This is a genomic window from Stutzerimonas stutzeri, assembly GCF_013522825.1.
In the GTDB taxonomy this organism is placed as follows: domain Bacteria; phylum Pseudomonadota; class Gammaproteobacteria; order Pseudomonadales; family Pseudomonadaceae; genus Stutzerimonas; species Stutzerimonas stutzeri_AK.
The window spans coordinates 1-57,671 of sequence record NZ_JAAMQZ010000006.1 but is presented as its reverse complement, the minus strand read 5'-3'; the positions used below and the strand labels follow the sequence as shown (position 1 = coordinate 57,671).

The following is a 57,671-nucleotide window of genomic DNA, read 5'->3' as shown; positions in this document are numbered from 1 at the left end:
GCAGCCGTGGGCATGGGCAAACGGACGCCCAGCAGGACGACCGCCGAGGCGGCGGCGACCAACGCCTGCACCAGGAAGGTGGCAGCGAAGGGATAGGACTGCCACAGGTGCATGCTCCAGGTCACCAGCTGCGGGCCGATGACGCCAGCCGCCACCCCGCCGGCCATGACCAGCGACAAGGCACGCGCACGTCGTTCAGGCGCGACACCATCGGTTGCCGCGAAGCGAAACGACAGGACAATGGCTGCATAGCCGCCGCCGCAGAAGGTCGCCAGGCAGAAGAGCCAGAACCAGCCCATGATGACCGCAAGCATGGCCAGCAGACCGGCGAGCACACCGGCCAGGGTCCCGACCAGGAACGCCGCACGACGACCGTAATGCCGCGCCACGACGCCAGCGGGCAGAATGCAGGCGGCCATGCCGACCACGAAAATGGAGATCGGCAAGGTGGCCAGCACCGGTGTCGGAGCGAGCATGCTGCCGATGATCGCCCCGGTGGCATAGATGACCACCGCATTCGCACCGGACAGCGCCTGGGCGATTACCAGCCGCCAGAGATTCGCGCGCTGATCACGCTCGGAAATCCCGGCTGGACCAGCCACCGGCTGGGTCTTGTCATGTTGCATCTGCATGCTCTCTTCAGGTGAATGGGCAAGGTTTAAGGCATGCCCAGGTGCCGCCTCCAGCGAGGCGACCACGAGGGTGCGATCGTCCACTGGCACGTCCGTTTTTGAAAGTGTGTGCGGTAATGCGATCAGGCAACCAAGGGCCGTTCGCCGTTTCGTCCGTGGGCCTGTCGGGCCTGTAACGCGCCCGATAAAAAGGTTTTCTTTAACGCACCCGGCGTTCTGGGCCAGAATTGTTCATTGCTGGCTGGCGAACCGACAAACGAGATTAAATTGGGCCGGCTGAAAGAAAAACTTTCCCGGAATGAAGATGCCCATCCCCTTGAACGCATTGCGGGCCTTCGAGGCCAGCGCCCGTCATCAGAGCTTTTCGTCAGCGGCGGCGGAGCTCAACGTCACCCCCGCAGCTGTCGGCCAGCTCGTAAGAAGCCTTGAAGACCAGCTCGGGACGCCCCTGTTCATTCGGAACACGAGCGGTCGTAAAAGGCTGGTTCCTACCGAAGCGGCGCTACGCGCACTCCCTGAGATCCGGTCCGGCTTCGACAAACTGCAGCTGGGGCTGGAGCGGCTCAAGGAAGATTCGACCGGCAACGTGCTGACCGTCACCGTCAGCCCCGCTTTCGCCGCCAAATGGCTATTACCGCGCTTCGAGCGATTCCATGACCGATACCCCGATACCGATGTGCGCCTGGAAACCAGTCTGAAGCCGATCGACTTTCTTGCCCGGCGGGTGGATGTCGGCGTGCGCTACGGCACCGGAAGCTGGCAAGGGGTAGCGGCAGAAAAGCTGATGGATGAAGAAATCTATCCGGTATGCGCTCCAGAGCTTCTGCCATACCGAGCACAGGGTCATGACCTCCGGCATGTCACCCTGATACACGATCTTTCGATGGACGGGCATGCCGGTTTTCCTACCTGGGACAAATGGCTGGAGCAGGCCGGGATGAAGGACGTACCGGCTTCTCGCGGCATGAGGATCAATAACTCCGCAGCCGTCCTCCAGGCTGCGGTCGAAGGGCACGGGGTCGCGCTCGCACGCAGCGCCATGGCAGGTGATGACCTGGCCGCTGGACGGCTGGTACGACTCTTTCCCGAAATCCGCTTCGTCTCCGAACTGGCCTACTACATCGTCTACCGCCCCGAGTGTGTCAGCCTGCCCAGGCTAGTCATGTTCAAGGAATGGCTGATGAGCGAGGCTGCCGGCCAATCCCGATCAGCGGGGTTGGCAGCGAGTCGTTAGTGAATTTTACCCAGCATTGATATCCACAGCCGCTAATACAGCACGGCCCGACGGGCGCGCTCGCATGCACTCAAGATAATTGCAAAGGCGTGGCCACGGATCGAGCCAACTAGCGGGTCTGGCGGTGGCGACCAGGTAGTCGAGCATCGGCGTTAACAGTGCATCAGCGACACTGTAGCGGTCGCCACAGATAAAAGAACGCTCACCCAACTGTTCGTCGAGTATGGCTAACGTGGCTTCAACTCGTGATTCCGCGCGGGCCAGTAGACTTGGGTCAACCGTCTTTGGCGGATTGGGTCCACCGACAAGCAGTAGATAGTTGCGTACGAGTCGCTCATCGACGGAGGTGGCCAGGGCGCTTGACCATTGATCTATTTCCGTTCGCGCGGCCAGATCAGGCGGTAAGTGTGTGCGCTCCGGAAACGCCGCATCCAGATAGCGGCAGATGGCGCGGATCTCGAATATGTGCCCGCCCGCATGAAACAGAACCGGCACTTTGCCAAACGGATGGTAAGCACGATGCACTTCGCTATGCCATAGGTGTAATCGAGGCCTTTTTCTTCACAGTAAAGGCGTACGCTGCGTACGAGGGTGCTAAAGCCAGGGCCGAAAATATGCAGTTTCATATAAATGTCTCTGGTGGAGTGAGACGGGGATTCTCCCGCCCATCACCCTATGTTCAAGAACATAAACCAAGGAACTCTTATGTCCTGGCCTTCCGACCAACGCGACAAGACTCGAATGAAAATCCTTGAAAGCGCTGCACGGCTTTTTGCTCTCTACGGTTTCGAGCAAGTCAGCATCGATGACCTGATGGCCGATGCAGGATTAACGCGAGGCGCTTTTTATCACCACTTCCAAACGAAAGCGGAAATCTATGCCGAAGCAATTCGATATGCTTTCAAGGCTGGCAGCGCACGACTGGAGGAATTAGGCGCGAATGGACTGGGTACGCTGGTCGATGGTTATCTTCAGCTTGCCCACACGGAAGGCGAATCAATGCAGTGCCCGCTTGCCTTCATGGCAACGGACGTGACGCGGCGAGAACCCGCAGTTCGACACGTTTACAGTATGGCGTTGCAGAGCTTTGTGAGGCGATTAGAGGCATCCCTTGAGGCCTCGTCAGCCGAGAATCGTCAGCGCGCGTTACAGATCGCTATCGCGCTAATCGGCGGTGTCGCATTGGCCCGGTCTATAGATGATCCACAGTTCGCGGAGGAAATACTCGCCGCATGCCGATCAGACTGCCATGGCCTATTAGTTGCCGGATAACTGGTCAGGCAACGGTAGGTCGGGTCACGCCTCACCGACCCGACGAGCGGACCGCCAGGCGCGGATCATCCAAAGTATTGCGCCTGCGCATCGTCGGATTACGCCTTCGGCTAATGCGACCTACAAGTCGAGCTTATACACGCCCGAGCCGCATATTGTTCGGCCAGACAATCGTCCGGCGAGTCCCGGCGTCGCCCCAGCTCTGCGCCAGGTCGCATCGGTTGACCCTCTATTCACACTCTTCGATCACTGCCCCAACCGGTCACCAACGGCTGCGTCTTAGCGTTTCTTCGCCGGCTTCGCCCCACCCAGGCTCGGCACCTTGCGAATGGGCCTGGCATTGGGCTTTTCGCTTTCGTCGAACCAGTTGCCCAGGTGGATCTTGCCCTTGGCGGCGCCTTCCTTGGGCTTCTTGGGTTTTTTCGGCTTCTTGATGATCTGCCCGCCGAGGGTGGTGGTCGGCACCCGATGGTCGGGCACGAAGCCCAGCTCGTCGTGGCGCGGCAGCACCTGCTGGATCAGGGTTTCGATGGCGGCGAGCTGATCGACCTCGTCGGCGCTGACCAGCGAGATCGCCTCCCCGCTGGCGCCGGCGCGACCGGTACGCCCGATGCGGTGTACGTAATCTTCGGCGACGATGGGCAGGTCGAAGTTGACCACCTGCGGCAGGTCGTGGATATCCAGCCCGCGTGCGGCGACGTCGGTGGCGACCAGCACCTGCACTTCGCCGGCCTTGAAGCGCTCCAGTGCGCGCAAACGGCTCGCTTGCGGGCGATCGCCGTGTATCGCCTCGCTGGCAATGCCCTGGGCCTGGAGTTCTTCGGCCAGTTGATCGACTCCCTTGCGGGTCTTGACGAACACCAGCACCTGGCCCCAGCGCTTTTCCGCCAGCAGGTGCAGGAAGAGTTCGCTCTTGCGCTTCTTGTCCACCGGCACCAGCCACTGCTTGACGGTTTTGGCGGCGGCGTTGCGCGGGCTGACCTCGATGGTCAGCGGGTCGCGCAGCAGCTCACGCGCCATCTGCCGGATGGCATCGGAGAAGGTCGCGGAGAACAGCAACGTCTGGCGCCTGCGCGGCAGTGCACAGAACAGATCGTCCAGTTCCTGGGAGAAACCGAGGTCAAGCATGCGATCGGCCTCGTCCAGCACCAGCGCCTGCACCTGCTCGAACTTCACCGCGTTCTGCCGGTACAGGTCGAGCAGACGACCGGGTGTCGCCACCAGCACGTCGATGCCTTTACGCAACGCCATCATCTGCGGGTTGATGCTGACGCCGCCGTATACCGCGTAGGTGCGCAACGGCAGGTTCTGCCCGTAGGTGCGGAAGCTTTCATGCACCTGTTCGGCCAGCTCGCGGGTCGGCACCAGCACCAGTGCGCGCACCGAGTTGCTGGCGACCTTGGCGCCTTCCTGGGTCAGCCGCTGCAGCAGCGGCAGGGCGAAACCGGCGGTCTTGCCGGTGCCGGTCTGCGCGGCAGCCATCAGGTCACGGCCCTTGAGCACGGCGGGAATCGCCTTGGCCTGGACCGGCGTCGGCGTGGTGTAGTCGAGCGCTTCGAGCGTGCGCAGCAAGGGATCGATCAGGCCCAGGGAGACGAAGGTCATGGCGAAAACCGGCAGGGGAAACGAGGGCGCAAGTTTACGCGCAAAACAGCTTGGAAGCAGGGCGACCTGCGGGTTTGTAGCGGATACCTGTCATGCTTTTTCTTCAGGCTTCACCTCCGTTCGTCGGGTTGGTGAAGCGTAACCCGGTCTCCAAGCTAGTAGATCAGGTAAACGACGGAAGCGCCTTCGACGATTCCATCCTACGAGACCGCAGACCGTAGCCTGGATTAGCCGAAGGCGTAATCCGGGTTTCCGAAGGCGTAATCCGACGAGCAAAGTGCCGGTCTGCAGTGCTGTCCCGGCTTCTATGATTTCAGCAGCCGCTTGCCCTCGATGGGCACATAACGGCTGGCGGCGCGGATCAGCGATTGCGCCGTCAGCCCCGGTACGCCGTAGGCGGTGGCTTCGGCGCTGCCGGCACGTACACGGTCGAGCAGCAGATCGAAATCCCCGTCGCCGGAGGCCAGCACGACTTCGTCAACGCGCGCGGAAGCATCCAGCACGTCGATGGTAATACCTACGTCCCAGTCGCCCTTGGCCGAGCCGTCGCTGCGCTGGATATAGGGCTTGAGCTTCACGGTGAAACCGAGGTTGCGCAGGATTTGCTGGAACTGCTGCTGTTTGGGATCACCACGCTCGATGGCATAGGCATAAGCCTCGACTATTTCTCCGCGCGCGCTGACCTCGGCCCACAAGGCCGCATAGTTGAAGTGGCAACCGTGTGCCTGACGCACCGTGTAGTAGAGGTTCTGCACATCGGCAAACAGGGCGATCTTTTTCACGCGGCAACCTGAGTCGAGGAAAGCCGCCAGTATGGATGGCAAAAATGCGCCTGTCCTGCATCGCTCTTGTTAAAGTATGCGGCTGATTTTCAAGACAGCTATCGACGTGAACGTTTTTACCATCCTGCGCGACGCCTGGTTCTTCTATTCCCGTAACCTGCCCAGCATCGTGCGCCTCTGTCTGCCGCTGATCGTGCTGGAAAGCGTTGCCCGCCTGATGATCGAGCACTGGTTGGGCAAGAATGCGCTGCCCGCGCAGGAATTGTTGACAGGCATCCTGTTCTACCCGCTGTACGTCGGCGCGCTGATTCTGTTTCTCGACGCCCGCAGCCGCGGCCATGATCCCGGCGTGCGCGAGGTATGGGCGCGGGCGCTGCCGCTGTGGCCGGCGCTGGCGGTACTCGCCGCACTGGGCACGCTGCTGATCGTGCTCGGCGCCTCGCTGTTCGTGCTGCCGGCGCTTTGGGTGATGGTGAAGATCGCCTTCGCCGAATATCTGCTGGTACTGCGCGGGCTGACGCCGCTGGAAGCGCTCAAACAAAGTTTCCTGCTGACGCGCGGGTATTTCCTGCTGATCCTCGGCTGCATGCTTGCCGTGCTGCTGCCGGTGTGGCTGCTGGAAGTCTGGCTGGCCATGCAGTTCTGGGGCGACAGCACACCGCCCGCCGGGCTGGCGATTCTTGTCGATGGCTGCGTCGGGCTGGTGCAATTGCTGGCTACGGTGGTGGTATTTCGCTGCTATATGCTCTGCGGCGAGCCGGCTATCAGCCAGGATGGACAGGGTTAACCAGCAAGTTGCGATCGGTCGGCTAGGCTGTTTTATTTCCGCGAGGACATTGCCATGGCCGACCAGAACCCCAGCATCCTTTCCCACGTCTCCCTCGGCAGCAACCGTTTCGACGAGGCCGCGGCCTTCTACGACGCGGTGCTCGCCACGCTTGGTTGCACGCGCATCCTGTCCCACCCCGGCGCGCAAGCCTGGGGCCGTGAATACCCGGAGTTCTGGCTGCAGACGCCCATCGATGGCCAACCGGCCAGCGTCGGCAACGGTACGCACGTGGGCTTCTTCGCTGCGGACAAGGCATCGGTCGATGCCTTTCACCACGCCGCATTGAATGCCGGCGCAGCGAACGAAGGCGCACCCGGCCCCCGCGAGGAATACGGTGCGCCTTACTACGGCTGTTTCGTCCGCGACCTGGACGGCCACAAGATCGAAGCCGCCTATTGGGACCTGGCGTTGATACAGGAGCTCTACGGCAGCGCCGAAGCCGGCAGCTAACTGGCGTCCTGCGACATCCGACTGCCGGCCAGTCGCGGTAGCAGCAGATGCTCGAACAGGCGCGGAAAGCAACGCGCCACCAGCCGCGCACGCCAGTCCAGGTTGGACAACACCAGCAGTTGCCGGCGCTTCAGCGCACCCTGGAAGATCGACTCGGCCACATCCTGCGGCGACGCCACGCGGCCCACGGCCAGCGCCGGCTGCGGCGCGGTGGAGCCATCGCCGATCAGCACGTTCTTGCGCAGGTCGGTGGCCGTGTAGCCGGGGCATACCAGCATCACGTTGACACCCGTGCCGTCCAGCTCGCCACGCAGGGTTTCGAACAGGCCGTGCAGTGCGTGCTTGCTGGCGTTGTAGGCGGCGCGGTCGGGCACCGGCGCGTACTGCGAGAGCGAGCTGAGCACGATGACCTGCCCGCCACGCGCCGTCAGGCTTGGTAGAGCAGCCTGGGTGCAGTGCAACGCGCCATAGAAATTCACCGCCATGATCCGCTCGAACACCTTCAGGCTGGTGTCGACGACGCGGCTGCGGTGGGTGATGCCGGCGTTGTTGACCAGCACGTCGATGCCGCCGAAACGCTCCACCACCAGGGCAATGGCCTGCTGCACCGCCGCTGCATCCGACACGTCACAGCACAGGCCCAGCGCCTCGGCGTTGTGCCGATCGGCCAGATGCTGCACCAGGCCGTCAAGGGCGTTCTGCTCCAGATCGAAGATCACCAGCCGTGCCCCGGCCTGGGCCATGCGCTCGGCCAGGGCACGACCGATGCCCGCGCAGCCACCCGTGATCAGCACGACCTTGCGATCGAACACCTTGCTGGCAAATACCTTGCGTCGCATGCACCACCCCCGCGCCATGGCACCCAACCAATCAGCGGGCGCTCTTTTCTTCAAGCATAGACAGCCGCGCGCCGCGACGCCTCACTGCCCGCGCGGCTTGGCTCTCGCAGTGGGTTCGGCGATCAGCGGGTCATCCGGCCAGTAGTGCTTGGGATAGCGCCCCTTCAGGTCCTTCTTCACCTCGGTATAGGTGTTGGCCCAGAAGCTCGCCAGATCCTGCGTTACCTGCACCGGCCTGCGCGCCGGCGACAGCAGGTGCAGTTTGACGATCTGCCGTTTGCCAGCGATGCGCGGCGTGTCGGCCAGGCCGAACAGCTCTTGCAGACGCACTGCCAGCACGGGCGGCTGCTCGCTGTAATCCAGACGAATACGCGAGCCGGACGGCACCGCGATGGCGGTCGGCGCCAGCTCTTCCAGGCGCTGCGGCAGCGGCCAGGGCAGCAGCGTGGCGAGCATCGCACGCAGATCCAGTTGGGCGAAGTGCGCCAGCCGCGAAACCTTGCCGATATAGGGCAGCAGCCAGTCCTCCAGCCGTTCCAGCAACGCCGCGTCGCTGACATCCGGCCACTCGCTGACGTCGCCGTGATCACTATCGAGCTGCCGCAACAGGGCGATGCGCGCCTGCCACTGGCGCAGCTCGGGCGTCCAGGGCAGCAACTCCAATCCCTTGCTCCGCACCAGGCCGAGCAGCGCCTGGCCGCGTGCGGCCTCGTCGAGCCCCGGCAGCGGTTCGCGGCTCAGGATCAGCTCGCCGACCCGGCGCTGGCGCTCGGCGCGCAGCACGCCTTCGCGCTCGTCCCATTCAAGCTCGTCATGCTGGCTGACCTGCCCGGCCAGCACGCCCTCGAACAGCGCCGGGGCCAGCGCCACCGCGCGGTAGATACGTTCTTCACGCCGCCCCTGCTGGCTGCCGAGTTCGGCGATCACCAGCCAGGGCTCCTTCATCAGCGCATCCGCCCCGCCGAACTGCGCCGCCCGTCCGTTGGCCAGGCGGTATTCGCTGCCCCCTTCGCGGCGCTGACGCGCCACCCGGTCGGGATAGGCGAAGGCCAGCAGCGCGGCGAGGGCGTGTGATTCGTCCAGTGCCGTCTTGGCCATGTTCGACCGCTCGCGCAGCAGGCTGCGAAACTGCCGCGCCAGTTGTCGCACCCGCTGCACGCCACTGCCACGACCGCTCGCCAGTTGCTGCAGGCGCAGGCTCAGATCGGCCCCGGCGTCGCGCAGAATATCGCGCTCGGCCAGCAGTGCGGCGACGTCCGCCGCCAACGCTGCGACGCCCAGCGCCTGACCGCGCAGCAGCATATGCGCCAGACGCGGATGGGTCGGCAGCTCAGCCATCACCTGGCCCTGAGCGGTCAGCTGCCAGCCACCCTGCGCGTTGCGCCGCAGCGCACCGAGCCGTTCCAGCAGCCTCTGCGCCTGGGCATAGGCGGCAGCCGGAGGGCTGTCGAGCCAAGCCAGTTCGTCCGGCTCGACGCCCCAGCGCGCCAGCTGCAGGGCGACGCCGGCCAGATCGGCCTGGAGGATTTCCGCCACGCCGTAGGCGCTCAGCTGGCCGTGCTGCTCTTCCGACCACAACCGATAACAGACGCCCGGCTCCAGCCGCCCGGCCCGACCGGCGCGCTGGGTGGCCGAAGCGCGGGAAATGCGCCGGGTGTCCAGGCGCGTCATGCCGCTGCCGGGGTCGAAGCGCGGCATCCGCGCCAGGCCGGCATCCACCACCACCCGCACACCTTCGATGGTCAGGCTGGTTTCGGCAATATTGGTGGCCAGAACCACCTTGCGTTTGCCGGGCGCCGCCGGGTCGATGGCGGAACGCTGGGCAGCCAGTTCCAGCTCACCATGCAAAGGGCAGAGCAGGATATCCGCGCGACCGCCCAGCTGTTCGGCCAGCGCTTCATTGACCCGGCGGATTTCCGCCTGCCCCGGCAGAAACACCAGCAGGCTGCCGCTCTCTTCGTCCAGCGCCTGCAGCACCGTCTGCACCACACGCGGCTCGATGCGCTCCCCGGCCTGCCACGGCCTGCCCCAGCGCAGCGCCACCGGATACATGCGTCCCTCGCTGCGCACCACAGGTGCATCGCCGAGCAGCACCGACAGCCGATCACCCTCCAGGGTCGCCGACATCAGCAGCACCTTGAGCGGTTCATCGCGGAGCAGGATGCGGGCATTGAGGGTCAACGCCAGGGTCAGGTCGGCATCTAGGCTACGCTCGTGGTACTCATCGAAAATCACCAGGCCGACGCCCTCCAGCGCCGGATCATCCTGCAGCCGGCGCGCGAGAATGCCTTCGGTGACCACTTCGATGCGCGTCTTCGGCCCGACCTTGCTGTCCAGGCGGATGCGGTAGCCGACCGTTTCGCCAACGTTTTCACCCAGCTCGCTGGCGAGCCGCTCGGCGGCGGCGCGGGCGGCCAGCCGGCGCGGTTCGAGCATGATGATCGACTGTTCGCCCAGCCAGGGCTCATCGAGCAAGGCCAGCGGCACACGGGTGGTCTTGCCGGCGCCGGGCGGCGCCTCCAGCACGGCCTCGTCACGGGCTTGCAGGGCCTGGCGCAGCGCCGGCAGGGCTTCGTCGATGGGAAGGGGGATCATGGCGTACTCCGCATTCAGGCGGCGGATTGTAAAGCAGCTGCAAGCGGCAAGCCTCAAGCCGCAAGGAGAAGACGAAAAAGCGCGGTCGGCTGCTTTCACTTGTGGCTTGCAACTCGCAGCTTGCCGCTGTTTTTTCCTTGTATAGTTGCGGCAATTTTCCCGGAGGTCCTTATGCGTACTCGTTCCCGTGTCATCGGCGGCGTGCTGGCCGTCTCCCTGTTCACCCAACTGAGCGCCTGCGGCACGCTGTTCTACCCGGATCGGCGTGGGCAGATAGATGGCAAGATCGACCCTGCGATTGCCGTGCTCAACGCCGTCGGCCTGCTGTTCTACGTGATCCCCGGCCTGATCGCCTTTGGCATCGACTTCGCCACCGGCGCGATCTATTTCCCCGATGACCAGTTCTCGATGGCGCCGGAAAAACTCCAGGACGCCATTGGCGCCGACGGCCAGATCGACCCGCTGCGCCTGAAGGCCATCATCGAAGCGGAAACCGGTCGCAGTCTGCCGCTGGACGACCCGCGCCTGATCCAGCACAGCGGCAGCCTGGAACAGCTTGCCGCCTTCGGCCTGCGCCCGGCAGCCTGACCGCCCCCCATGGGCATCAATTCCGAGCACGCCCGCCTGCTGCGCCGCGCCACCCGTGCGGCGCTGGCCACCGCGATACTGCTGGCGCTGAGCAAGGCGGTGGCCTGGTGGCTGAGCGGTTCGGTGAGCCTGCTGGCGGGCCTGACCGACTCGCTGCTCGATGGCGCCGCCTCGCTGCTCAACCTGCTGGCGGTGCACTACTCGCTGCGCCCCGCCGACGAGGATCACCGCTACGGTCACGGCAAGGCCGAGGCGCTGGCGGGGCTTGGCCAGGCGGCGTTCATCTGTGTCAGTGCAATTCTGGTCGGCGTACAGGGCGTCGATCGCCTGCTGCATCCCGAGCCGCTGGGCGCGCAGGCACTGGGCATCGCGGTGATGCTGTTCTCGCTGGTGATGACGGCGCTGCTGCTGCGCTACCAGCGGTACGTGGTGAAAGTGACCAACTCCACGGCCATCCGCGCCGATTCGCTGCATTACCGCTCCGATCTGCTGCTCAACGCCAGCATCCTGCTGGCGCTGGTGCTCGCCGGCTTCGGCTGGGAACGTCTCGACGCGCTGTTCGGCATTGCCATCGCTTTCTACATCCTCTGGAGTGCAATGAGCATCGTCCGCGAAGCCGGCGCGGTGCTGATGGATACCGAGCTGTCCCCGGAGATCACCGAGCACATGCAGCAACTGGTACGCGAAGTGCCCGGTGTGCATGGCTGCCACGATTTCCGTACGCGCATTTCCGGCACGCGCTGGTTCGTCCAGCTGCATCTGGAGCTGCCGGGCGAACTGCCGCTGTCGCAGGCGCACGACCTGTGCGTGGCGGTCGAACATGCCATTCATGATCGATACCCCAATGCCGAGGTGCTGGTGCATGCCGACCCGTTGGAGGTCGCGCCGCAGCGAGGCTGACCTCATACCTGATGAGCGATTTCAGGCCCAGCATCTCCGTTCCAATGTCGTGGACGACAACCTTGGCAGCTCGTGTGGTCCGCCAACGAAGGCCAGCTGAAAGCCTCGCCACGGCTAATTTCCCGATATCGACTTCTGCCGTAAACTACAGGCCGATCATGCAAGGATGTATGCCATGTCACGCCTCTCAGCTCCCCTGTTCGCCCTTGGCTTGCTGACTCTGTCAGTCACTCCCTCACTTTGGGCCGACGAACTGTTGCTCGAGCTCCAGACGTCCAGCGCCACGCCAATCAACGACCGGCAGGTCCGCGGCGTGCTACGCGCGCGCAATCAGGCCGTACTCGCCAGTGAACTGCCTGGGCGCATCGTCGAGATGCCGTTCCGTGATGGCCAGGACTTTAAGAAAGGCGACGTGCTCGCGCGCTTTGACTGCAGCGCCTATCAGGCTCAACTTAGCGCTGCGCAAGCGGCGACCCGCGCCACTCGAGAAGAGCTGAATCACAAGAAGCAACTGGCTGCACTCAACTCGGTGGGGCGCTTCGAGGTGGCCCTGGCAGAAGCACGCCAGGCACAGGCTCTGGCGGAGGCTCAGGTCTATCAGGTTCAGGTAAAACGCTGCAACGTCGTCGCACCATTCAATGGACGAGTAGTACAACGGCGCGCACAGCCTCATGAAAGCGTCGCCAACGGCGCCCCGCTGCTTGATGTGGTCGACAACGGTACCTTGGAAATCTACCTGCTGGTGCCATCCAGCTGGCTGAGCCGGATCAAAGCGGAACAACCCTTCGAATTCACCCCAGACGAAACCGGCACGCCCCTGCGAGCCATGGTCAAACGCCTGGGCGCGCGTATCGACGAAGGCAGCCAGACCCTGCTGCTGATCGGCAGCCTGCCCGAGGACGCCAGCGGCCTGCTGGCTGGCATGAGCGGCAACGCGCGCTTCCCGGAGGCGCCATGACCGCACAGGTACCGGGCCTGGCCGAACAGGTGTTCGCCCGTTTCCTGGCCCTGCAGCGCCAGGCCCGGGCGGCCAAGGACATCGACAGCCTGGCCTATGCCCTGGTCAACGACGCCCAGACACTGTTCGGTTTCCGCCATGCCGCCCTGCTCATCGCCGGCCGGGTGAGGGCGCTGACCGGCATCAGCGTCGTCGAACCGCACGCGCCCTTCGTCGCCTTCGTCGAGGATGCCGCGCATCAATTGCTCGGCCAGGGCCGCTCCGCCCTGCCCCAGGTGGTCACGGCCGAATCGCTCAACGATCAGGCCCGTGGCGACTGGCAGGCGTTGTCCGCCGGCTCGGTGTTCTGGCTGCCCCTGCTGGATCGCCAGCAGCAGCCCTTCGGCGGCCTGTGGATAGCCCGCGAACAACCCTGGAACGAAGCCGAGCAGGCATTGCTGGCTCAACTTGGCGATTGCTATGCCCATGCCTGGCTCGCCCTGCAACCACGCAAGCCCTGGCGCCTGCGCTGGCCCAGGCGGCGCATCCTGGCCGTAGCGGCGACCGCGCTGCTGCTCCTGCTGGTACCGGTGCGCCAATCGGTGCTGGCCCCTGCCGAGGTCGTGCCGCGTGACGGCCAGGTGATCGCCGCGCCACTGGACGGGGTGATCGCCGAATTCCAGGTCAAGCCCAACCAGGCGGTCGCCAAGGGCGAGGTTCTGCTGCGCTTCGACGCCACGTCCATCCGCGCCCAGGCCGATGTCGCGCAGCGCAGCCTGGAGGTGGCCGAGGCCGAGCTCAAGGCCAACACCCAGCGCGCCTTCAGCGACGCCGAGTCCAGCGCCCGCATCGATCTGCTCGCCGCCCGCGTGGCCCAGAAACGCGCCGAACGCGACTATGCACGCGAACTGCTGGCACGCACTGAGGTGCGCGCCGAACGCGACGGCATCGCGGTGTTCGCCGACGCCCAGCGCTGGATCGGAAAACCGGTACAGACCGGCGAACGGCTGATGGAGATTGCCGATCCGCAGCATGCGGAACTGCGCATCGACCTGGCAGTGGCCGACGCCTTGAATTTCCAGCACGGCACGGACATCGCCCTGTTCCTCGACAGCGACCCGCTGCACCGCCACGATGCCCGCCTGCAACGCCTGGCCTACGAGGCGCAGGCGCTGAGCAGCGGTCAACTGGCCTACCGGCTGGACGCCGATTTCGTCGAGGCGCCACCGCGCATCGGCCTGCGCGGCACCGCCAAGCTCTATGGCGAGCAGGTGCCGCTGGCCCTGTTCCTGCTGCGCCGGCCTCTGGCCGCGCTACGCCAGACGCTGGGGTTGTAGATGCGCCTGCCCAACCTGCGCGCCGATCTGCAGCTTTCCAGCGCCGCGCCGGCACTGGATGGCGCACCGCAATGGACGCTCGCCGATCCGCTACGAGGCCGCTACTTCAAGCTCGGCGCCGAAGCCATGCGCCTGCTGCGCCACTGGCAACTGGGCGACCCCGCCCGTGTGCTGCAGGCGGCGAACGCCGAACCAGGGCAGCCACTGGCCGGCTCCGATCTGGAAGAGATGCTGCGCTTCCTGCGCGGCCACGACCTGGTCGACGCGGCGGATGCCGAGCAGCGCGGCAGCTATGCCAGCAAGGCGGCGCAGCAGCGTCAAAGCTTCTGGAAGGGCCTGCTGCATCAGTACCTGTTCTTCCGCATCCCATTGTGGCGGCCAAACGCCTTTCTCGACCGCACCTGGCCCTGGCTGGAACGCCACGGCCCTCGCCTGTTGCGCTATGGCCTGCCGACCCTGCTGACGCTCGGCCTGTTCCTGGTGGCTCGCGACTGGGATCGCTTCATCGCCACCTTCCCTCACCTGTTCAGCCTCGGTGGTGCCATCGCCTTCAGTATCGCCCTGGTCTTCGCCAAGCTGTGCCACGAATTCGGTCACGCCTACATGGCCAAGCGGGCGGGTTGCCGGGTGCAGAGCATGGGCCTGGCCTTCATGGTGCTGCTGCCCATGCTCTACACCGACGTCAGCGACGCCTGGCGCGTGAATGACCGCCGTTCGCGCCTGCTGATCGGCGCCGGCGGCGTGCTCGCCGAACTGTTGCTGGCCTGCGTCGCCCTGCTGGCGTGGTCGCTGCTGCCGGACGGGCCGCTGCGCACCGCCACCTTCATGCTGGCCAGCGCCACCTGGATCACCACGCTGCTGATCAACCTCAACCCCTTCATGCGCTTCGACGGTTACTTCCTGCTCAGCGACCTGTGGGGCATCGACAACCTGCAGCAGCGAGCCTTCGCACTCTGCCGCTGGCGCCTGCGCGAAGCCCTGTTCGGCTATGGCGAGCCCGCGCCGGAACCCTGGACGGCGGCCATGCAGCGCCGTCTGCTGGTCTGGGGCTACGGTTCCTGGCTATGGCGCGCGATACTCTTTCTGGGCATAGCCCTGGCCGTGTACCACATGTTCTTCAAGCTGCTGGGCATCTTCCTGATGTTGGTGGAACTGCTCTGGTTCATCGGCCTGCCCATCTGGCGCGAATGGAAGGAGTGGTGGGGCCGACGCGACCAGGCCAATCCGAGCAGAGTGTTGTTCACCGCAACAGGCCTGCTGGCCCTGCTGGCTCTGCTGGCCCTGCCCTGGCGCAGCAGCGTGGACGTACCGAGCGTGCTCGAAGCATCCAGCAGCAGCGCCCTGCACGCGCCCGTGGCCGCGCGCGTGAAACAGTTGCACGTGCGCGACGGCCAACCGGTGGCCCAGGGTGATCTGTTGCTGGAACTGGAATCCCCCGACCTGGAGGCGCGCCTGGCCATCGTCCGCCAGGAAATCCAGATCCTGCAGCTGCAATTGCGCCGTCAGTCCGGACGCAGCGAAACGGCGGGAGACGTCGGTGTTCTCGAACAAAGGCTGGCCGAGTCCGTGGCCGAATACCGGGGGCTGGCCGCCCAGCGCGAGCGCCTGCAACTGCGCGCAGCAGAGGCCGGAACCGTACGCGATCTGCTGCCCGACCTGACGCCTGGACGCTGGCTGAGCCCCGCCGATCCCGTGGTGCGCGTTATAGCGCCCGGACTGCGGTTGCGTGGCTATCTCGCCGAGGAGCACCTGTGGCGCGTGCAGTCGGGCGCCGAGGGGCGTTTCATCGCCGACGACCCGGCTCGGCCCGCCCTACCGGTGCGACTGGACGAAGTGGACGACACCGGTGTCGCCTACCTGGAACTGGAGTCGCTCGGCTCGGATCACCACGGGCCAATCGCCGTACGCCGCGACGCCCAGCATCGAGCGGAACCCTTGCAAGCCCAATACGGCGTGCGCCTGAGTCTGCTGGACGTGCCCACCGAACCCTCCCAACCGCTACGTGGCGTGGTGGTGCTGGCGGGTTCGGGACAATCGATCCTGGGAGCAGCCTGGCGTCGATTGGCGGCGCTGGGCATAAGGGAGAGCGGCTTCTGACAGCCATCATTGGAAACAGGGAAGTATCTACATGCCCGAACGCCAACCACTGCCCATCTGCTCACGATTACCCCTGAGCTTCGCCCTAAAGCCCCTGCGGCAGGCGCTGGAGCGGATCGCGCCCGAGGTCTGGCAAAGCCACTTCAACACCGGTTACTACGAAGGCGATTGGAGCGGCATAGCCCTGATCGCAGCGAACGACGCACCATTACCGCTGGCCCCCGGCCAGGGCGTACCGATGCGTAGCGACTGGTGGCAACAGAGTCCAGCCTGGCATCGATTGCTGGAGACATTCCAGACCACGCTGCACAGCGCACGCCTGCTGCGCCTGGGCCCCGGCTCGCGCATCCGCGAGCACCGCGACCCGGATCTCGGCCTGCCCGGCAGCGTCCTGCGCCTGCATGTTCCCCTGCTGAGCCCGGCTGGCGTGGAATTCCTGGTCGACGACCTGCAGGTTCCCATGCAACCTGGCGAATGCTGGTTTCTCGACCTGTCCCGCCCCCATCGGGTGGACAACCCCTCGCCCTCCGAGCGCATCCACCTGGTGCTGGACTGCCAGCCCAACGACTGGCTGCTGGACGCCATCGAGCATGGCCTGCCGGATACGCCGACACTGCGCCCGAGCAAGGCGGCGCAGGCCTTCCTGCAATTCCGACGATTGGTCGAACGGAGTCCGCAATTGACGCAACGACTCCAAGCGCTGAGCGATAGCCGTGAGTTTCTGCACGCAGTCGTTGCATTGGCCGAGCAGCAGGGGCTGCACTTTTCCGAAGCCGAGGTACGCAGCGCGATGCGCCAGGGTAGACAGACATGGAACGATCAGTGGCGAGCATGAACCCCGAAGAAGACTTCGCTGGCTGGCTGCCCATCCGGGCCTGGCAACCCGACGACGAATGGCGCGTGGACTGGTGCTGGTTCGGCGAACAGCGTCTCACCCGCCCCTTCTTCCGTGACGATGTGGAACAGGCCCTGCGCCTGCCTTTCAACCAGGCGTTGCGGCGCGAAACCGGCCTCCAGGCGCTGCTGGACTGGCAAGCCGCCAGCCCTGGACTGATACCCGGCGCTTTCATCTTCCACGCATCGCGCTGCGGCTCCACCCTGATGGCGCAGATGCTCGCCGGCCTGCACCGCAATATCGTGCTTTCCGAGCCGCCGCCCCTGGATAGCCTGCTGCGCGTCCACCGAACCGATCCAAACAGCGCTGCGCGGCAACCCGCCCTGGTCGCCGCCCTGCTGTCGGCCTTCGGCCAGCGTCGCCAGGGCGACGAACGGCAGCTGATGGTCAAACTGGACGCCTGGAACGCCTTCGAGGCATCGCTCCTGCAAGCGCTCTACCCGCAGACGCCACGTCTCTTCCTCTATCGCGACCCACTGGAGATCGCCGTGTCCCAACTGCGCCAGCCGGGACGGCAGCGGGTACCCGGCATGCTGGGGCCGACAGGCCTGGATGCACCGGGAGACGATGCCGACAACCTCTCCGTAGTGGACTACACCTGCCGCATGGTCGGCCGCCTGCTCACGGGCGGACTGGAGCTTTGCCTGCGCCATGGCGGCATTCCGGTGAACTATTGCGAGCTGCCCGGGGCACTCTGGACACGACTGGCCCCCACCTTGGGCGTGCGCGACATCGACCGGCAGCAGCTCGAATCCGTCGCCACCTTCGACGCCAAGCAACCGACCATGACGTTCAGCAGCGATACCCTCGGCAAACGAGACGCCGCGGGAGAGGAGCTGCACCAGGCCATCGAACGCTGGGCCAGGGAGCCTTACGAACGCCTGGAGTCGATACGGCTCTCGAAGTCGCCACGGGGTCATACGCCTGTTTGAGAAAAAAGCGCTCCAAACGTAAGGGATACTGGCGAATCGCCTTTGGCATCGGCTAATCTTGAAGCGATCGCCATCAAAACAACAATGGACATCCCCTTGGGGGAATGATTGCAAGGAAGTGCGATACCCATGGCCAGCCCCGCCCTGAATCTCCGTCCCGCTGTCGATACCGACCAGGCGTTCCTGCGCGCGCTCTATGCCAGCACCCGCGCTCAAGAAATGGAGCTGCTGCCCTGGAGCCAGGCGGAGAAGGCTGCCTTCCTGGAGCAGCAGTTCGATGCCCAGCACCGCCACTATCAGGAGCACTACCAGGAAGCGGAATTCTCGCTCGTGCTTCAGGATGGCCAGCCTATCGGCCGCCTCTATCTCTTCCGAGGCCCAACTACCCACAACCTGATGGATCTCTCGTTGCTACCGAACTGGCGCGGCCACGGCATAGGTAGCCATCTGTTGTCGCTTCTGGTTCAGGAAGCCGACACGACCGGCAAGTCGATCCGCCTCTACGTCGAGCCCGACAACCCTGCACGCCGCCTCTACGAGCGCTTCGGCTTCGTCATCACCCGCCAGCATCCGATCTATCTGGAGATGCACCGCACCGCCGCTCGGAGGCTGAGCGCATGAGTGACATTCCCAGCCGGCAAGAGCTGCAGCAGACCCTGGGCCATACCTGGCGCCTCAGTTGGGAGGGGCACCCCGGGGTCGATGTGGAACTGGTCGAAGTGAACCAGGGCAAGGCCATGAACTCGCGCTACCTGTGCTACGACGCGATATTCCGACAGCCTGCCGGTGTCGATCTGCCGCAATACAGCTATACCTTGCATAGCCCGGCTGCATCATCGTGGTGGGTCATGCTCACCCCGATCGGCCCGGACGGCGATGGAGCCCGTCTACTGCAGGCCGTGTTCCATGTTCGGACAGCTGAAAATCCATAGATCTGACCGCTTACAACAACCTGTCGGCAAAGCCGGCGCCACAATAGCAGGGAGCAACAACATGGAACCGTTCCTCGGCGAAATCAAAATGGTCGGCTTCAACTTCGCACCGCGCGGCTACGCGATGTGTCAGGGCCAACTGATGCCCGTCTCACAGAACAGCGCACTGTTCGCCCTCCTGGGCACCCTGTACGGCGGCAATGGCCAGACCACCTTCGGTCTGCCCGACTACCGTGGGCGCGGTCCGGTGGGCATGGGACAAGGCCCCGGTCTGAGCATGATCGTCCAGGGCGAAGTGGCGGGCACCGAGAGCGTCACGCTGCTGAACACCAACCTCCCTCCATTCTCATTGCCTGTGACGGGCACGGTATCTGTGGCCATCCCAGCATCCACTGCCGACGGTAGCAGTCAGGTTCCCGGTACGAGCTCAGTCCTGGCGAAGCCTCTGGACAGCGCCGCCGGAGCGGAAGTCAGTCTTTATGGCAGTGCTGCCGATACCACGCTGGCGCCTTTCAATGCCAGCTTGAATGCCAATGCCGTCCATTCCGGCGGAGGTATTCCTCTGGGAATTCGCAACCCTTACCTGGGCACCAACTTCATCATCGCCCTGGAAGGCGTCTTCCCGAGCCGAAACTGAGTTCGCGAAGCGATAAGAGGCAGGACAGACTACGGTTTGACTGCCGTTGATAGTCTTGAATCAGCATCAGCCTGATGTCCACTAACCAAGTGGCTGCACACGATCATAGGAAGCAGTGCCATGTTCTGGAACAAAAATACCAAACCGGCGCTCAGCCCCCAGCCAGCTATGATCCGGGCGGCGCTGGCCATCTCCCTCGAACCGCGCATGATGTTCGACGGCGCAGTTGCAGCCACCGTTGCCGAAGCCGCGACCGCGGAGACGTCAGCTACACCGAACGCCGACAGCGGTTTCGACAACCAGGCTGCCGCCCCCGCCTCGGCCACCTCGGATCAACGCCAGGAGGTGGTATTTATTGACTCCAGCGTCAAGGACAACCAGCAATTGCTGGACAACCTGGCCCCTGGAACAGAGGTCGTTGTTCTGGACTCCACCCAGGATGGCCTGGCGCAAATGGCGCAGTATCTCGATGGCCGCAGCGGTATCGATGCCATCCACCTGATCTCACACGGTGGCGAAGCCAACCTGATGATCGGGTCTGCACGCCTGAATCTGGACAATATCGCCGATGCACAAAACCAGCTTGCCGCCATTGGCAGCAGCTTGACCGCCAGCGGCGACTTGCTGATTTACGGGTGTGACATTGCCAAGGGAGAAAATGGCGCTGCTTTCATCAGTCAATTGGCCAGTCTTACCGGCGCAGATGTGGCTGCCTCCACCGACTGGACAGGTGATACAAGCAAAGGCGGGGATTGGACGCTTGAGGCCAGTACTGGAACGATAGAAAGCGAGGTCCTGTTCGCCGACACAAACTACACCCATATTCTGAACACCCTGAACGCTGGTGATATTGTGGTGTTGGGTTGGAATTCGGTTGATGACACGGTCACCTTCGCGACACTGGTCGATATTCCCGCCGGCACCGTCATCAAGATCACCGACAAGGGCTGGGATCAGGCGACCAATGCGTTCACACCCTTATCCACCGGTGATGGTGTGGTGACCTGGACCACCAGTGGAGCGATCAGCGCTGGCAATATTTTCAGGCTGTTCCTGGGAGGGGCAGATGCACTGACCACACTGACCAACGTCACCACTGGCGCAGTGCTTACCAGCGATATCTCAACATCGGGCTTTACTATTAATGACCCGATGCTTGCTACGGGGGATGGCATCTTTATCTACCAGGATGCAGACAGTAATCCTTATTTTATTTTCGGCATGAATAATTCAGCCGGCGTGGTTGATGCGAACGGTTGGAATACGTCCATTGCACAGACCATGCGTGATTCGATGACGCCTAATGGCAACGGCAGCCAAAATGCCCTGACCAATGGTATCAATGCCATCGGCCTACCCGGAGGGACCAACCAACAGGATAACGTGCAGTACACAGGCGCAACGACTGCCGCCGACCGCGCCACATGGCTGGCACGCATAACCAACGTGGCCAACTGGTCAGGAGACAACGACGGAAGCACAGCAACAAGCGTTGGAGCCAGCGGTGGCAGCGAGGTCAATATCCTCCCTCCCAACATTGCCCCCATCATCAACAACCTCAACGGTGATTCCACGAACTTCATTGAGGGCGGCAGTGCCGTGCTGCTCGACGCTGGCAGCAACGCCACCGTCACCGATGCCGACTCCGCCAACTTCGACGGCGGCAACGTCACCGTGGCGATCACCGCTGGCGGCACCACCACCGAGGACGTGCTGGCGATCCGCAATGAAGGCACGGGGGCAGGCCAGATCAGCGTATCGGGCAGCACCGTCAGCTACGGCGGCACCGCCATCGGCACCATCACCTCCAGCGGCACGGGCGGCGCCAGCCTGGTCGTCACCCTCAACGCCAGTGCCAACGCCGCTGCCGTCCAGGCCCTGATCCACAACCTGACCTACGCCAACGGCAATGACGCCGCCCCGAGCACCGCTGCGCGCACCGTCAGCATCACTGTCAACGACGGCGATGGCGGCACCAGCACGGCGGCGGCGGTCACCGTGAACGTGATTGGCGTCAACGACGCCCCGACCATCACCGCCACAGGCAACAATCCCACCTACACCGAAAACGGCAGTGCGGTTGATCTGTTCAACAGCGTCAACATCAACACCATCGAAACCGGCCAGACCATCACCGGCATGACCCTGACCGTCGCCAACCTGGCCGATGGCAGCGATGAGTTCCTGCGCATCGACGGCACTGACATCGCCTTGCTCAACGGCAGCAACGGCACGACGGCAGGCAATGGCATCAGCTACTCGATCAGCCTCGTCGGCAGTACGGCGACCATCACCCTGAGCAGTGCAGGAGGCCTCAGCGCGGCAACCGCACAAACCGTGGTCGATGGCATGGGCTACCGCAACAGCAGCGACGCCCCGAACACCACGACGCGTGTCATCACCCTGACCAGCATTACCGACAATGGCGGCACGGCCAACGGCGGTACCGACACGACGGCAACGTCGATCGCCACGTCGGTATCCGTCGTTGCCGTCAACGATGCGCCGACCGTCACCTCCAGTGGCGGCACCACTTCTTTTACCGAAGGTGACAGTAGCGTTGCGATCGATGCCGGACTCACCCTGAGCGACCCGGACAACGCCACCCTGTCCAGCGCCACGGTGACCATCACCGGTAGTTTCCAGCCTGGCGCCGATGTACTGGCCTTCATCAACGATGGCAGCAGCATGGGCAACATCACTGCCAGCTACGACACCGGCAACGGCGTGCTGACGCTAACCTCGGCAGGCGCCAGCGCTACCCTCGCCCAGTGGCAGGCCACCCTGCGTTCGGTGACGTACAGCAATGGCAGCGATGCCCCCAGCACTGCCAACCGCACGATCAGCTTCGTCGCCAACGATGGCCAGAGCTACAGTGCGGCCGCCACCAAGGTCGTCAGCGTGACGGCCGTCAATGATGCCCCGCAGATCACGGCCCCTGTGAGCATCGACGTCACCGAAGACATGCCCAGCGCCATCACCGGGATCAGCTTCGGTGATGCCGATGCCGGTAGCGCCAACGTCACTGTCACCCTGTCGATCGGCTCCGGCACCCTGTCTGCGACCAGCGGTGGCGGTGTCACTGTCGGCGGTACTTCGTCGGCGCTGACCCTGACCGGCAGCATTGCCAACATCAACAACTTCATCAATGGCAGCAACCTCAGCTTTACCACCGCGGCCAATGCCACCGCCGATGTGACCCTGACGGTGAACATCAACGATGGCGGTAACACCGGCAACGGTGGTGCACAAAGTGCCAACGAAACCATCACGCTACAGGTTACAGCGGTCAACGACGCACCGACGATCACAGCACCAGGCTCCATCGCCATCACCGAAGATATTCCCGGCGCATTGACCGGCATCTCGTTCAGCGATGTCGATGCGGGCAGCGGCACTGTGACGGTGACCTTCTCGGTACCCAGCGGCACCCTGAATGCCACCAGCGGCAACGGCGTCTCAATTGGCGGTACCGCCAGCGCGCTGACCCTGACCGGCAGCCTTGCCGACATCAATGCCTTCATCGCGGCATCCGGCATCACGTTCACCACTGCCAGTAACGCCACTGCCAACGTCACGCTGACCGTCACCATCGATGACGACGGCAACACCGGCAGCGGCGGCGCGCAGACCTATACCACCAGCGTGACCCTCACGGTTACTGCCGTGAACGATGCACCGGTCAACTCGGTACCCGCTGCACAGAACGTCGATCAGGACGCCAACCTGGTGTTCAACAGCGGCAATGGCAACCTGATCAGCATCAGCGATGTGGATGCCGGCGCCAGCAGCGTCGAGGTAACGCTAACGGCGGCCAATGGCCTGCTGACCCTCGGTGGCACCACCGGGCTCATCTTCACTGTGGGCTCGGGCAGCAACGCCACAACCATGACCTTCACCGGCAGCATCGCCGACATCAACAACGCCTTGAACGGCCTGGTGTTCTCGCCTACCGGCGGCTACAACGGCCCAGCCAGCCTGCAGATCACCACCAACGATCAGGGCAACAGCGGCAGCGGCGGACCCCAGAGCGACACCGATACCATCAGCATCACGGTCAACAGCCTCATTCCACGAGTAACCGATGTCAGCGCCAGCACGGCAGACGGCATCTACAAGGTGGGCGATACCATCACCATCACCGCCACCTTCAGCGAGGCAGTCACGGTCGACACGGCGGGGGGCATCCCAACCTTGCTGCTGGAAACCGGCAGTGTCGACCGCATCGCAACCTATGTTTCAGGCTCAGGTGGCAACACCCTGACCTTTACCTACACGGTGCAGGCCGGCGATATCAGTGCCGATCTGAATTACCAGTCCACGGCGGCCCTCTCTCTCAATGGCGCGACCATTCGCGGCGCCACAGACAACGATGCCGTGCTTACCCTACCGGCACTTGGCGACGCCAACTCCCTGGCGGGCAATAAAGCCATCATCATCGATGGCGTTGCCGCCACGATCAGCTCGGTATCGGTGCCTGCCGATGGCACCTACGTGGCCGGGCAGAATCTGGACTTCACGGTAAACCTGTCGGAAAGCGTGACCGTCGATACCAGCGGTGGTACGCCAAGAATCGCCATCACCCTTGACACCGGGGGTACCGTCTACGCCAACTATCTGTCGGGCTCCGGAACCAGCGCCCTGGTATTCCGCCTGACGGTGGTGGATGGGCAAATGGACAGCAACGGCATCAGCCTGGGCAACAGTATCGACGCCAATGGCGGCACCTTGCGCGACGTCGCCGGGAATGACACTACGACCACCTTGAACGCGGTAGGCAGTACGACCGGGGTACTGGTCGATGCCGTTGCACCCAGCGCCACGATCACCCTCAACGGCGCAGCCTCTACCAGTGCCAGCAGTCTCGGTTTCACTGTCACCTTTAACGAGGACGTTACTGGCGTGGATGCCGGCGACTTCTCCCTGCTTGCCAGCGGCACCGTGCAGGGTACGCTGCAATCGATGACTCAGGTCGATGGTCGCACCTACCAAGTCGTAATCAGCGGCGTTTCCGGCACCGGCACGCTGCAACTGGTGCTCAATGCGGCAGCCAGCGGCATCACCGACGGTACCGGCAACATTCTTGGCGGTGACGCAACTAGCAGTAGCTATCTGATCGCACCGGTGCAACCGCCGGAGCCTGAGCCAGAACCAGAACCAGAGCCTGAGCCAGAACCAGAACCAGAACCAGAACCAGAGCCTGAGCCAGAACCAGAACCAGAACCAGAGCCTAAGCCAGAACCAGAGCCGGAGCCGGAGCCACGTCCGCAACCCGACGGTAACCCCGAATTCCGTACCACCCCGCCGGTCTCCACCCCCGGCATGCTCTCGCCACCACTCCAAGTCGCGGTGCCCAGCATGCCGTCACCTTCTGCCGCCTCGCCACTGCTGCCGTCACCGCTATTCGAGGCACCGACCCTGGGCAGCGGTATTCCAGTTCTGGGCAACATCTTCATCAACCAAAACCCGCTGACGCCGAGCTATATCGCCCAGGTCTTCAGCAGTTTTAGCGATGTTGGCGGCAATGGTTCGGGTATCGGCTTCCTCGGTTTTGGCGGTGGCGATGGTGGCGCGTTCGGCACCAGCAGTCTCTCCAGCATCTTCGGCAAAGACGCCATGCAGGAGAACGAACAACTGGAAGTTTTCGACGGTAAGAAATGGGGAGCAGGCAACGGCGGCGGGATTGTCGGCGCACCGACGCTGGGCCAGCAATTACACGACATGCATGAGGACGAACAGCGCCAGCACCGGGATCTGGCGCTGGCCCTGCAACAAATCGCGGCGGCGCAGCCGCCAGTCTGAGCCAACACATACAACGAAGAACGAGTGAATCGGCGCCGTGACAAGGGGGCGGCCCAAGGATGAAGAAGAATCAAAGACTATTTGCGGTCAGTCTGCTGACCCTGGCCATCAGTGGCTGCGCGGTCACCAGCACACCCATTGAGCGCAGTTTCAGCGAGCAGCGTGCACAGAGCGATCTGCAGGCCATGTTCGCCGACCAGGAGCCACTCAGTGCTCCGCTGACCCTGCACGAGGCCATGGCCCGCGCGGTGAAATACAACCTCGAGGCACGCCTGAAGGTCATGGAGGAGGCCATGGCCCAGCGTCAAGTCGACTTGGCCACCTTCGACATGCTGCCACGTATGGCGCTGTCCGCAGGCTATGCCGGGCGCAACAACGTCAGCGCCTCCAGCAGCCAGAGTATCGAAACCGGCACCCAGTCTCTGGAGCCATCTACCTCGCAGGATCGTGACCGCGGTGTGGCTGACCTGACCATGGTCTGGAACGTACTGGACTTCGGCGTCAGCTACGTCAGCGCCAAACAACAGGGCGACCAGCGCCTGATCGTGCAGGAGCGCCGGCGCAAGGTGGTGCATACCATCATTCAAGACGTGCGCTCCGCCTACTGGCGCGCCGTGGCCGCCGACCGCCTGCTGTCTCAGATCGACAGCCTGATGGCGCGCGTTGCCCAGGCCCGCGACGACAGTCAACGTCTCAGCGAACAGCGTATTGGCGACCCCATCCAGGCGCTGAGCTACCAGCGCGCCCTGATCGAAGCTACTCGCCAGCTAGAAGAACAGCGCCGCGCCCTGTCGCTGGCCAAAACCGAACTGGCCACTCTGATCAACCTGCCCCTGGGCAGCAGCGTCGAACTGGCACCTGACGTGGGCTATCAGGTTCCGGAGCTCAAGGTGGAACTTGCCGCGCTTGAGCAGGAGGCCTTGGCCAGCCGCCCTGAGCTGCGTGAGCAGGACTACCAAGCGCGCATCAGCGCTGCGGAAACCCGCAAAGCCATGCTGCGCCTGCTACCCGGTCTGGAGTTCTCCGCTGGCGGCCACTACGACAGTAACTCATTCCTGGTCAACCAGAGCTGGGCCGACTACGGCGTGAAAGTCACCTGGAACCTGTTCAACGTACTCTCGGCACCGGCTGCCATCGAGGTCGCCAAGGCTGGCCAGGAAGTCGCAGATGCGCGACGCCAGGCCATGTCGATGGCGATCCTGGCTCAGCTGCACGTGGCCAACGCCAACTTCCGCGAAGCCCAGCGCCAGTTCCAGACCAGCCAGCAACTGGCGGGCCTGGATGGGCAGATCGTCGAGCAGTTGCGCAATCGCTACCAGGCCCAGGGTATCGGCGAGCTGGAATTGATACAGGGTGAACTGAACACACTGCAGGCGGACCTACGCCGCGACCTGAGCTATGCCGAACTGCGGAACAGCTACGGCCAGCTATTTGCCAGCGTGGGCCTCGACCCGCTGTCGGAGAGCCTCGCCTCCGACAGCGTCGCCGATATCGCCGCAGCACTTGCCAACCGCGAAGCGCAGTGGCATGCGGGACAGCTGTAACGGGACTACATGATCAGCATCGTATACAAAGCTGCTGCGGTGCCGATCGTTGCTCGCCACAACGGATCTACGAGGCTGTATGACAAGCCTGTAACCCACCGTCCCAGGGTTCAGTCCGCTCCCGTATCCCGCACGATCCTCCCATCCACCAGCTCGATACTGCGCCGGCAGCTGGCCGAAAGGCGTGGATCGTGAGTCACCACCAGCACCGCACAGCCGAATTCGCGGTTGATCTCGCGGAACAGCTCGAAGACCTGTTCCGCCGTGCGTGTGTCCAGGTTGCCGGTGGGCTCGTCGGCCAGCAGCAGCGCCGGGCGGGTCACCAGGGCGCGGGCGATGGCCACGCGCTGTTGCTGGCCACCGGACAGTTGGCCGGCGCGTTTGCCGGCGAAACCTTCCAACCCCACCTGGGCCAGCAGTCGCTCGGCCTGGCGCACGTCCTCGGCGCCCGGCTTGCCGTGGCGGATCATCAGGGGCATCAATACGTTGTCGAGCACGCTGAAGGCGGAGATCAAGTGATGAAACTGGAACACGAAGCCGATGGCCTCGTTGCGCAGGCGGGTGCGGGCTTCGTCGCCTAGGCTACGGGTCGGCTGGCCTTGCAGGTACAGCTCGCCGGCGCTGGGCAAGTCCAGCAGACCGATGACGTTCAAGAGGGTGCTCTTGCCCGAGCCGCTGGGGCCGATCAGCGCGGCCAGCTCTCCGCACGACAGGCACATGTCGATGCCGCGCAACACCTCCTGCTCCTGCGGTGTGCCGGGGTTGTAGACCTTGCGCAGCCCTTCCAGGCGCAGCACATCATGCGAATCAGACATAACGGATAGCCACCGCCGGATCGTAGCGGGCCGCGCGCCGCGCCGGCGCCACCGCCGCCAAGACACCGGTGAGGGTCGCCACGCCCATCGCCGAGAGCACCAGCCCGGTGGGCACCTGGACGAAGAACAGCCCCGGCCCCATCAGGTTGAACACCATTACCAGCCCCCACCCCACCAGCCCGCCGAGAGCCGAGCCGACCAGCCCCAGCAGCCCACCCTGCAGCAGAAACACGCGCATCACCTGCCGACGCGGGCTGCCCATGGCGCGCAGGATGCCGATCTCGCGGGTGCGCTGCACCACGCTGACAGCCAGCACGCTGGCAATACCAAAGGCCACGGAAAGCCCGACGAATACGCGGATCATCTCGGTGGTCATGCTTTGCGAGCGCAGCGCGTTGAGCAGCTGGCCGTTGGTGGCCATCCAGCTTTCCGCCTGCATGCCGGTGAGGCGCGCCAGACGCTCGGCGATGCCATCGGCGGCGAAGATGTCATCGACGGTGAGGTCGATCTGGGTGACTCCGCCGGGCAGATCGAGGAGGATCTGTGCCTGGCGCAGGTCGAGATAGACATAGCGTGCGTCCAGCTCGCGCACCCCCAGCTCGAAGATGCCGGCCACCCGCATGACCCGCTCGCGTCCCTGACCGCCGTCCAGGCGCAGCTTGTCGCCGATACTCAGCCCCAGGTCCTTGGCCAGCTCGTTGCCGATGGCCACCTGGTCGCCCTCGACCACGAAGCGCCCGGACACGAGATCACGGGCCACCGGCACAATACTCAGGTAGCGCTCCGGCTCGATGCCCATCAGTGCCACCGAGGCCCGCGCCAGACCGCTACGGGCGATGGCCGGGCCGCTGGCCAGCGGCGACACCGCCTGCACCTGCGGTTGGCCATCGAGCAGGTCACGCAGCGCCTGCCAGTTGCTCAGCGAGCGCAGGCGCTGGGCACGCGGGCTGTGCAGCACCAGGGCAACGGCGTTGTCCGGCGCCGGCAGCACGCGGTTCACCTCATCGGGCATCTCGATCTTCAGGTGCGCCTGGGTGCCCAGAGTGCGCTCGATGACGTTGGCCTGCAGGCCGGTGATCAGCGCGGTGATAAAGACGATCACCGCCGAGCCGACGGCGATGCCGACCATGATCAGCAGGGTCTGCAGGCGGTTGTCGAGGAGGAACGCCAGGGCGATCTTCCATTCGAGCCAGAGCGCATCCAGCCAGCGCATGAGCTATTCCGCGCCCGGCAGTGGCAGCGCCTTGAAACGCACCCTCTGGCCGGGTTCGGCGGCGACATTCAGCACCCGCTCACCCGCCGCCAGGCCCTCGCGCACTTCGCTCAGGCCATCGCTGCGCAGGCCCAGGCGCACCGGGACCCGTTTCACCGTATCGTCGGCGACCAGGCGCAGCACCTGGGCCTGGCCGCCGTCACGGGCCAGCAGGGCATCGTTGCCGATAACCAGCCCGCGCTCCAGTCGCGCGGTCTCGATGTTTACCGAGACGCTCATACCCTGACGGAGGAAATCCGCCTCGTCGAGCAGCTCCAGATGCACATCCAGGGTCCCCTGGGCCGGGTTGACCGCCGGCGCCAGGTAGCTGACCCGCGCCTTGAGCACGCGCTCGGGCCAGGCGTCTGGAATCACCCAGGCCGGCTGGCCGAGGCCGACCGCGCCAAGGTTCTTTTCATCCAGCGGCAGGAGGATCTCGCGGCTGTCATCGCGGGCAATTTCCAACAGCACATCGCCGGGGCGTACCAGATCGCCGGGCTCGACGTTACGGGTCTGCACGGTGCCGGCATGCGCGGCATGAATGCGTGTACGCGCCAGAGCGACCTGCGCCTGGGTCAGGCGCTGACGCAATTGCTGCTCCTCGCTACCGCTCTCGGCCAGCGCATCACGTTGCAGGCGCGCACGGTCACGGCTGACGCGGGCGCTGGTTTCCGTCTGGCGCGCCTGCTCCAGCGCCTCGGCGGAGAGCAGCCCGCGCGCCTGGAGGGATTCGCGTCGCTCGCGCTCGCGGCTGGCCTGTTGCAGCCGGCTCTGCGCATCGCGCAGTTGCGCCTCGGCCTGTGGCCGGCTGGAGTCGAGCAACTGGCGCAGCGCGGCCTCGGCTTCGCGCAGCCGGGCCTGCTGTTCGTCATCGTGCAGCTCGATCAGCAGATCGGTTGCGGCGACGCGCTCGCCCTCGCGCACATGGCGCGTCTTGACCACCCCGGTGAGTTCACTGCCGATGCGTGCCAGGGATTTGCTGGAGACCTCGCCACTGGCCACTACGCGTTGCACCAGCGGTCGCTCTTCGAGCTGGTAGCCGGTCAGCAACGGCCCCTGCCAAGGTCGCCAGAGCCAGAGCAGCAACGCCAGCAGAAACAGGGCAAGCAACAGCCGCAGCAGCGTTCTGAAGGCAATCGGCACGAGACAACCACTCCTGAATCCGGCGCGACAGGCACCGATCAGCGGCTAGCCTACACAGCGGCCAGCGGGATTGCACGGCTGCGCGCACCGCGCCTTTCAGGCCCCGTAAAAACGAAAAAGGCCATGCGTGAACATGGCCTTTTCTCGTCTGGCTGGCTGCGGGTAGCGGCTTCTTCGAACAGACACCTTGTGAGCGCTGCGGCCCCGGATCGCTGAGCTGGGTAAGGTCAGCGATGAGGTAGAGACGGGTTGGTCTCATCTCTTGCTGCCGGGAGCGGAAGTTGAGGTAAAGCTTACGCATGCCAGCTGAAAAATGTTTGCTAACATTGCCCAAATACCGCAGAGTTGCGCAACAAAAACAATGAAATACAAAATCATCAGCAACTCACAAGCAACAGACCTCAAACATGAGCAAACTTGACCGCTATGACCTGCGCATTCTGGCCGAACTGCAGCACGACGCACGCATTTCCAACCAGGAACTGGCCGAGCGCATCGGCCTGTCGCCCTCACCCTGCTCGCGGCGGGTCAAGCAGCTCGAGGACGACGGCTATATCGCGCGCCAGGTAGCCCTGCTTGACCGCAAGCAACTCGGCCTGACCCTGACCGCCTATGTGCTGATCGGTATGGACCGGCATACACCCGAGCGTTTCGAGCATTTCGAAGAGGTGATCGGCAAGTGCCCCGAGGTGCTCGAATGCAGCCTGGTCACCGGAATGGACGCCGATTACCAACTCAAGGTGGTGGTGCCGGACATGGATCACTACCAGGCCTTCCTGCTCGGCACCCTCACGCGTATCGAGGGCGTTTCCAGCGTGCGCTCCAGCTTCGTGCTGCGCCAGGTCTCCTCCAGCACCGAACTGCCGCTGGGGCATCTGCGCAGCTGAGACCCATTGCCGCTGCGCGAATCGTGGCGGCGATACTGGCGTATACTCGCTGCCGCCTTGCTATGCCCCGCGCGCACCCTTCAACAAGAGCGACTCGCTCGCCTCACTATGTTTCCCGCCGCTGCCATAGCTGTTGTCGTCTGAATTTCTGATTTAGCCATGCGGAGAATTCAATGGATCCAGCTGTTTTTGAAAAATGGATGATGATCATCCTGGTCGGCGGACTGATGGCCTTCATGGCCTTCATCATCTGGGACCTGGCGAAAAAGTCGAAAGCCGGTCGTCTCGGTACGGCCATCCTCTTCCTCGGGCTGGGTCTGTGCCTGTTCGCCTTCCTGGCCAAGCCGATCATTGGCTATGTCATCGAAGTGACGCAGGGCATTCCGCACTGACTCCAGCATGGGGCCGGCGCCTCATGGATTCGCTGGCACGTCCTTCCACTCCCCCGGCTGCAGCCCCTCCAGCGTCCAGTCGCCGATACGCACCCGCACCAGCCGCAGCGTCGGCAGCCCGACCGCGGCGGTCATGCGCCTGACCTGGCGATTGCGGCCCTCGCGAATCACCAGTTCCAGCCAGCTGGTGGGCACACTCTTGCGAAAGCGCACCGGCGGGTTGCGCGGCCACAGCTCGGGCTCGGCCAGCAATCTGGCTTCGGCGGGCAGAGTGATTCCGTCGTTGAGTTCGACGCCCTCGCGCAGACGCTGCAACTGTTCCTCGCGCGCCTCGCCTTCCACCTGCACCCAGTAGGTCTTGGCCAGCTTGTGTTTCGGATCGGCGATACGTGCCTGCAACTGGCCGTCGTTGGTCAGCAGCAACAGGCCTTCGCTGTCGCGGTCCAGCCGTCCCGCCGGATAGACGCCCGGCACCGGCACAAAGGCTTTCAGGGTGGTGCGGCCCTCGGCATCGTTGAACTGGGTCAGCACGTCGAAGGGCTTGTTCAGCAGCAGCAGACGCGGTTCGGCAGGCGCAGCGCTGGCCTGCCGGCGCTGTGGCCGCGCGCCTGGACGGGATAGGCGAAAACGGGGTGGACGGGCCATGACGAGTCGTTCCAGTGAAGGCCGGCCATGCTAGAAGCTGCTGCCGGGGGTCGCAAGCCTGCCGGGCGCCGGATTACGCTTCGGATCGTTGGGTTAGCTTCGGATCGTCGGATTACGCCTTCGGCTAATCCGACCTACACAGCTGCCGAGGACTGTAGCCTGGATTAGCCGAAGGCGTAATCCGGGTTTCGAAGGCGTAACCCGACAGGTCGCTTATTCCTTGACCTGCATATAGTCCTCGGCCCAGACCATGTATTCCTCGGCAGTCGAGTATTTGACCGACAGTTGCGAGGCGTTGAGATCCGAGGCATCGATCTGGCGCTGCTCGCGCAGGCAGTCGTAGGTCGCCTTGATCGCCGCGAAGTAGGCCGCGTGACCGTTGACCACGATGCGCACGCCCAGCGCTGCCAGGCGGGCGTTGTCGCGCAGGTTCGGGTTGCCGTAGGTGACCAGCATCAGCGGCACGCTGAGCTTGGCCGCGACCTGTTCGAGCTGCTCGAAATCCTCGATGCCGACCAGGCAGATCGCATCGGCGCCGGCCTGCTCGTAAGCCTGGGCCCGCGCGATCACCTCTTCGAGCCCGATCACCCCGGCGTTGGTACGGGCGATGATGCACATCTCGGGATCGACCCGCGCCTCCAGCGCCGCGCGGATCTTGCCGACGGCCTCGAACATGCCGATCAGATCGGTGGACTTGCGCCCGAACTTGGCCGGCAGCAGGGTGTCCTCGATGGTCAGCGCGGCAATGCCGGCGCGCTCCAGCTCGGTCACCGTGCGCATCACATTGAGCGCGTTGCCGTAGCCATGGTCGGCATCGGCAATGATCGGCAGGCGCGAGACACGACCGATGCGGGTAGCCTGCTCGACGAACTCGCTGAGGGTGATCAGCGCGAAGTCAGGCGCGGCCAGCACCTGCAGCGAGGCGATCGAACCGCCGAGAATACCCACTTCGAATTCAAGATCGGCGGCGATACGCGCCGACATCGGATCGAATACCGAGGCGGTGTGATAACAGCTGTCCGAAGCCAGAAGCCGGCGGAAATCGCTGCGCAAGGTGTGATGAGAAATTCGTTGCATGTGTTTTCTACCTGAATAAAGCGCACGCAAGGGTCGAATCGCCCTTGTTCGATAAAGGATTGGAAGCTGCGCGGTGGCCTGACGATACATCCGCTCCGTTTCAGTTCATGGACGCGGCTGCCGGCCCTGAACCCAGGCCATGCCAAGACCGCTGGCGATGATGACGGCCATACCCAGCGTCGCGTCGAGGTCAGGCGCATGGCCGAACAGGATCACGCCCACCACCCCGGCAAAAATGATCTGCGCATAGGTGAAGGGCGCCAGCATCGCCGCGCTGGCAAAGCGGAATGCATGGGTCAGCAGCAGGTGGCCGCTCATGGCCATGGCGCCCAGCGCAGCCATCATCGCCGCGTCCTGGAGGGTCGGGGTGCGCCAGTCCAGCATCACCAGTGCGCTCATCACCAGGGTCCCCACCAGGCTGCTGAGAAAGTTGCTGGTCACCGGATGATCCGTGCCGCTGAGCCGCCGCGTCAGCAACTGGTACAGGGTGAAACACACGGCAGCGCCAAAGGGCAGCAGGATCGCCGGGGTGAACAGCGCGCCACCGGGGCGCACGATGATCAGCACGCCCAGCAATCCGCAGCCGACCGCCAGCCACTGGCTGCGGCTGACAGGCTCGCCCAGCATGGCCGAGGCGATGGTTACCAGCAGCGGCGTCAGAAAGATCACCGCCGTCGCTTCGGCCAGCGGGATGTAACTCAGCCCGCTGATAAACAGGATGCTGATGCCCACCAGGCTCAGCCCGCGCGCCAGTTGCAGCCAGGGGCGCAGCGTATGGAACACTCGGCGACCCATGCGTGGCGCGAACAGGCCCGCCATGAGAACGGTTTGCGCCAGGTAGCGCGCCCAGACGATCAGCAGCACCGGATAGAACTGCGTCAGGTACTTGGACAATCCGTCATGGGTCGCCAGCAGCAGGCACGCCCCCAGAATGAGCAGCACGCCAAGCAGAGGCTTGTGAGAGTTGTTCAAGGCAAAGTCACGAACTTAGATAGCATGCTAAGCATTATGCCTGTAAATGACAGCTACGTCAGGGTCGCCAGACGAGCTACTGCTCGGGCAACGCTTAAACGCTGATTCAGCAGCTCATTTTCAACGGCCTGCTATAGTCGCCGCCCCGGCTCAGGAACCCTCCGCCATGCACACGCCTGCGTTGACCATCGAACGCATCTACCCGCCCCAGCTGGATGCCGATAATGAAGATGACCGCGAGACGCTGCGCATCCACATGGAGCGCTACGATTTCGCCGCCGCCCGGCTGACCGGCACGCGGGTGCTGGACATGGCCTGCGGCTGTGGCTACGGCAGTGATCGCCTGGCGGAACTGAATCCGGACAAGACGGTGATCGGTGTGGACATCGACCCGGTCGCCATCGCCTTTGCCAAGGCGCATTACCAGCGACCGAACCTCAGCTATGTCTGTGCCGATGCCGAAACCTTCAGCAGTGCAGAAAGGTTTCACAGCATCGTCAGCCTGGAAACCATCGAGCACCTGCCGCGCCCGCGCCAGCTGATCGAGAACTGCGCCGCGCTGCTCGCCGACGGTGGCCAGATCATCGCCTCGGTGCCCATCACGCCGACACTGGACGGCAACCCGCATCACCTGCACGATTTCAGCACGCGCAGCTTCTTCGCCCTGTTCCGCCCCCACGGGCTGCTGCCGCAGGAGCGCTTCGAACAGATCCAGTGGTGGCAATTCAAGGGGCTGTTCCAGCGCCGCGCAGCCAGGCAGCATCGCTCCGAAGGCGTTGGCAACGCGGTGCTGGCGTACTACCGCAGGCATCCGCTGTACCTGTTGCGCCGGCTTGCCTCGATGCTGCGCTACGGTTTCAGCAATCGTTACCTGACCTGTCGTTTCCGCTCGTCATCAGCCTGAACCCGATCACCCCGGCAGCCTGCCAATCGCGTATGATCGCCGGCCTTCGCGGGTCGCCTTGCCGACCCAGAGCCGTTCGAGAGTTGTCCGATGTGCAGGTTGAGAGCGATGCAGGCGCGCGATATTCCTGCCGTGATGTCAATTCAGGAAGAATCCTACGCACCCGAGGTGCATGAAGAGGAAGCGGTGGTGCGCACCCGCCTTGCCGCCTGCCCGCAGCAGGCCTGGGTTGCAGAAGATGCCCAAGGGGTCTGCGCCTACCTGTTCGCCTACCCGTCCCGACTGGGCCAGGTGACTCCGCTGGATGGCGACTTCCAGCCCCATGCCGAAGCCGATTGTCTCTACCTTCACGACTTGGCCGTAGCTGGTCGCGCCGCTGGCCGCGGCATCGGTCCGGCACTGGTACGGCACAACCTGCAACAGGCCGGGACGACGAAACTGCGCTACTCGGCACTGGTATCGGTACAGGACTCGCAAAACTTCTGGGCGCGCCTGGGCTACAAGGCCCACGAGCAACTGGCAGCACCACAGGCCGGCAACCTGGCCAGCTACCGGATTCCCGCCGTGTACATGGTGCGCAGCCTCGATACGGGCGAGAGCCTGTAGGGCCGAATTCATTCGGCCCTACAGATACAAAAAGCCGAACACGTTCGGCCCTACGTCCCCTAGCGGAACGGCGGCTCGTCGAAGCTACGCAGCTTGCGCGAATGCAGCGAGTTGAGCTGGTTGCGCAGCAGATCCAAGGCGGCGATACCGATCTTCAGGTGCTGGGTCACGGCACGCTCGTAGAAGGCATTGGCCGAGCCGGGCAGCTTGATTTCACTGTGTAGCGGCTTGTCCGAAACGCACAGCAAGGTGCCGTAAGGCACACGCAGCCGGTAGCCCTGAGCGGCGATGGTGCCACTTTCCATATCCACCGCGACGGCCCGCGAGAGATTGATCAGCGGTCGCTCCTGAGCCCAGCGCAACTCCCAGTTGCGGTCGTCGTAGGTCAGCACGGTGCCGGTGCGCAAACGCTTCTTCAACGTCTCGCCCTTGTCGCCGGTGATCTGTGCTGCGGCCTCCTGCAGCGCCTGCTGCACCTCGGCCAGCGCCGGCAGCGGAATATGCGGCGGCAACACCCGGTCGAGAATGCCATCGCGACGCATATAGGCATGGGCCAGCACATAGTCGCCAATCGACTGCGACTGCCGCAGCCCACCGCAGTGGCCGATCATCAGCCAGCAATGCGGACGCAGCACGGCCAGATGGTCGGTGATGTTCTTCGCGTTGGACGGACCGACTCCGATATTCACCAGCGTGACACCATCACCATCGGCGGCATGCAGGTGATAGGCCGGCATCTGGTAACGGTGCCAGAGCACGCCCGCGATGATCGCCTGCGCCTCGCCCTCCTCCATGCCGCGCTCGATGATCACGTTGCCCGGCAATACCATGCGCACGAAGCGGGTATCGTCGCGCAGCATATCGAGACCGTGGCGGATGAACTGATCGACATAGCGGTGATAGTTGGTCAGCAGAATCCACGGCTGTACATGGCGCCAATCGCTGCCGGTGTAATGCACCAGTCGGCGCAGGGAAAAGTCCACGCGGGCGGCATGGAACAGCGCCAGCGGATAAGGGTCGGCATGCTCCCAGTCATAGAGACCGTCGGCGATGTCATCGCAGGCCGCGGACAGGTCGGTACTGGGAAAAACCCGCGCCAGCTCGGCTGCCGTCACGCCACTGCCGGACAGCTCGTCGCCCTGCTCGATCACGTAGGGATAAGGAATGTTGCGGTCGCTCATGCCGACTTCGAGCTTGACGTTGAAGTCCTGAATCAGCGGCTTGAGCTGATCGAGCAGATAACCGCGAAACGCCGCCGGATGCGTCACGGTCACGCTGTAGACACCCGGCGCCTGCACCTTGGCATAAGCGCGCGTAGAGGCCGGCACCTCGCCCTGGCAGGCATAGGTCAGACGTAATTCGGGATAGCGAAACAACGCACGCTCCGCCGCACTCGGCTCACTGCGCGTGGCCACATAACGCTTGAGCGCCTGATGCAGCGCCGCAGACGCCTGCTGATGCAACTCGGCCAGCCGATCAACCGCCGCCTCGGCGGTTGGCATGGTGATAAAGCAAGGGGAATCGGTATTCACAAGAGATATTCCTGAACTGCGTAGCTTTGAGTCATCTTGCCTGTTCATTGATGACAGGGGTAGCGGCGGCGCTCGCTCGAGTTTTTATAGCTGTGCTGCAATGGGCATTCAGCAGCGGCGGGAGCGCTTTCATATCATCCTGCCTTACTCTTATTTGCGATTCACATCCCCGCTGACGCGGGGAACACCTTCGGGAGCAGGTTCTCGTTCAGCTCGAAAGCCGCTTCATCCCCACTGGCGCGGGGAACACCTCGTTGTAGCCGATGTCGAGCGTCACCAGCCCCGCTTCATCCCCGCTGGCGCGGGGAACACGTACATCGACGCAGTAGGCATCGCGCAGAACGCGCTTCATCCCCGCTGGCGCGGGGAACACCGCATCTCAACGGTGAAGGTGCGATTACCGATCGCTTCATCCCCGCTGGCGCGGGGAACACGTCATAGTCGATGCCATGCTCGGTAAGCCAGTCGCTTCATCCCCGCTGGCGCGGGGAACACACCCACTCCAGATTGGAGGAACAGTTATTCGACGCTTCATCCCCGCTGGCGCGGGGAACACGGGGTCAGCCCCTGAGACACGTAGCGAATCGGCGCTTCATCCCCGCTGGCGCGGGGAACACGCATCTACAACGCTGGGCAGACGGCGGCTATGCGCTTCATCCCCGCTGGCGCGGGGAACACTTCGCTGAGATTGCCTGCCCCGATTTTACGGGCGCTTCATCCCCGCTGGCGCGGGGAACACGGCGGGCTGGCATTCCACAAAAACAGCGTTACCGCTTCATCCCCGCTGGCGCGGGGAACACCTTGGAATTGGCATTGCGGTACTTGTAGTTCTCGCTTCATCCCCGCTGGCGCGGGGAACACACGCTAGGCTGCGATGATTTGTGGCTCACCGCCGCTTCATCCCCGCTGGCGCGGGGAACACGGATAGATAACCCATAGCGCAGCGGTCGTTCGCGCTTCATCCCCGCTGGCGCGGGGAACACACCAGCACGCCCCGATAGTTTTCCCGATTTGCCGCTTCATCCCCGCTGGCGCGGGGAACACCAGGCGAAAAAAAGCCCAGCGCCGTGGCTGGGCGCTTCATCCCCGCTGGCGCGGGGAACACATGAAGTCCGCGCGGTCGGCCGGGGTTTTCAGCGCTTCATCCCCGCTGGCGCGGGGAACACTCGACGCTGTTCAGCTCGGGGTGCAGGTACACCGCTTCATCCCCGCTGGCGCGGGGAACACGATGACGATTGCGATCAGGATGAACACAGCGGCGCTTCATCCCCGCTGGCGCGGGGAACACTCAACCAGCGGGCTATCGCATACCGGGCACGGCGCTTCATCCCCGCTGGCGCGGGGAACACTCGCCTCAAGTTGCAATCACTATAATGCTACCCGCTTCATCCCCGCTGGCGCGGGGAACACGCTGGCATCGACTGACTGAGTTTGGTGTAGCCCGCTTCATCCCCGCTGGCGCGGGGAACACTCGCGCCGGCACTCGCTAAACCACTCAGTCACCGCTTCATCCCCGCTGGCGCGGGGAACACATGGCCCTCAGCGAAGCCGCCCAGCTCGACGCCGCTTCATCCCCGCTGGCGCGGGGAACACGGCAGCAGGTAATCCTCTGCGCTGAAGGGATTCGCTTCATCCCCGCTGGCGCGGGGAACACTAGATGTTCCACTCCAGCTCAGTCGTTGCCCACGCTTCATCCCCGCTGGCGCGGGGAACACGCCAGATAACTGGGGCAATGGCTAGCGGTAATCGCTTCATCCCCGCTGGCGCGGGGAACACGGGGTTATCCATTCCAACTAGAACGGGCGCCTCGCTTCATCCCCGCTGGCGCGGGGAACACTAGTCGCGTTTCTGAGCGAGTGGGCAAAGACGCGCTTCATCCCCGCTGGCGCGGGGAACACCGGCGCTGCAAGAACCCCTCGGGCAGATTCATCGCTTCATCCCCGCTGGCGCGGGGAACACACCCGACCGCAAAACATGGCGGCTGCTGGAGCCGCTTCATCCCCGCTGGCGCGGGGAACACTGGAAGGGCAGCGTAGAGGATGGAATCTCACACGCTTCATCCCCGCTGGCGCGGGGAACACTCAATCGCTAACGCCAGATCCTTTTCGCTCAGCGCTTCATCCCCGCTGGCGCGGGGAACACCCCCCACCTCACCTGCGGGCTAAGTAGGTCGCGCTTCATCCCCGCTGGCGCGGGGAACACCCATGGGCAGATGCTGAATCTGTAGTGGCATACGCTTCATCCCCGCTGGCGCGGGGAACACCGCCAGAGCGTCAGTCAGTTGCAGTTCGCGACCGCTTCATCCCCGCTGGCGCGGGGAACACGGTGCGGCGGTGTCGCTCGGCGGCGTGGTAGCCGCTTCATCCCCGCTGGCGCGGGGAACACCATGTCAACCTCTAGGCGCGCCGTGGAATTCACGCTTCATCCCCGCTGGCGCGGGGAACACTGTCGCGTGTCGGCGTAGAACACGGTCAGCGTCGCTTCATCCCCGCTGGCGCGGGGAACACACTATCGCGATCTTCAAGATGCTCGGTGCTGACGCTTCATCCCCGCTGGCGCGGGGAACACGTCGTGGCCGCGAGGATGGCGGTTTGCACCGTGCGCTTCATCCCCGCTGGCGCGGGGAACACCAGCGCATCACCAGCCACGCCCAGCGATGCGACGCTTCATCCCCGCTGGCGCGGGGAACACTCAGCCAAATGCCCCGGGCTGAAGTGGGCGTACGCTTCATCCCCGCTGGCGCGGGGAACACGACCGCAAACCGGATCCATGCCGCGTCGCTGGCGCTTCATCCCCGCTGGCGCGGGGAACACTGCCATGTCCAGGTGAATGAACCGCCCGCTGCCGCTTCATCCCCGCTGGCGCGGGGAACACTTGCTGGGTAGGTCGATGCCCAGGGCCGGGTTCGCTTCATCCCCGCTGGCGCGGGGAACACTTGCTGAGCTGGCCCGCAGAGCCCGCTGCGTACGCTTCATCCCCGCTGGCGCGGGGAACACTCGTTGGGGCGCCGGCTAATCAGCCGATGCACCGCTTCATCCCCGCTGGCGCGGGGAACACAGCGGTAATAGCAGGCGCCTGGCCGCGCACGTCGCTTCATCCCCGCTGGCGCGGGGAACACGGCCGCCTCGGGTGGTTCGGTTGGGATCAGAGCGCTTCATCCCCGCTGGCGCGGGGAACACGTCAGCATCAGTGGCAGCGTTTGGCCGACCCACGCTTCATCCCCGCTGGCGCGGGGAACACCAGCTTGAGGAGGTCGCGTAGGGTTTGGCAGTCGCTTCATCCCCGCTGGCGCGGGGAACACATCGTGGCCTCCGGCATGGCGGTGATGGCCTGCGCTTCATCCCCGCTGGCGCGGGGAACACACTTAGCGTAACCAACTGTTCTTTAAAAGAAAAACCGGTCACTAAAAATCTACCAACTTTTTCTTGTTAAAGATCAGTTTTTTCCATGGGATGAAAAGCGACCAAACGTAAACCGTCATAGTCGATCGGCACACGCCGATTTGCTCCAAGCGTTTGGAATTCGTAACCGGACTCGTTGTTACTGGCCCAGGCCATAACCACATTCCCATCCTCATGGCCTGCCTCAAGCTGTTCCCAGATCATCTCCCTGGTGCGCCGAGAAACATCACCGATATAGACGCCAGCACGCACCTCCAGAAGCCATATCGCCAGCCGGCCACGCAGGCGGGGCGGAATGTTTTCGGTAATGACAGTCAGAAAGCTCATTCACTTGGCCCTGTGCCCGACTTCGCCCTGGCTTTCCGGGTTGGGTATGGCAGGAGGCACCGATTCGGGTGGAGCCTCTGGAGGTGAGATACCACCAGCGGAGAGCATTTCCTCGATGGTCGGGATGATCTTGCCTAGTAGCTTGCTGGAGCGGAACAGGTCGCGGCAGGCGATACGCACTTCACGCTCGGGGTGGAACGGTTGCTTAGCCGCAATACGAAAGGCCAGCGGTACCACCGTGTCGAATTTGAACAGGTCGGCAATGTCGTAAACGAACGACAACGGCTTGCCTGTGTGTATAAAACCCACCGCCGGTGCATACCCCGCCGCCAAAACCGCAGCCTCGGTGATGCCATACAAACAAGAAGTGGCAGAAGACAGGCAGCGATTGGGTACATCGGCGGCATCCCAGTCCTTACGGTCATAGTTGCGCGCCCGCCAGTCCACACCGTACTGCCTGGCCAACAACTTATAGGTCTCACGCACCCGCGCGCCCTCGATGCCGCGCAATTGCTCAACGCTACGCCGTGCCGGTGCCGGCTCCTGGAAACGGAACTCATACATCTTACGCACCACTTTCAGGCGCAACTCATCGTCCAGTGCCAGCTTGGCCTGATACAGCAATCGATCCGCCCGCGCCCCTCCTGGCTGTCCGCTGGCGTACAGGCGCACGCCGGACTCACCGACCCAGACCAGCAAGGTGCCCACAGTGGCAGCCAAGTTGACCGCCGCATGAGACACCCTCGTACCCGGTTCGAGCATGATGCAGGCTACCGAGCCGACCGGGATGTGCTTGCGCACCCCGCTCTTGTCGATCAGCACGAAGGCCCCATCCAGCACGTCGATTTGCCCGTACTGGACGAAGATCATCGACACCCGATCCTTCATGGGCAGCGGCTTGAGCGGTGGTAGCATCAGACCAGCCTCTTGGCCAGTAACAGGCCGCACCCGAAGCCTTTGGCATGGCCGACACCATCCAGCAATGCCGTACGCAAACGTTCCGGATCAACCACACGCGCTACGCCCTGATAATCCAGTGAGGAATACTCGATGATGTGCCCCTTGCGCTTGAGCCGATGCTGGCGATAGCCGTCCTGCAACAGGCTACCCGGCTCGATCATCAGCCCCCAATGCTCGGCCCGCGCCAGTACCCAATCGCGCCCGGCTTTCTCCTGAGCCTCTCCCAGGCTTTCGCCCGCCGGTAGCCGGCGCTTGGCATCCATCAATACATCGTGGCGCTGTGAGCGAGCACCAGGCTCGCGGCGACTGACAACGGGATTGGCGCGCAAATCGAAGCGCAGGTAATCGTTCGCCTCCAGTTGCGGTAGGTAGGGTTTGCTATCGATCTGAAACAGCCCGGATTCCTGCTGCGGCGGGCGAGCCGACACCACGTAGTACGTCTGTTCGTCGTCCATGCGGCGGAACACGAAATCCCGCTCCAGCCCGTCGCCGGGAAACAGCTTCCAGATCAGCGCATGGTCGCGATAAGGCTCGCCATGCCGGGCAAGGTCACGCAGCCAGTCGCTCTGGCTTGGCCGTGCCAGCAGCCGCACACGAGAGAAGTGGTACCTCATTCCTGCTCTCCTTCGCTCAAGGCCACCCACTCGCGGCGCGGCGCGAACTGCCAACGACTACGCGACAGCGGCTGATCATGCCGCCAACTATCGAAACTCGCCGCCATGCCCGCCTCCATGCCGTCCTCCCAGTAATAACGCACCTGTTGCACACGAAAACACTGGCGATCCGCACGGCTCGGCCAGGCTTGCTGAGGTTCGTGGTCGAGCAGTCCCAACAGGGACGGCAACTCGCTGCGGTCCAATGCTTCGCGCAGCGTGGCCGCACCGATCACCTGGGGCGCCAGCGGCAGCGCCAACGGACAGGACTTGCGGCCCAGGTACAAGGGGAAGTGCGGGCGGCGCAGCGCTTCAGCCACATGCGGCAGATCATGGGGTGCGTCGGACGTTGCCTCGACCGCCACCAATGCCAGGCTGTCGCAACGGTATTCGCGGGTGGACAGCAAGGTGTCCACCTTGGCCGCTGCCAGCTCCTGGCGCCGACTGCGGAAACGAGTCTTGCGCGGCGGCACCCCGGATTGCACCGTGTGGTAATCACGCAACGGCGAACCGGGGCACTCCAGTTTGATGCCGAAGCGGTAGCCCTGGATCAACAGTTGCTGCCCCGCTTCGTCACTGCGCTCGATACCCAACGCCGCACCCAGCAGGCCGAGCAGCGCCGAGCGTGAGGGGTGCACCGCCGAATGCCGCGACTCGCCCACCGCGATTTCACCCCAACTGGCCATGGGGCCATAGAGGCGCAGCAGCAGATAGTCGGTCATGGGACTCACTCCGCTACGACGAAATCGAGCAATTCAGCCAGGCTACCTTCACCCTTGAGCACATCGAGTTCACAATGGGCGTCAGCGCAATCGCCATAGACCTTATTCATGTTGTTGCGCAGATGCTGCAGCACGCCGACGGCATCGGCGGCGTAGTCACTGCCTGCGACCGGCTTGACGAAGGCCAGCGACAGCGAGCGCGGCTGCTGTGCGCCCTTCTCGGCCAGCACATAATGGGCATAGGCGCGGCTGGCAAAACTGTTCTGTTTGCCGCTGGGGCCGACTTTCACCGCTGCTTCGGTCAGTGCGATCAAGGCGCGCTGGGTCAGTTCTTCATCGCCACCGAGGTTTTTCTTCAGCAGGTCGCGGTCGATGCACAAGTATTGGTAGAAGACGGCAGCGGCAAAGCCGGATTCACCGATATGCGCCGCGCCCGAATCATCCTTGTTGAGGTCATCCACTGCGGTGAAATAGTCATCTTCGATGGCTGAGGCGTGCACGCCGATGGCATGCGCCACCTGTACCGCAGCCTCACCGTTGTGCTCGGTTTTCGAGGCCAACATGCGACCGAACATGGCGATATCCACCGCCGTCTGTTTGTGCAGCAGAGCATCCAGCTCTTCATCGCTGGGCGCTCGCTTTTCCTGCGCCAGAGTGGCCACTAGGGCGTCCAGCGAGGTGCGCTCTTCGGGGGCGATATGCACCAGTTGTTCGATTTCCAGCGGATTGTCTTTCTTCACCGCACCGTAGACCTTGGCGATCTGGCTGGCCCATTCAGTCGCCTGCTTCTCACCAACTCCCGCACTGACCAGTGCCTCAAAGGCCTCGCGCCCCAGTCGCTTGGTTCGGGTACCGATGGTGCCGGCCAGTTGCTGCTGGAACAGTTCCGAGGTCCGCCAGGCGCGCTTGAGGCTTTGCGAGGACACCCGCAGGCGCTCGACGCCTCCCAAACGCGCGGTTTTCGGATTGCCCAGGTCATCACGGTTGAGATTGGCCGGCGGGTAGGAAATCAGCAGGTGCAGTTGAACGAAGCGGGTCATGGGGTCGGCTCCTTGTTGGGTTCAGGGTCATCAGCGGCGGCCCGATCCCGGGCGCTCAGGTAGTAGTCATAGGCCCAGCGGAATTTCACTCCGTCGCTGGCGCGGGTGGCGGATTGACCCAGCTCCAGCTGCCAGGTCAGCAAGTCGTCGGCCAACTGGGCCACATCCACCTTGCCAGCAGCCAGTTGCACGGCACGACGCCATTGCAGGAACAGGTCGTCGATATCCTCGGCGCGTTGCAAGCGTTTGAAGCGCAGCTCGCTCATGGCGGCTCGCTCGTCACCCGAGCCATTGCCCAGGCGCCTGGCCAGGCTGCGCTGATCGCGGGCATCTTCCTTGACTTTGGCCAACACGCCGGCGACCAGGGCCAGGCGCTCATAGGTGATTGCTTCCTTGAATAACGGCCATTGCTCGCCACCCAGAGCGATCAGTTGGTCCGCCAACAGCAGGACAGACGGCTCGCCCAGCAACTCGTCGGCAGTGCCGCAGCGACGCAAACGCGCCCGCTCTCTGCGCCCCATGCCTACCAGTGTTGCGGGCAAGGACTCGCTGCCCGCTTCACGCGGCTGCAAGGCCCGCCACCATTTGCGTACCCAGTCGTGCTGGGCTGGATTCAATGTGGATCTCCTCGGCCTCATGCCCGCTCCTTGTGATGCAGATTGACGATTTTCCACAGCGGCTTCATCGCCTTGCCGTCATTGAGTTCCTTGGCCAAATCGGCCCGCGCCTTGACCACTCTCTGCAGCTCCATATCCTCAATGGGACCACTCAGCACCCATTGATCGAACAGCTCCAAGGCAAGTCTGCGGGTTTCCAGCAACCAGCGGCGATAGAGCTGTGCCAGCTCGGCTTCGTTGTCGAAATCCACACCACTGAGTGGCTCCAGCAAGCGATAGAAGGCCACTTCGGAGCCCTGCCAGAAGCTCTGGAATACAGCCGGTTCCGGCCCCACGTCGCCGGGGCGGCGGAACCAAGCGGCCTTGACCTGCTTGTGCAGCGCGCTGGCACTGTCATTGGCCACCTCCAGCAGTTGCTTGACGTTGCGGGCGAACAATCGTTGGCGACTGGCCACCAGCACATGCACAGGTAACGTACTGTCGTACCAGCACAGGGCCTTCATGTTTGACATGTCATAGCCGAAGCACCACAGCCGGGTACGCGGCTGCTTCACCTTGGTGGTGAAGTGCGCCACCACGCGGGCCGCATCCGGCTGATGATCATCATTACCCAGCACCAGCCCCAACCAGTCGCGATAACCGCGCCCGGCCTGACGCCCCTTGATCGAGATCGGCGGTTTTACGCCCTTGGAATCGAGGCTGTAGGGCGTCAGCGGATGCGTCCAGGCGCCGGTGTAATTGGTGCCACCGTGGCGGGTGCGGTAATGGTGAATCAGTCGCACGCCCTGGGTACAGCACACCGCACAATCGCCATGGCCGAGCGTGGAATCATCCAGGCGAATACGTCGCGGCATGCTCCAGTACGCCTGCAAGGGGTGAACGACTTCTGGCGGGGTATCACCGATCCCCTTGTCGTCACTGGTACGGGTGGGTGCCAGCCAGGGCAGCACGTCGCTCAGGTTCTTGACTGGTGGATGGTCGAGGGCATCCAGCGGCAGTACGTTCAACCACAGTTTTTGCCACAACGTAGAGCGCTCACTGGCCGGCAGCAGCAAGGTGGTCAACGGACCACCGCCACGCAACGAGGTACGAATACCGCGCCCACCGGAAGGGGCGTTGATTTGCAGGGTCAGCAGCGCTTGGGCAAAACAGCTCGCGCACAAGCCATGCTCGGCTGCGGGCTTGTTGAAATACAGATTGCTGGACGAACCGGCATCGATCAGCAGCTCCAGCACCGGCAACTGGTTGACCTCATCAGGCAGTTGCAGGTCCTGCATGAAGGCGGGGCCGTCGTTTTCCAGCAGGAAGGCATGGCGGTATGGCGCGAAGGCGGCTTCCAGTTCCTTGACATCGGGCGGCGTGTTCCAACGCTCCCGCCATTCATCCAGGTCTTGCGGGGCGTAGGCGGTTTGCAGCAGCCCGATCAGAAACTGGTAGAGCGCGCCCCGGAAGTCGGGACGGGGAGTTCGCAAATCGGTCCACGACAAGTCCGATATCTGTGCCGGCGAGATATACCCGCCCCCATCCTCACAGCTAGCCGGCAGCCATGCAGCTTGCAAGAGATCCATTACCTCAACTCCTTTGAGCATCCTGCACCGACAATATAGCGATGTGCCATCGTCTGCAATCAAATTATTCTACCCCTTACCCCACCACACTTTGCTAAAGTGGCAAAGCACACTTACTCGCTGTGGCGGGGATGAACCGTGTGGCGGGGAATTAAAACCCGGTTCCCTGCCATCGCAGGGCTAGGAGGAATCTATGCATGCCGGCCTTTTAAGGACTATATTTGGTCTCCAACAGGTTTCTTGGGAGGCTGTCATGCGTTATTCCAACATCAAACCCATCAGTTACCTCAAGGCTAATGCCGCCGAGGTGCTTAAGCAGCTCGCCGACGAACAGGAGCCCTTGGTCATCACTCAAAATGGCGAAGCCAAAGCGGTCATTCAGGACGTGCGCTCCTTCGAGCAAACCCAGGAAACTCTGGCCCTACTGAAGGTTCTTGCGCTCGGCAACCAGGAAGTCGAAGCCGGCCAACTCAGCCCACTCAATGAGGTCGAAGCTCGCCTTCTTGCCCGGAGCAAGAGCCGAGCATGAGCAGGCAGCCGCACGAGGTTTTAGTAACCGTTGGCGCTGAACGGGACCTCGTGGCGATCCACGACTACATCACCCAGCACGACTCGCCAGCCAGCGCTGATCGCGTGCTAGGCCAACTTCTGCAAAATATCCGCAGCCTTGCAACTCAACCAGAGCGCGGAACCCATCCCCATGAACTAACCGAACTGGGCATCCGCGATTACCGGCAGGTCTTCGACAAGCCGTACCGGATCATCTACCGGACGCTTGACCGACAAGTACTGATCTACCTGGTTGCAGATGGCCGCCGGGATATGCAAAGGCTGCTGACCCGGCGCATCCTGGGTTAATCCCAGCACAACCCACTTACAGTGTCATAGCGCATGACCGTTTCCCGCCCTCGCTCATCCAGAACTCGACCCATCAAATTCCCTGCCTCTTCCAGTAGCGGCAAGACAAAAGCTGGCTCTTCCAACAAGCGATGACGTTCGCGCAAACGCTGTAGTGGCGCAGCAAATTGCCGCTGCCACTCCGGTGCCAAGGCTTCGATTTGTCGCGCATTGATGCGCACCGCCGACTGCTCCCAGGGATGGGCGCCGCCTTCGCACAAGGGTCGCAGCTCGCCATTCACCATCCGGGCCAGATAAACCGTCAGGCTCTCGTCCCCAAGACGAGTCGGCACCCGGCTGTCCTCATCCCAGCATCCGCTACCCAAGCAGTACCCTTTAGCCAACTTCAGAACATTAAAATAACCTTGGCTTTTCCAGGCTAAATCTTTCCCTTCTTGGTCTCGCGAGGCCTTCTGCAACTTATCCGGTACCGCATCGACCTCCTCGCCATAAACAGCCTCGACCAGCTCGCGCACCGCGCCGGATTGCCCGCTTTCGCCGGGGCTGACGATGCAACCCGCCTTCAGCAAAGCCCGTGCGCCCAACCAGAGCTTGCCGGCATCCGGATAGACATGGCAGGCCTTGGGGAACAGTGCGGCATACCAATCGCCTTCCGGCTCATCGACAGCCTCTGGCGTCAGCAGATAAAGCAGCGGGGGCTCACGCTGCTCACGATCATCTTTCGCCAAGTCGCCATTGGCTTGCCGGGTATGGCGTTGCAAGCGACCGGCACGCTGGATCAGCAGGTCGATCGGCGCCAGATCACTGATCATCAGGTCCACATCAAAATCGAGGCTCTGTTCAAGCACCTGAGTCCCCACCAACACCTGACCGGCACGCATCGCCGCTGTGGACGCCTTGCCGAAGCACGTCAGCACCCGATCCTCGATATCCAGCCGGTGACCCATGGCATAGCGGCTGTGGAACAGCATCAGGTTTTCCGCCGGCAACAGCTCACCCAGCGCCTGATGGGCACGCCGCGCATCCTCGACCGTGTTGCGGATCCAGCAGACACAGCGCCCGCCTCGTGACTGCTCCGCGATCAACGCCAGCACCTCGGCCTCGTCATGCAAAGCCCGCACTTCGACTCGTCGTCTGACCTGCGCTCGCGTCGCACACGCATGACTGATCAGCTGTCTACCGGCACGGACCGCCAGGGGATAACGATCATCATCGAGCCCTTGCTCATCGGAAACACCCAAGCCAAAGCGATAAGTCGCCAGCAACTCCTCACGCACCCGCAACGGCAACGTCGCCGAAAGCAGAATGACACTCCCCCCTTGCCGGGCGTGGGCGGTCAGCAGCGTTTTCAGCAGGGTCAGCATATAGGGGTCGTAGGCATGCACCTCGTCCACCAGCAGCACCTTACCGGCCAGACCGAGCAAACGTAGAGACTGGTGCCGCGCCGGCAGCACCGCCAGCAACGCCTGGTCCAGCGTGCCAACACCCACTTCGGCCAGCAGCGCCTTTTTGCGGTTGTCGGCCAGCCAGGCATTGCACTGGGCCGTGGCGGAAACATCATCCTGGCGATAATTGCGATCGGCGGGTGATTCCTCGGCCTGCACGATGCTCTGGCGAAAGCCTTCCACCAAGGTGCGGGCGCCATGGGCGAGAATCAGCGAAGGCTGAGTATCGGTATCGTACAAACGCTGATAGACCTGACCGACTCGCCGATACATCTGATTGGCAGTGGCCATGCTCGGCAACGCAAAATACAACCCATTCGCGCGCCCGGCCTGCATCAAGCGCTGGGTGAGAATCAGCGCGGCTTCGGTCTTGCCGGCGCCGGTCACGTCCTCCAGCAGGAACAATTGCGGACCATCCTCCAACTCCACCTCGGCGGCATAGTGCTGCAAAGGTGTCGGTTCGCGCAAATAATCGAACAACGCCGTCGGGCTTTCCCAATCGCGCAGTGGCTGGGAGTGCAAACCGGCGTGCAGCAGCGCACGTTCTGCCTGAGGCAATGCGTGAGCGGCCCAATATTCGGGCAGCGTCTGCGGCTCGGCGCGATAGGGGAAAAATGACTGATTGGAACCCAGCCAGTCGGCCAGCACCCCCAGCCCGGCAAGACGCCAACTGTGGCGATGCAGGATTCGGGACGTTTCGCGCCCTGGCGCTGGCACCCCCTCGGACAGCAGCCAGTCGGCCATTTCCGCCACGAAGGCACGTGCCGCCAGGCAATCGGCATGCACGAAGTAGTCCTCCGCACTCAACTCTATCGACCCACCCCCGGCAGCTTCCCGAGGCGGCATGCCGTGGTGGCCGACAGCGCTGCGTATCCAGGCCGCCCAGGTTTCATGTCCGGCAACGGGCAAGGCATCCGAGGGAAATTCCTGGACCAAATCATCCTGCCAGAGCAACCAACCCAGCGTGTCATGACGCTCGGTGTAGTGCTTGTTCGCAACCGGAGGCACCAGTTCGGGGGACAAGTCCGGCACCAACCCCTGAAAAGCTCGCGCAAACTTGCCCAGGTCATGCAACGCCAGAAAGAACACGCAAAGCGCTTCAACTTGCGCCAGTGGCCACTCCAGCTCATCCGCCAAAGGCCGCAAAGAGAACTGCGGCAGTTTCAGCAGCGCCTGCCCGCAAGCAGCAACATCCAGGGAATGGAACGCCAATAGATGAAAACGGGCGCAAGCTTCGCCCTCGGGAGATGCCTTGCCCCAGTAGGAAAAATAGCTCGGCTGGTTACCGTCGTTCATATCGCACTTCCATTGCAGGCCCCCTTTCCTCAAATCGCCAGATCAATCTGCTGCACACTGCCCGCCTGGCCATTTTCGAACAGGAAGAATCCGGTGCTCCTCACCCGTCCTTCCAGTTGCTGCTGGGCAACCAGGTCGAAGTCGCCGTAGGCGCGGGCGAGGCCGATGGCGCCTACGCCGGCGGTGAGCAGGTCGACCAGTTCGCCTTTGCCCTGGGCGTCCGGGCGCCACAGGCGAAGTTGTCCGAAGATGCTGTCGCCTTCGTCGATGAAACCGTTGCCGTCTTCGTCATAGGTGCTCAGGTCGGCGAAGCCGTCGCCAGAAAGAGCGCCGAACAGTTCACGACCATCGTCGATGCGGCCATTGCCATTGCGGTCCAGGGCCAGGAAGGCGCTGCCGGATGCGAGGCTGGCCATGCTGTCGCGGCGGCCATCGGCATCCAGGTCGAAATCGACACGCCGACTGCCATCCAGGCGTACCGGGCCGCCGTCGAGATTGAGCACCAGCGGGTCCTTGAGGGCGGCGCCGGCGCGGACCGAGACGCTGGCGCTGCTGTACTGCATGCTGAGCATTTCCAGGCTCAGGCCGTACTGGATCGTGCGCCCGTCGGCGGTGTTGACGGTGCCGCTGGCCTCGACGTTCAGTGATTCGCCGCGCCATTCCTGTACGCGGTACTGGTAGTTGAGAAAGTCGTCATTGCCAATCTCTGCAGCGGCAGCAGCCGGCGCCGATGCAAGCGGCATGGATAGTCCATCGGCCAGCTTGCCCAGCGTCGTGTCGATCTCTTCAACGCTGCGCCCCAGCACCGCCAGCAGCATGCGCAGCTTGTGCAGGCTTTCTTCATCGGGCGTGAAGTCGAAGGCTTGCGCCCCCTCGCCGCTGACTGCCGACGCCGCCTGCGGCAGGCCATCGCCCAGACGCTCCAGCTGTCGCTCGGAAATCACCGGGCGCTCCTCGGCAAGCTGCACCTCGGCCCGGCTGGCACCGTGTACCTCGCTGCGCTCATGACGGCTGAGCTGCAGGCGCTCGCCACCACGCTGCATATCCAACGTCTCGCTGATCTCGCGTCCGGCAATGAACTGCCGCTCTGCGCTCAGCCCGAACTGTTGACTCGAAATAATCTGCATCGCTCATCTCCTGCCACTGACATCATTTCGGCATCAGTGAGCAAAAGTTGAGCAATTGAATAGAGATATCCTTCTGCGCGAAGGTGCCGCCATAGCGCCCGGCCTTTGACACCAGGCCGATGGCGCCAGCCTGCTCGATCCACTGCCTGGGCGTCAGGGTGAAGCTGTTGAGGCCGGCCTGTTTTTAAACCCGTCGAATTCATTCGGCAGTTCACGAAAAACCGCTACTGCAGCGCACTGCGCCCCAGCACCGCCTGGATATCGAAGCCCCTCGGCAAGGTTCCGTAAGCCCGCCCCCGGCCTTCCAGGCGACTGCCGATAAAGGCATCGCTGACTGCCGCATTGCCGGCCTCCAGCAGCAGCTTCGCTTGCAGCACCACGGCGAGATCCTCGGTGAGTTGACGGGCACGGAGCTGGATATCGTCGGTGTCGCGCAAGGCGGTGCCGAGCCGCTCGATATGTGCCTTGAGACGCGCATCGCCATGCCCATCACCCAGCTCGGTCATCAGCGCATCGAGCACGCCGGCTTCCTTCGACAAGGCACGCAGCACGTCCAGGCACTGCACGTTGCCGGAGCCTTCCCAGATGGAGTTGACCGGCGCCTCGCGGTACAGGCGCGGCAGGATGCTGTCCTCGACGTAGCCGGCGCCACCCAGGCATTCGCTGGCCTCGGCGATCATTTCCGGTGCGCGCTTGCAGATCCAGTATTTGCCGACGGCGGTGACCAGCCGGGCGAATCTGGCTTGTTGTTCATCGTGCAGATTGTCCAGCGCGTGCCCCATGCGCAGGGTCAGCGCCAGCGCGGCTTCGCTTTCCAGGGCGAGGTCGGCCAGCACGTTGCGCATCAGCGGTTGTTCGATCAGCGCGCGACCGCCAACGTGGCGGTAGGTGCAGTGGTGCAGCGCCTGGCTCAGCGCCTGGCGCATCAGCGAACTGGAGCCGATCATGCAGTCGAAGCGGGTCATGCCGACCATTTCGATGATGGTCGGCACGCCGCGCCCTTCCTCGCCGATCATCCAGGCCAGCGCGCCACGGTATTCGACTTCGCTGGAGGCGTTGGCCCAATTGCCCAGCTTGTTCTTCAGGCGCTGGATATAGAACTGGTTGCGCGAGCCATCCGGGCGGTGGCGCGGCAGCAGAAAGCACGACAGGCCCTTGTCGGCCTGCGCCAGTGTGAGAAAGGCATCGCACATGGGTGCCGAGCAGAACCATTTGTGCCCGACCAGCTCGTAAGGCTGCCCCGGCCCGCCGACACCCAGCGGATGGGCGCGGGTGGTGTTGGCGCGCACGTCGGTGCCGCCCTGCTTCTCGGTCATGGCCATGCCGATGGTCAACCCGCCCTTCTGCTCCATGGACACATTGCGTGGATCGTATTCAGCGGAAAGTATCTTCGGCAGCCAGCGTTCGGCGAGCTCGGGCTGCAGCCGCAGGGCCGGAACGCTGGCGAAGGTCATGGTCAGCGGACAGCTGCTGCCCGCTTCGGCCTGGTTGTGCAGATACATCAGCCCGGCACGGGCGACATGCGCGCCGGGTTGCGGAGCGGTCCAGGGCAGCGAGGGAATGCCGTGCTCGACCGCCGTGCGCATCAGCTCGTGGTAGGCGGGATGAAATTCCACCACGTCGATGCGGTGGCCATAGCGGTCGTGGCTCTTGAACACCGGCCTGTTCTCATTGGCGAGAAAGCCAGCCGCCATCAGCGGGCCTCCGGCCAGCGCACCGTAAGCATCCAGCCGTGCCTCGGCCCAGCCGCCCTGATAGCGCCGCACCCACTCTTGCAATGGCAGGTCGAGACGATAAAGGTTGGCGCCATCGAGCGGCGGCACCTGATTGGTCACCGCGTGGGTTTCGGCGTATGAATGCTGGCTCATGGCGAACGTCCTCGGCTGACGGAAAGGTGTCAGGAAAGTGAAGCACGCAGGCTGGTATTGAAAAGCGGGGTTTCGGCCAAAACCATGCGTACCCCATCGTTCCGACAGTAGAGGCGCGCGGGCCGCACTGGATGAATGGTGGTAAGCTCGCACGCCATACATCCGGCCACCCTGGCCACTTTCACACACCATGTATTCGGGGAACCTTTCGATGACCGGCCCTTGCTCTCGCCCTGTCGTTCTTTGCCTCTCCGGCCACGACCCGAGTGGTGGTGCGGGCCTGCAGGCAGATATTGAGGCCCTGATCGCCCAGGGTTGCCACGCCGCGCCGACCATTACCGCGCTGACCGTGCAGGACACCGTGGATGTCTCCGACTTCCGCGTACTGGATCGCGAATGGGTACTGGCGCAGGCCCATGCGGTGATCGCCGACCTGCCGGTTGCCGCCGTCAAACTGGGCATGCTCGGCTCGGTGGAAATGGTCGAAACGGTGCTGGAAATCATGCAGAAATTGCCCGGCGTGCCACTCGTGTGCGACCCGGTGCTGCGCGCCGGCGGCGGTGGCGCGCTGGGCAGGAATGAAGTCGGCTACGCCATGCGCGAGCGGCTACTGCCGGTCGCCGCCATCGCCACGCCAAATCTCCCCGAAGCACGCATCCTCGCCGAACTGCCCGAAGGCAGCGCCGATGAGTGCGCCGAGAAGCTGCTGCCCTTCATCAGGCACCTGCTGATCACCGGCGGGCACGGCGACGAGCGCGACGTGCTCAACCGCCTCTACTCGCGTGACGGCAGCCGTCACGAATTCAGCTGCGAACGCCTGCCAGGCAGCTATCACGGCTCCGGCTGCACCCTGGCCAGCGCGCTCGCCGGGCGCCTGGCACTGGGCGAAGGGCTCGCCAGCGCGGTCAAATCCGCCCTCGATTACACCTGGCGTACCCTGCGTGACGCCGAAGCGCCTGGTCGTGGCCAGTACATTCCCCGGCGACTGCCACTGGAGCTGATCTGAATGATGACGGCCACTCTTCGCGGCCTCTATGCCATCACCGACAGCACGCTGCTGGCCGACGGACGCCTGCTGTCCTATGCCGAAGCGGCCCTCAGGGGCGGTGCCCGCCTGCTGCAGTACCGTGACAAGTCCGGCAACGCCACCATTCGCCTGCGTGAAGCCGACGCCTTGCGCGAACTGTGCGAGCGCCATGGCGCGACACTCATCATCAACGACGATGCCGAACTCGCCGCACGTCTGGGCGTCGGCCTGCATCTGGGCCAGGAAGACGGCTCGCTGGCGGCTGCCCGTGCCCTGCTCGGTGGACGCACGATCATCGGCGCCACCTGCCATGCCAGTCCGGAGCTGGCCGAACAGGCACGCCGCGAGGGCGCCAGCTATGTCGCCTTCGGGCGCTTCTTCAACTCCAGCACCAAACCCGGCGCCCCCGCCGCCACCCTGGAAATGCTCGAGCAGGCACGCCAGCGCATCGACCTGCCGATCGTCGCCATTGGTGGCGTGACCCTGGACAACGCCCCACGGCTGATCGCCTGCGGCGCCAGCCTGATAGCGGTGGTCCACGCATTGTTCGCCGCCGAGTCCGCCCGCGAAGTCGAACGCCGCGCGCGGGCATTCAGCGCGCTGTTCGCCGACGGCTGATCGACGTCATGGCAGTGTCGGTTGCATCAGCACATCATTGATTCCTTTATTACCGCGAGGCCCAACATGTCCCGTTCCGAGATCCTCTTCGCCAGCGCCCAGACCCACATCCCCGGTGGCGTCAATTCGCCGGTGCGCGCCTTCCGCAGCGTGGGTGGCACGCCGCTGTTTCTCAAGCATGCCGAAGGCGCCTATGTGACGGACGAAGACGGCAAGCGCTATGTCGATTACGTCGGCTCCTGGGGACCGATGATTCTCGGCCACAGCCATCCCGAGGTGCTCGACGCGGTGCGTCGCCAGTTGCAACACGGCCTGTCCTACGGCGCGCCGACCGCCATGGAAACCGAAATGGCCGAACTGGTCTGCAGCATGGTGCCTTCGATGGACATGGTGCGCATGGTCAGCTCCGGCACCGAAGCGACCATGAGCGCGATCCGCCTGGCCCGTGGTTACACCGGTCGCGACAGCATCATCAAGTTCGAAGGCTGCTACCACGGCCACTCCGACAGCCTGCTGGTCAAGGCCGGTTCCGGCGCGCTGACCCAAGGCGTGCCCAGCTCCGCCGGTGTGCCGGCGGCATTCGCCCAACACACCCTGACCCTGCCATTCAACGATCTGCCGGCGGTCGAGGAAATGCTCGCCAATGTGGGCAAAGAAGTCGCATGCATCATCGTCGAGCCGGTGGCCGGCAACATGAACTGCGTGCCGCCGGCGCCGGGCTTCCTCGAAGGCCTGCGCGAACAGTGCGACAAGCATGGTGTGGTGCTGATTTTCGACGAGGTGATGACCGGCTTCCGCGTCGCCCTCGGCGGTGCCCAGGCGCATTTCGGCGTTACCCCGGACCTGACCACCTTCGGCAAGATCATCGGCGGCGGTATGCCGGTCGGCTGCTTCGGCGGCAAGCGCGCCATCATGGAGTGCATCGCCCCGCTCGGCCCGGTCTACCAGGCCGGTACGCTTTCGGGCAATCCGCTGGCGATGGCCGCCGGCCTGACCACGCTCAAGCTGATCAGCCGCCCCGGCTTTCACGCCGAACTGACCGACTACACCAGCCGCATGCTGCAGGGCCTGCAGGATCGCGCCGATGCCGCCGGCATCCCCTTCGTCACCACCCAGGTCGGCGGTATGTTCGGCCTCTATTTCAGCGGAGCGGACGACATCGTCACCTTCGATGACGTGATGCAGAGCGATGCCGAGCGCTTCAAGCAATTCTTCCACGCGATGCTCGACGGCGGCGTTTACCTGGCACCCAGTGCATTCGAAGCGGGTTTCACCTCCATCGCGCATGGCGACAAGGAGCTGCAACTGACCCTGGATGCCGCCGAACGAGCCTTCGCCACATTCAAATGAGCCTGTTCCCCGACCTGCTGCAAGCTGCGCTGCTGACCCTCTGCGCAGCGGCCAGCGCCATTCGCATCGGTCTGGCCCGTCGCGGTTACGGCGAATCGCAGCAACCGGCGCTGTTCTGTGCGTTGCTCGCCTTCGCGCTTGCCGCCGGTATCGGCGCCAGCGCCGTGGCACGCCTGGCGTTCGGCCTCGATACCTTGGAGGCCGAACGCTGGCTGCTACGCGCGACCCTGTTGCTCGGCTTGCCGCTGCTCGGCCTGGTTGCGCTGACATTCGCCCGCCAGTGGAACTGGAGCCGCCCCGCCTGGGGCCGTGTAGTGCTTGGCTTGTGCGCGTTCTTCGAGCTGGCGCGGCAACTGGGCTGGAGCGACCCTTACGCCCTGACGCTGGGCCTGCTCAGCGCCCTGCTGGTGATTCATGCCGGCCTGCTGCAATGGCCTGCACGCCAACAAGCCGCTGCCGGGAGCGTGGGCGGTGTGCTGCTACTGGCGGCATTGCCCTGGACAGGGCTGTCGATTGGCGACAATCCGCTGGCCAGCTATCAACAGTTATGCCTGGCGCTAGCCTGCCCGGTCACCGCCTGGCTGCTGCTCAATCTGCCCCTCGGCGAATGCGAGCAAAGCCTTGAACAGGTATAAAAACCCTGGCCAACCATGAAAGCCTTTGTAAGCCGGCAACGGCTTATCCATAATGTGACGGTCGGCTCGTTTCTGCCGATATTTCAATCACCGCCCTGATCGTCGAGGCGCTTTGATTCATGACTCGCACCGGTCGCAGCCTTGCCCTTGGCTGCCTGCTGCTTCTCACGTCCCTGCCAGTCTTCGCGGGCGGTAATTCACTGCTGATCCCGGCAACCTCACGCTGCGCCCTGAATACCGCCCCCGAAACCGTACGTGAAGCCCTGCGCGCCTGCGAGCAGGTCGCCAGCGAGGGCGACGTACAGGCCAGCTACGAACTGGGCGAATACCACTATGACGGTCGGCAGGCGCCGCGCGATCTGCCCAAGGCGCTGTACTGGTTCGAGCAGGCCTCGCTGCAGGGCCATGCACTGGCGCAGCATCGCCTCGGGGTGATGTTCTTCCGTGGCGAAGGCGTACCGGCGAACAATGTACAGGCCTATGTGGTTCTGAAAATGTCGGCGGTCAATGGCGAAGAGGAGGCACTGGACACTGCTGACCGGGTCTCCGCCCAGATGCGCCGCGATGAACTGGAGATCGCCACCCAGGTTCTGGGGCAGATTTTCCGCGACTACCTGATGAAGCTGCAGACGGCGGGGGAATAGAAGCTGCAAGCCAGCGTAGGGTGGATGTCGCTTTTTACATCCACCGAGGCTCCGTTCGTCGGGTCGATGAAGCGTGACCCGACCTTGTATCTCGACTGCAGCCTTTCAGGAGGCGATAGTCCCCGGCTGATCATCGGGGGAGAGAGTGCAAGTAGTACCCGCCCTTAAGCTTCGAGCTTGTGACGTAGATAACGCTGCACTCCTCCGCACTCATCCAGTAAGTCCGAACGGTATCTTGAGCCACGAGCTCGCATTAGCAAGGTAGGACGGATGCAGTGACGATCTATCCGTTCACTGAGGAGGAAAACCATGGCCATAGTCGTTGGCGTCGACATCGCCAAACACACATTCGACATCGCAACCTTGCAGAGCAACGGCAAGCACCGCACCAAAGGCAAGCTGACCAATGACTCAGCAGGCTTTGAGGTGTTCCAGCAATGGCTGCTCAAGT

Annotated in this window: 50 protein-coding genes and 1 CRISPR repeat array (1 of these 51 running past the window's edge); of the genes, 27 read left to right on the top strand and 23 right to left on the bottom strand. The window is 63.6% G+C overall.

Translation table 11 applies throughout. The annotated features are described in order from the left end of the window. Positions 1-632, bottom strand: the 5' portion of a protein-coding gene (locus G7020_RS05690) for an MFS transporter (protein WP_258189254.1). It extends 601 nt beyond the left edge of the window; only the first 632 of its 1,233 coding nucleotides appear in the window; it begins with the start codon at positions 630-632; the stop codon falls past the left edge of the window. Positions 633-930: 298 nt separating this feature from the next. On the opposite strand from G7020_RS05690, the gene gcvA reads away from it, so the two are divergent. Then, positions 931-1,866, top strand: coding sequence for a transcriptional regulator GcvA (gcvA, locus tag G7020_RS05685; RefSeq protein WP_181082965.1), 936 nt, complete (start codon positions 931-933; stop codon positions 1,864-1,866). A gap of 6 nt (positions 1,867-1,872) precedes the next feature. On the opposite strand, the gene G7020_RS05680 is transcribed toward gcvA, so the two are convergent. Further along, complete coding sequence (locus G7020_RS05680) at positions 1,873-2,391, bottom strand: glutathione S-transferase C-terminal domain-containing protein (protein ID WP_181082964.1); 519 nt, start codon at positions 2,389-2,391, stop codon at positions 1,873-1,875. 180 nt (positions 2,392-2,571) lie between these two features. Between G7020_RS05680 and G7020_RS05675 the strand changes: the two genes are divergently transcribed. Further along, positions 2,572-3,138, top strand: coding sequence for a TetR/AcrR family transcriptional regulator (locus G7020_RS05675; RefSeq protein ID WP_181082963.1), 567 nt, complete (start codon positions 2,572-2,574; stop codon positions 3,136-3,138). A gap of 279 nt (positions 3,139-3,417) precedes the next feature. Here the strand turns inward: G7020_RS05675 and G7020_RS05670 are convergent, their stop codons facing one another. Together G7020_RS05670 and G7020_RS05665 are read right to left on the bottom strand one after the other, a co-directional pair. After that, complete coding sequence (locus tag G7020_RS05670) at positions 3,418-4,743, bottom strand: DEAD/DEAH box helicase (RefSeq protein ID WP_181082962.1); 1,326 nt, start codon at positions 4,741-4,743, stop codon at positions 3,418-3,420. Between the two features lie 305 nt (positions 4,744-5,048). After that, the gene (locus G7020_RS05665; RefSeq protein WP_181082961.1) at positions 5,049-5,525 is read right to left on the bottom strand and encodes an NYN domain-containing protein; all 477 of its coding nucleotides are present in this window, start codon (positions 5,523-5,525) and stop codon (positions 5,049-5,051) included. A 106-nt stretch (positions 5,526-5,631) separates the two neighbouring features. Between G7020_RS05665 and G7020_RS05660 the strand changes: the two genes are divergently transcribed. After that, on the top strand, positions 5,632-6,312 hold the full coding sequence (locus G7020_RS05660; protein ID WP_181082960.1) for a YciC family protein: 681 nt from the start codon (positions 5,632-5,634) through the stop codon (positions 6,310-6,312). Between the two features lie 54 nt (positions 6,313-6,366). Continuing rightward, positions 6,367-6,804: a VOC family protein gene (locus G7020_RS05655; protein WP_181082959.1), complete on the top strand. Its 438-nt coding sequence runs from the start codon at positions 6,367-6,369 to the stop codon at positions 6,802-6,804. Here the strand turns inward: G7020_RS05655 and G7020_RS05650 are convergent. Beyond that, complete coding sequence (locus G7020_RS05650; RefSeq protein ID WP_181082958.1) at positions 6,801-7,643, bottom strand: SDR family oxidoreductase; 843 nt, start codon at positions 7,641-7,643, stop codon at positions 6,801-6,803. The two genes, G7020_RS05655 and G7020_RS05650, sit on opposite strands and share 4 nt — an antisense overlap. 81 nt (positions 7,644-7,724) lie before the next feature. After that, the gene (hrpB, locus tag G7020_RS05645) at positions 7,725-10,238 is read right to left on the bottom strand and encodes an ATP-dependent helicase HrpB (RefSeq protein WP_181082957.1); all 2,514 of its coding nucleotides are present in this window, start codon (positions 10,236-10,238) and stop codon (positions 7,725-7,727) included. 171 nt (positions 10,239-10,409) lie between these two features. Here hrpB and G7020_RS05640 point away from each other — a divergent pair, with 171 nt between their 5' ends. The 12 genes from G7020_RS05640 to G7020_RS05585 all read left to right on the top strand — a co-directional run bounded on the left by G7020_RS05640 (position 10,410) and on the right by G7020_RS05585 (position 26,839). Next, positions 10,410-10,826: a polyribonucleotide nucleotidyltransferase gene (locus G7020_RS05640; protein ID WP_181082956.1), complete on the top strand. Its 417-nt coding sequence runs from the start codon at positions 10,410-10,412 to the stop codon at positions 10,824-10,826. Positions 10,827-10,835: 9 nt separating this feature from the next. Beyond that, positions 10,836-11,726, top strand: coding sequence for a cation diffusion facilitator family transporter (locus G7020_RS05635; protein ID WP_181082955.1), 891 nt, complete (start codon positions 10,836-10,838; stop codon positions 11,724-11,726). 175 nt (positions 11,727-11,901) lie between these two features. Then, the gene (locus G7020_RS05630) at positions 11,902-12,684 is read left to right on the top strand and encodes an efflux RND transporter periplasmic adaptor subunit (RefSeq protein WP_125839363.1); all 783 of its coding nucleotides are present in this window, start codon (positions 11,902-11,904) and stop codon (positions 12,682-12,684) included. Continuing rightward, on the top strand, positions 12,681-14,000 hold the full coding sequence (locus G7020_RS05625; protein ID WP_181082954.1) for an efflux RND transporter periplasmic adaptor subunit: 1,320 nt from the start codon (positions 12,681-12,683) through the stop codon (positions 13,998-14,000). Before G7020_RS05630 ends, G7020_RS05625 begins: the two co-directional genes overlap by 4 nt. After that, entirely contained in the window at positions 14,001-16,097 is a 2,097-nt protein-coding gene (locus G7020_RS05620; RefSeq protein ID WP_181082953.1) for a biotin/lipoyl-binding protein, read from the top strand. Between the two features lie 31 nt (positions 16,098-16,128). Beyond that, a complete protein-coding gene (locus G7020_RS05615; protein WP_181082952.1) occupies positions 16,129-16,932 on the top strand; it encodes an aspartyl/asparaginyl beta-hydroxylase domain-containing protein in 804 nt (267 codons plus the stop codon). Next, positions 16,908-17,924 carry a sulfotransferase family protein gene (locus G7020_RS05610; protein ID WP_219852591.1) on the top strand — a complete coding sequence of 339 codons (1,017 nt, stop codon included), beginning with the start codon at positions 16,908-16,910 and terminating at the stop codon, positions 17,922-17,924. Before G7020_RS05615 ends, G7020_RS05610 begins: the two co-directional genes overlap by 25 nt. A 129-nt stretch (positions 17,925-18,053) precedes the next feature. Continuing rightward, positions 18,054-18,545, top strand: coding sequence for a GNAT family N-acetyltransferase (locus tag G7020_RS05605; RefSeq protein ID WP_181082951.1), 492 nt, complete (start codon positions 18,054-18,056; stop codon positions 18,543-18,545). Further along, positions 18,542-18,856: a DUF6916 family protein gene (locus G7020_RS05600; protein WP_181082950.1), complete on the top strand. Its 315-nt coding sequence runs from the start codon at positions 18,542-18,544 to the stop codon at positions 18,854-18,856. The genes G7020_RS05605 and G7020_RS05600 overlap by 4 nt, the downstream gene beginning before the upstream one ends. Positions 18,857-18,917: 61 nt before the next feature. Beyond that, positions 18,918-19,493, top strand: a complete 576-nt coding sequence (locus tag G7020_RS05595) for a phage tail protein (protein WP_181083062.1) — start codon at positions 18,918-18,920, stop codon at positions 19,491-19,493. A 120-nt stretch (positions 19,494-19,613) separates the two neighbouring features. Then, positions 19,614-25,295 carry a DUF4347 domain-containing protein gene (locus G7020_RS05590; protein WP_181082949.1) on the top strand — a complete coding sequence of 1,894 codons (5,682 nt, stop codon included), beginning with the start codon at positions 19,614-19,616 and terminating at the stop codon, positions 25,293-25,295. A 59-nt stretch (positions 25,296-25,354) separates the two neighbouring features. Beyond that, positions 25,355-26,839: a TolC family protein gene (locus G7020_RS05585; protein WP_181082948.1), complete on the top strand. Its 1,485-nt coding sequence runs from the start codon at positions 25,355-25,357 to the stop codon at positions 26,837-26,839. A 110-nt stretch (positions 26,840-26,949) separates the two neighbouring features. Here G7020_RS05585 and G7020_RS05580 read toward each other — a convergent pair whose 3' ends face one another. The 3 genes from G7020_RS05580 to G7020_RS05570 are packed head-to-tail and all read right to left on the bottom strand — an operon-like array spanning position 26,950 to position 30,049. Next, complete coding sequence (locus G7020_RS05580; protein ID WP_181082947.1) at positions 26,950-27,654, bottom strand: ABC transporter ATP-binding protein; 705 nt, start codon at positions 27,652-27,654, stop codon at positions 26,950-26,952. Beyond that, the gene (locus G7020_RS05575) at positions 27,647-28,867 is read right to left on the bottom strand and encodes an ABC transporter permease (RefSeq protein ID WP_181082946.1); all 1,221 of its coding nucleotides are present in this window, start codon (positions 28,865-28,867) and stop codon (positions 27,647-27,649) included. Before G7020_RS05575 ends, G7020_RS05580 begins: the two co-directional genes overlap by 8 nt. Before the next feature lie 3 nt (positions 28,868-28,870). Next, complete coding sequence (locus G7020_RS05570) at positions 28,871-30,049, bottom strand: efflux RND transporter periplasmic adaptor subunit (protein ID WP_181082945.1); 1,179 nt, start codon at positions 30,047-30,049, stop codon at positions 28,871-28,873. A 407-nt stretch (positions 30,050-30,456) separates the two neighbouring features. Here G7020_RS05570 and G7020_RS05565 point away from each other — a divergent pair, with 407 nt between their 5' ends. After that, positions 30,457-30,936, top strand: coding sequence for an Lrp/AsnC family transcriptional regulator (locus tag G7020_RS05565; protein WP_181082944.1), 480 nt, complete (start codon positions 30,457-30,459; stop codon positions 30,934-30,936). A 173-nt stretch (positions 30,937-31,109) separates the two neighbouring features. Next, complete coding sequence (locus G7020_RS05560) at positions 31,110-31,328, top strand: DUF2788 domain-containing protein (RefSeq protein WP_181082943.1); 219 nt, start codon at positions 31,110-31,112, stop codon at positions 31,326-31,328. A gap of 21 nt (positions 31,329-31,349) precedes the next feature. Here G7020_RS05560 and G7020_RS05555 read toward each other — a convergent pair whose 3' ends face one another. From G7020_RS05555 to G7020_RS05545, 3 genes are all read right to left on the bottom strand, one after another. Beyond that, a complete protein-coding gene (locus G7020_RS05555) occupies positions 31,350-31,973 on the bottom strand; it encodes a pseudouridine synthase (protein WP_258189253.1) in 624 nt (207 codons plus the stop codon). A gap of 213 nt (positions 31,974-32,186) precedes the next feature. Beyond that, positions 32,187-33,050, bottom strand: a complete 864-nt coding sequence (locus G7020_RS05550; protein ID WP_181082942.1) for an isocitrate lyase/PEP mutase family protein — start codon at positions 33,048-33,050, stop codon at positions 32,187-32,189. A 105-nt stretch (positions 33,051-33,155) separates the two neighbouring features. Beyond that, positions 33,156-34,022 (bottom strand): DMT family transporter, encoded by an 867-nt coding sequence (locus tag G7020_RS05545; RefSeq protein ID WP_181082941.1) that lies wholly within the window; start codon positions 34,020-34,022, stop codon positions 33,156-33,158. Between the two features lie 166 nt (positions 34,023-34,188). Here G7020_RS05545 and G7020_RS05540 point away from each other — a divergent pair, with 166 nt between their 5' ends. Beyond that, the gene (locus tag G7020_RS05540) at positions 34,189-34,926 is read left to right on the top strand and encodes a class I SAM-dependent methyltransferase (RefSeq protein WP_181082940.1); all 738 of its coding nucleotides are present in this window, start codon (positions 34,189-34,191) and stop codon (positions 34,924-34,926) included. Positions 34,927-35,034: 108 nt separating this feature from the next. After that, complete coding sequence (locus tag G7020_RS05535) at positions 35,035-35,532, top strand: GNAT family N-acetyltransferase (RefSeq protein WP_181082939.1); 498 nt, start codon at positions 35,035-35,037, stop codon at positions 35,530-35,532. Positions 35,533-35,591: 59 nt separating this feature from the next. Here G7020_RS05535 and amn read toward each other — a convergent pair whose 3' ends face one another. The 8 genes from amn to casA all read right to left on the bottom strand — a co-directional run bounded on the left by amn (position 35,592) and on the right by casA (position 46,352). Beyond that, the gene (amn, locus tag G7020_RS05530) at positions 35,592-37,034 is read right to left on the bottom strand and encodes an AMP nucleosidase (RefSeq protein WP_181083060.1); all 1,443 of its coding nucleotides are present in this window, start codon (positions 37,032-37,034) and stop codon (positions 35,592-35,594) included. 251 nt (positions 37,035-37,285) lie between these two features. Next, positions 37,286-40,426: direct repeats of the CRISPR family, unit length 29 nt; unit sequence CGCTTCATCCCCGCTGGCGCGGGGAACAC. Positions 40,427-40,492: 66 nt separating this feature from the next. Then, complete coding sequence (gene cas2e, locus G7020_RS05525) at positions 40,493-40,792, bottom strand: type I-E CRISPR-associated endoribonuclease Cas2e (RefSeq protein WP_181082938.1); 300 nt, start codon at positions 40,790-40,792, stop codon at positions 40,493-40,495. Continuing rightward, entirely contained in the window at positions 40,793-41,707 is a 915-nt protein-coding gene (cas1e, locus tag G7020_RS05520) for a type I-E CRISPR-associated endonuclease Cas1e (RefSeq protein WP_181082937.1), read from the bottom strand. Then, entirely contained in the window at positions 41,707-42,366 is a 660-nt protein-coding gene (gene cas6e, locus G7020_RS05515) for a type I-E CRISPR-associated protein Cas6/Cse3/CasE (protein ID WP_181082936.1), read from the bottom strand. Before cas6e ends, cas1e begins: the two co-directional genes overlap by 1 nt. Continuing rightward, complete coding sequence (cas5e, locus tag G7020_RS05510; RefSeq protein ID WP_181082935.1) at positions 42,363-43,127, bottom strand: type I-E CRISPR-associated protein Cas5/CasD; 765 nt, start codon at positions 43,125-43,127, stop codon at positions 42,363-42,365. Before cas5e ends, cas6e begins: the two co-directional genes overlap by 4 nt. A gap of 5 nt (positions 43,128-43,132) precedes the next feature. Then, positions 43,133-44,167 (bottom strand): type I-E CRISPR-associated protein Cas7/Cse4/CasC, encoded by a 1,035-nt coding sequence (cas7e, locus tag G7020_RS05505; protein ID WP_181082934.1) that lies wholly within the window; start codon positions 44,165-44,167, stop codon positions 43,133-43,135. Further along, the gene (casB, locus tag G7020_RS05500) at positions 44,164-44,784 is read right to left on the bottom strand and encodes a type I-E CRISPR-associated protein Cse2/CasB (RefSeq protein ID WP_181082933.1); all 621 of its coding nucleotides are present in this window, start codon (positions 44,782-44,784) and stop codon (positions 44,164-44,166) included. Before casB ends, cas7e begins: the two co-directional genes overlap by 4 nt. Positions 44,785-44,801: 17 nt before the next feature. After that, positions 44,802-46,352, bottom strand: a complete 1,551-nt coding sequence (casA, locus tag G7020_RS05495; RefSeq protein ID WP_181082932.1) for a type I-E CRISPR-associated protein Cse1/CasA — start codon at positions 46,350-46,352, stop codon at positions 44,802-44,804. A gap of 253 nt (positions 46,353-46,605) precedes the next feature. Between casA and G7020_RS05490 the strand changes: the two genes are divergently transcribed. After that, complete coding sequence (locus G7020_RS05490) at positions 46,606-46,881, top strand: type II toxin-antitoxin system Phd/YefM family antitoxin (protein WP_181082931.1); 276 nt, start codon at positions 46,606-46,608, stop codon at positions 46,879-46,881. Next, positions 46,878-47,210 (top strand): type II toxin-antitoxin system RelE/ParE family toxin, encoded by a 333-nt coding sequence (locus tag G7020_RS05485; RefSeq protein ID WP_181082930.1) that lies wholly within the window; start codon positions 46,878-46,880, stop codon positions 47,208-47,210. The genes G7020_RS05490 and G7020_RS05485 overlap by 4 nt, the downstream gene beginning before the upstream one ends. Here the strand turns inward: G7020_RS05485 and cas3 are convergent. The 3 genes from cas3 to G7020_RS05470 form a co-directional block, all read right to left on the bottom strand. Continuing rightward, entirely contained in the window at positions 47,207-49,951 is a 2,745-nt protein-coding gene (gene cas3 / locus G7020_RS05480; protein WP_181082929.1) for a CRISPR-associated helicase Cas3', read from the bottom strand. The genes G7020_RS05485 and cas3 overlap by 4 nt on opposite strands. A gap of 29 nt (positions 49,952-49,980) precedes the next feature. Further along, the gene (locus tag G7020_RS05475) at positions 49,981-51,078 is read right to left on the bottom strand and encodes a hypothetical protein (RefSeq protein ID WP_258189252.1); all 1,098 of its coding nucleotides are present in this window, start codon (positions 51,076-51,078) and stop codon (positions 49,981-49,983) included. 224 nt (positions 51,079-51,302) lie between these two features. Further along, positions 51,303-52,946 (bottom strand): acyl-CoA dehydrogenase family protein, encoded by a 1,644-nt coding sequence (locus tag G7020_RS05470; RefSeq protein WP_181082928.1) that lies wholly within the window; start codon positions 52,944-52,946, stop codon positions 51,303-51,305. Between the two features lie 211 nt (positions 52,947-53,157). Between G7020_RS05470 and G7020_RS05465 the strand changes: the two genes are divergently transcribed. The 5 genes from G7020_RS05465 (at position 53,158) to G7020_RS05445 (ending at position 57,220) form a co-directional block, all read left to right on the top strand. Further along, positions 53,158-53,952, top strand: a complete 795-nt coding sequence (locus tag G7020_RS05465; protein ID WP_181082927.1) for a hydroxymethylpyrimidine/phosphomethylpyrimidine kinase — start codon at positions 53,158-53,160, stop codon at positions 53,950-53,952. A gap of 3 nt (positions 53,953-53,955) precedes the next feature. Then, positions 53,956-54,591: a thiamine phosphate synthase gene (thiE, locus tag G7020_RS05460; RefSeq protein WP_258189258.1), complete on the top strand. Its 636-nt coding sequence runs from the start codon at positions 53,956-53,958 to the stop codon at positions 54,589-54,591. A 66-nt stretch (positions 54,592-54,657) separates the two neighbouring features. Next, positions 54,658-55,941: a glutamate-1-semialdehyde 2,1-aminomutase gene (hemL, locus tag G7020_RS05455; protein WP_181082925.1), complete on the top strand. Its 1,284-nt coding sequence runs from the start codon at positions 54,658-54,660 to the stop codon at positions 55,939-55,941. Beyond that, the gene (locus G7020_RS05450) at positions 55,938-56,576 is read left to right on the top strand and encodes a hypothetical protein (RefSeq protein WP_181082924.1); all 639 of its coding nucleotides are present in this window, start codon (positions 55,938-55,940) and stop codon (positions 56,574-56,576) included. The genes hemL and G7020_RS05450 overlap by 4 nt, the downstream gene beginning before the upstream one ends. A 119-nt stretch (positions 56,577-56,695) precedes the next feature. After that, positions 56,696-57,220: a tetratricopeptide repeat protein gene (locus G7020_RS05445; RefSeq protein WP_181082923.1), complete on the top strand. Its 525-nt coding sequence runs from the start codon at positions 56,696-56,698 to the stop codon at positions 57,218-57,220. Positions 57,221-57,671 lie beyond the last annotated feature (451 nt).

Coding starts and splice junctions, on each gene's coding strand:
- cas7e (WP_181082934.1), bottom strand. CDS start 44,167: ATGACCCGCTTCGTTCAACTGCACCTGCTGATTTCCTACCCGCCGGCC.
- G7020_RS05445 (WP_181082923.1), top strand. CDS start 56,696: ATGACTCGCACCGGTCGCAGCCTTGCCCTTGGCTGCCTGCTGCTTCTC.
- cas3 (WP_181082929.1), bottom strand. CDS start 49,951: ATGAACGACGGTAACCAGCCGAGCTATTTTTCCTACTGGGGCAAGGCA.
- G7020_RS05550 (WP_181082942.1), bottom strand. CDS start 33,050: ATGCAACGAATTTCTCATCACACCTTGCGCAGCGATTTCCGCCGGCTT.
- G7020_RS05555 (WP_258189253.1), bottom strand. CDS start 31,973: ATGGCCCGTCCACCCCGTTTTCGCCTATCCCGTCCAGGCGCGCGGCCA.
- G7020_RS05605 (WP_181082951.1), top strand. CDS start 18,054: ATGGCCAGCCCCGCCCTGAATCTCCGTCCCGCTGTCGATACCGACCAG.
- cas5e (WP_181082935.1), bottom strand. CDS start 43,127: ATGACCGACTATCTGCTGCTGCGCCTCTATGGCCCCATGGCCAGTTGG.
- G7020_RS05470 (WP_181082928.1), bottom strand. CDS start 52,946: ATGAGCCAGCATTCATACGCCGAAACCCACGCGGTGACCAATCAGGTG.
- thiE (WP_258189258.1), top strand. CDS start 53,956: ATGACGGCCACTCTTCGCGGCCTCTATGCCATCACCGACAGCACGCTG.
- G7020_RS05620 (WP_181082953.1), top strand. CDS start 14,001: ATGCGCCTGCCCAACCTGCGCGCCGATCTGCAGCTTTCCAGCGCCGCG.
- G7020_RS05535 (WP_181082939.1), top strand. CDS start 35,035: ATGCAGGCGCGCGATATTCCTGCCGTGATGTCAATTCAGGAAGAATCC.
- G7020_RS05610 (WP_219852591.1), top strand. CDS start 16,908: ATGGAACGATCAGTGGCGAGCATGAACCCCGAAGAAGACTTCGCTGGC.
- G7020_RS05635 (WP_181082955.1), top strand. CDS start 10,836: ATGGGCATCAATTCCGAGCACGCCCGCCTGCTGCGCCGCGCCACCCGT.
- amn (WP_181083060.1), bottom strand. CDS start 37,034: ATGCCAACCGCCGAGGCGGCGGTTGATCGGCTGGCCGAGTTGCATCAG.
- casA (WP_181082932.1), bottom strand. CDS start 46,352: ATGGATCTCTTGCAAGCTGCATGGCTGCCGGCTAGCTGTGAGGATGGG.
- G7020_RS05595 (WP_181083062.1), top strand. CDS start 18,918: ATGGAACCGTTCCTCGGCGAAATCAAAATGGTCGGCTTCAACTTCGCA.
- G7020_RS05565 (WP_181082944.1), top strand. CDS start 30,457: ATGAGCAAACTTGACCGCTATGACCTGCGCATTCTGGCCGAACTGCAG.
- G7020_RS05580 (WP_181082947.1), bottom strand. CDS start 27,654: ATGTCTGATTCGCATGATGTGCTGCGCCTGGAAGGGCTGCGCAAGGTC.
- gcvA (WP_181082965.1), top strand. CDS start 931: ATGAAGATGCCCATCCCCTTGAACGCATTGCGGGCCTTCGAGGCCAGC.
- G7020_RS05475 (WP_258189252.1), bottom strand. CDS start 51,078: ATGCAGATTATTTCGAGTCAACAGTTCGGGCTGAGCGCAGAGCGGCAG.
- G7020_RS05675 (WP_181082963.1), top strand. CDS start 2,572: ATGTCCTGGCCTTCCGACCAACGCGACAAGACTCGAATGAAAATCCTT.
- G7020_RS05670 (WP_181082962.1), bottom strand. CDS start 4,743: ATGACCTTCGTCTCCCTGGGCCTGATCGATCCCTTGCTGCGCACGCTC.
- G7020_RS05590 (WP_181082949.1), top strand. CDS start 19,614: ATGTTCTGGAACAAAAATACCAAACCGGCGCTCAGCCCCCAGCCAGCT.
- G7020_RS05560 (WP_181082943.1), top strand. CDS start 31,110: ATGGATCCAGCTGTTTTTGAAAAATGGATGATGATCATCCTGGTCGGC.
- G7020_RS05585 (WP_181082948.1), top strand. CDS start 25,355: ATGAAGAAGAATCAAAGACTATTTGCGGTCAGTCTGCTGACCCTGGCC.
- G7020_RS05575 (WP_181082946.1), bottom strand. CDS start 28,867: ATGCGCTGGCTGGATGCGCTCTGGCTCGAATGGAAGATCGCCCTGGCG.
- G7020_RS05490 (WP_181082931.1), top strand. CDS start 46,606: ATGCGTTATTCCAACATCAAACCCATCAGTTACCTCAAGGCTAATGCC.
- G7020_RS05615 (WP_181082952.1), top strand. CDS start 16,129: ATGCCCGAACGCCAACCACTGCCCATCTGCTCACGATTACCCCTGAGC.
- G7020_RS05655 (WP_181082959.1), top strand. CDS start 6,367: ATGGCCGACCAGAACCCCAGCATCCTTTCCCACGTCTCCCTCGGCAGC.
- G7020_RS05650 (WP_181082958.1), bottom strand. CDS start 7,643: ATGCGACGCAAGGTATTTGCCAGCAAGGTGTTCGATCGCAAGGTCGTG.
- G7020_RS05485 (WP_181082930.1), top strand. CDS start 46,878: ATGAGCAGGCAGCCGCACGAGGTTTTAGTAACCGTTGGCGCTGAACGG.
- G7020_RS05465 (WP_181082927.1), top strand. CDS start 53,158: ATGACCGGCCCTTGCTCTCGCCCTGTCGTTCTTTGCCTCTCCGGCCAC.
- cas1e (WP_181082937.1), bottom strand. CDS start 41,707: ATGCTACCACCGCTCAAGCCGCTGCCCATGAAGGATCGGGTGTCGATG.
- G7020_RS05640 (WP_181082956.1), top strand. CDS start 10,410: ATGCGTACTCGTTCCCGTGTCATCGGCGGCGTGCTGGCCGTCTCCCTG.
- G7020_RS05450 (WP_181082924.1), top strand. CDS start 55,938: ATGAGCCTGTTCCCCGACCTGCTGCAAGCTGCGCTGCTGACCCTCTGC.
- cas2e (WP_181082938.1), bottom strand. CDS start 40,792: ATGAGCTTTCTGACTGTCATTACCGAAAACATTCCGCCCCGCCTGCGT.
- G7020_RS05625 (WP_181082954.1), top strand. CDS start 12,681: ATGACCGCACAGGTACCGGGCCTGGCCGAACAGGTGTTCGCCCGTTTC.
- hrpB (WP_181082957.1), bottom strand. CDS start 10,238: ATGATCCCCCTTCCCATCGACGAAGCCCTGCCGGCGCTGCGCCAGGCC.
- cas6e (WP_181082936.1), bottom strand. CDS start 42,366: ATGAGGTACCACTTCTCTCGTGTGCGGCTGCTGGCACGGCCAAGCCAG.
- G7020_RS05540 (WP_181082940.1), top strand. CDS start 34,189: ATGCACACGCCTGCGTTGACCATCGAACGCATCTACCCGCCCCAGCTG.
- G7020_RS05600 (WP_181082950.1), top strand. CDS start 18,542: ATGAGTGACATTCCCAGCCGGCAAGAGCTGCAGCAGACCCTGGGCCAT.
- G7020_RS05630 (WP_125839363.1), top strand. CDS start 11,902: ATGTCACGCCTCTCAGCTCCCCTGTTCGCCCTTGGCTTGCTGACTCTG.
- hemL (WP_181082925.1), top strand. CDS start 54,658: ATGTCCCGTTCCGAGATCCTCTTCGCCAGCGCCCAGACCCACATCCCC.